Source organism: Stenotrophomonas chelatiphaga, from assembly GCF_032054965.1.
In the GTDB taxonomy this organism is placed as follows: Bacteria; Pseudomonadota; Gammaproteobacteria; order Xanthomonadales; family Xanthomonadaceae; genus Stenotrophomonas; species Stenotrophomonas chelatiphaga.
This window is the reverse complement of sequence record NZ_DAMBRS010000009.1, coordinates 1-50171: the sequence shown is the minus strand read 5'-3', so window position 1 is coordinate 50171 and position 50171 is coordinate 1. Positions and strand designations below refer to the sequence as shown.

Here is a 50171-nt window from a genome sequence, read left to right as displayed (position 1 = left end):
GCGCTACGTTCGGGACGTAGAGGTCGCAGGTTCGAATCCTGTCTCCCCGACCACTCTGGTGGTCGGAACGACCGAAGGAAGTTGAGATTCCCCTTGCCGCCCAGTGCGGGAATCGATATGATAGGCGGCTACCCTTCGGGGTGTAGCTCAGTCTGGTAGAGCGCTACGTTCGGGACGTAGAGGTCGCAGGTTCGAATCCTGTCTCCCCGACCACTTTGTTGGTCACGAAGAAACCTGGAAGACGACGGTCTCCCGGGTTTTTTTGTGCCTGTCGTTTTTGCTGGCGACGTACAATGGCCACCTCCCCCACCCTGCCGCACCGGCGTTCGCCCGGTGCCGCCGTTGCATCCGGAGGCCGCCGCGCGCGCCACCGGCAAGGATCCACCATGAGCCCCACCGCCTCCTCTTCATCGCCTGCGCCTTCGCTGCTGCACGGGCGCGCCCTGGTCTTCGCCGCCATCGTGCTGGCCGCGGTCAACCTGCGCACCGCGGTGACCTCGGTCACCCCACTGCTGGACGTGCTGGGCCAGACCTTCGGCTTCGGCACCACCATGACCGGCGTGCTCGGGATGCTGCCGACCGCTTCGTTCGCGCTGTTCGGTGTGTGCACGCCCATGCTGGCGCGCCGCCTCGGCCTGGAACGCACCACGCTGCTGGCGATGTCGCTGGCGCTGGTCGGCCTGCTGCTGCGCTCCAGTGCGGTCGGCATGGGCAGCCTGCTGGCCGGTTCAGTCATCGCGCTGGCCGGCATGGGGATCGGCAACGTGGTGGTGCCCCCGCTGGTGAAGCGTTACTTCGCCAACAAGGTGGGCACGATGAGCACGCTGTACATCAGCGCGCTGCAGCTGGGCACCATGCTGCCGGCCTTGCTGGCGGTGCCGGTTGCCAACGCGGCCGGCTGGCGCGTGTCGCTGGGCATGTGGGCGCTGCTGGCCCTGGCCGCGACCCTGCCATGGCTGATGCTGGTGCGCCGCACCCCGCGCCACGATGTGATCACCGACGGCCCGGATCCGGGCGCCCAGCCGCACGGCCGGGTCTCCGCGACCTCGCTGGGCTGGGGCATGACGCTGATGTTCGGCATGACCTCGCTGATGACCTATTCGATGTTCACCTGGCTGCCGCGCATCGTGGTCGAAGCCGGCGCATCGCCGGCCTTCGGCGGGGTGATGGTGGCGATGTTCTCCGCACTGGGCCTGCTGCCTTCGCTGGTGATTCCGTCGCTTGCGGTGCGCATGGCCAACCCGTTCCCGCTGGTGCTGATCGGCTTCGGCTCCTTCGTGGTGGCCTTCGCCGGGCTGCTGCTGGCGCCGATGAAGGCCCCGCTGCTGTGGGCCTGCCTGCTGGGCCTGGGTCCGTCGACCTTCCCGCTCGCGCTCACCCTGATCAACCTGCGCACCCGCACCCCGACCGGATCGGCCGCGCTGTCCGGCTTCATGCAGGGCGTCGGCTACAGCTTCAGCTGCCTGGGTCCTTTCCTGGTGGGTTGGCTGCACGACATCAGCGGCAGCTGGACGTTGCCGTTCGGGTTCCTGTTCTGCTGCGCGCTGGTGATGCTGTGCGCCTCGTGGTTCGCCTGCAAGCCGCGCAAGCTCGAAGACCTGTGGTGAAACACGTCGCTGGGTGAAAAGCCATCCACGACAATCGCGTTATGATCCGTCGCAACTGACGCAACGCGTCACTTGTCGACCCTGCATCTGTCGCAGGGCGTCTTCCTGCGGTGGCGGCCGCAGCATGAACGTCCGTAGCCGGACGTTCATCCAGTCGCCCCCGCATTGCGTATAGGGGCAAGGATGCGGGCAAAGTCACTGGCAGCAGGCACGATCAGGCTGGACCGGCCCGCCTCCGCATCCCTCGATTTCCATCACGCGGCTCCGCAACGCGTCGTTGCAGGGGCTTGGCACGTGATGTGCGTCACACTTTCTAATTCTTTATCGCACGAACCAGCTCCTGGGGGTTTCATGTTTGTCCATCGTCCGCTGGCGCGTTGCGTCGGCCTGGCCTGCCTCGTCCTGGCGACAGGCGCGCACGCCGCCCTTGCCCCCGCCAACCGCGCCGAGCAGATGGCTGAAATCAGCCGCCATCGCGACCAGGCCCAGTGGCTGGATGCGCTGGCGGCGATCGAGCGCGCGCAGCAGTCCAGTCCCGGCGACGACCTGCTGTACAAGCTGCAGGTGCTGACGTTGGGTGATATTGGCAATGCCAGCCGTGCCTGGCAGCTGTATCAGGCACGCCCGGACCTGTTCGATGCGGGCCAGAAGGAACGCTTCGAAGCGGACTACCTGGCTCGCCTGGTGGGCTGGAGCATGGCCTATGGCGAAAGCGAAGACACCCGCCTGGATGAAGCCGAAGACACCCTGGCGCTGATGGAAAACTACCTGCGGCGCGACGGCATCCCGCTGGCGCAGGCCCCCCGGCGCATCCGCCTGGACCGGCTGATCCTGCTCAACCGCCTGTCCCGCCACGCCCAGCTGCGCGAGGAGTATCTCGCCCTGCGCGCCGATGGCATCGAGCTGCCCGACTACGTGCTGCCGGCGGTGGGCGACTCGCTGATGGCCACCCAGCATCCGGACGAGGCGATCCCGGTGCTGTCGCAGGCCGTGAAGAACGACCCCTCGCGCTTCCAGGCGCGCTCGGAACTGGCCTATGCGTACCTGGAAACCGAACAGGCAGACACCGCCATCGACTACCTGGTGGCCTGGCAGAAGGACGAGCCGATCTGGCGCTGGGGCCCGAATGCGCGTGCGCCCTACGCGAACTGGGCCCGCTATGAGGCCGACCTCAACCTGGCGATGATCCGCGCCTACAGCAACGACCTGCCCACGGCCCAGGCCGAGCTGGAACAGCGGGTGGCGATCGGCCCGGGCAACGGCGGCCTGCAGACCGCGCTGGGCGGCGTGTACCAGATGCGCGGATGGCCACGGCGTGCGCTGGAGCGCCACCAGATGGCTTACACGCTGGATCCGCGCGATGTCTCTCCGCGCATCGGCATGTTCGAGTCCCACATCGCGCTGCAGCGCGACGACCGCGCCCGTCCGATACACGACGACCTGCTGGCCCGCTACCCGAACCAGCCTTCGGTGCAGCGCATGGACCGCGCCTGGCGCGCGCACCGCGGCTGGCAGCTGGAAGCCAATGCGGAAGTCGGCCGCAGCAGTGGCGGTGGCGGCGCTTCGCCGCTGGGCAACGACGATGGCAGCTACCGCGTGCAGGCCTCTTCGCCGATCCTGGCCGATCGCTGGCGGGTGCTGGCCTTTGCAGACCGCCGTTCGGTGGACTTCCAGAACCAGCGCATCAACCCGTGGTGGTTCGGGGCCGGGGTGAACTACCGCTTCGACCAGCTGGATGGCGAGCTGGTGGTGCTGCACCCGAATGACGACGTCGGCGATACCGGCCTGCGCGCCGGACTCGGCTGGCAGTTCAACGACCAGTGGCACATCGGCGCCAGCGCCGCACGCAACGATGCCGATGCCTCGATGCAGGCCCGCGTATCGGGCATCACCGCTGACAGCGTGGCGCTGGCCACGACCTATACCCGCAACGAGCGTACGCAGTGGCGGATCGGCGCCAGCCAGTACCGCTATGACGACGGCAACCGCCGCGACACCGTCAGCACCTCGGTGGAGCAGCGCCTGCTCAGCCGCCCGACCCTGCAGGTGGACGGGCTGGGCAGCCTGTATGCCAGCCGTGGCAGCCGCGATGACGTGCCCTACTTCAATCCCTCGCGCGACCGCTCGGTGGAAATCGGCCTGCGCATCGACCAGCAGTTGTGGCGGCACTACGAGAAGCATTTCCGCCACCGCCTGACCGTGTCGGTCGGCGACTACTGGCAGGAAGACTTCGGCAGCGCACTGGTGCCCTCGGTGGAGTATCGCCACGAGTGGCAGATCGGTGCGGGGCGCATTTTCGAGTACGGGGTGCGCTGGTCGCGTCCGGTGTATGACGGCCAACGCGAGCGGCATGTCGGCCTGGAAGCCGGCCTGCGCTGGGGAGAATGAGATGCGAGTGAGCAACATGCGACTGCCGATGATGATGATCCTGCTGGTGCTGCTGGCGCTGTGCGCGCCGCTGCAGGCCCAGACCCGCCCGGAACTGGATGCGGCCGGCAACGGCCTGCTGGTGCTGAGCTACCACGACATCCGCGATGACGTGGCCGCCAAGGGCGATCCGGATGCCTATGCGGTGAGCACGCAGAACTTCGCCGCCCACCTGGACTGGCTGTCCGCGCACGGCTACCACCCGGTGTCGCTGAGCCAGCTGGTCAAGGCATCGCGCGGGGAAGCGACGCTGCCGCCCAAGCCGGTGCTGCTGACCTTCGATGATGGCCTGCGCAGCGTCTACAGCAAGGTCTACCCGCTACTGCGCGCCTACAACTACCCGGCGCTGGTGGCGGTGATCACCGACTACGTGGACATGGCCCCGGATCGCACCATCGATTACGGCTACCGCCCGTTCGGCCGCGATGATTTCCTGACCTGGGACCAGCTGCGCGAGATGAAGGACAGCGGCCTGATCGAACTGGCCAGCCATACCGACAACCAGCACCACGGCGTGCAGTCCAACCCGCAGGGCAACTCCACGCCGGCGGTCATCACCCGCGCTTACGATCCGGCCACCGGTACCTACGAGAGCGCGGCTGCGTATGAAAAGCGCCTGCGCGATGACCTGTCGCGCAGTGCCGGGCTGATTGAAAAGAACCTCGGCGTGCGTCCGCAGGCGATCGTCTGGCCGTACGCGGCCTACAACCAGCTCAGCAACGACATCGCCGAGCAGCTCGGCATGCCGGTGTCCTTCGATCTGGAAGGCCGCAGCACGCCGGTCACGCGTGACCTGCACGGGCTGGCGCGCCTGCTGGTGACCGGCAATCCGAACGTCACCGGACTGGCCTTCGAACTGCGCCGCAACACCAACCTGGATGGCACCCGCGCTCTGCAGATCGACATGGACGCGGTGTATGACAAGGACCCGGCGCAGCTGGCGCGCAATCTGGACACGCTGATCGACCGGGTCAAGAAGATCGGCCCGACCCACGTCTACCTCCAGGCCTTCGCCGATCCGGACGGCAACAACACCGCCGATGCGCTGTATTTCCCCAATCGCCACCTGCCGATGCGCGCAGACCTGTTCAACCGCGTGGCGTGGCAGCTGAAGACCCGCGCAGGCGTGAAGGTGTACGCGTGGCTGCCGGTGCTGGGCTATGAACTGCCCGATCCGGCACAGAAGCAGGCGCTGGGCATCGCCAGTCCGGAAAAAGACGGCATGTACCGGATGGACTTCACCAAGCCGGCCGCGCGCCAGATCATCCTGGACATCTACGAAGACCTGGCGATCAATTCCTACTTCGAAGGCCTGCTGTTCCACGACGATGCCTACGTGCGCGATACCGAACTCACCGGCCTGGCGCAGGAAGGCGATGACGGCAACCGGACCCAGGCGCTGATCGACTTCACCCTGGCCCTGCGCGACCGTGCGCAGCGCTGGCGACCGAAGCTGGGCACCGTGCGCAACCTGTACGCACAGCCGGTGCTGGAGCCGCAGAGCGCGGCGTGGTTCGCCCAGCGCCTGGACCTGTTCAACGCCGCCTACGACCACACCGCCCTGATGGCGATGCCGTGGATGGAAGGCAGCCGCCACCCGGAGCGCTGGCTGGACCGGCTGGTGGCCGCGGTGCGCGAACACGATCCGGAGCTGAAGCACACCCTGTTCGAACTGCAGACCGTTGACTGGCGCACCCAGACCGCGATCCCCGGCGAGCGCCTGCGTGCGCAGGTACGCCGCCTGCAGGCACAGGGCGTGCGCCACCTGGCGTGGTACCCCGATGACTTCATCGCGGACAAGCCTTCCACGGCCGATGCGCGCGCGGCGATGTCGGCGCGCAACTTCCCCTACCCGGAGCGGTGACATGGACCACGCGCCTGTCTACTACCTGTTCCAGTTCGCCTTCTTCTACCCGATGGTGATGGCGTTCTTCTGGATGTCGGGAGGCCTGTACTACTTCTTCCGGCGGGAGCGGAAGTCGCGTGACCGCAATGATCCGCCGCCGATGGACGAGTACCCGTTCGCTTCGCTGCTGATTCCCTGCCACAACGAATCGGACAACCTGGACGACACCATCGGCGCGGCGCTGGCACAGCGCTACCCGGACTTCGAAGTGATCGCCATCAACGATGGCAGCCGCGATGACACCGGCGCGCGCCTGGACGCGCTGGCAGCGATCCATCCGCGCCTGCGCGTGGTGCACCTGGACCGCAACCTGGGCAAGGCCAACGCGCTGCGCATGGGCGCACTGGCCGCGCGCTCGGAGTACCTGGTGTGCATCGACGGCGATGCGATGCTGGAAGAGCACGCCATGCACTGGATGGTCTGGCACCTGACCAGCGGGCCGCGCGTGGGCGCGGTCACCGGCAACCCGCGCATTCGCAACCGCTCCACCCTGCTGGGCCGCCTGCAGGTGGCCGAATTCTCCTCGATCATCGGCATGATCAAGCGGGCCCAGCGCGTCTACGGCCGCATCTTCACCATTTCCGGGGTGATCGCCGGCTTCCGCCGCACCGCCCTGCATCGCATCGGCTACTGGGCCGATGACATGGTCACCGAAGACATCGACATCAGCTGGCGCCTGCAGCTGGACCACTGGGACATCCGCTACGAGCCCAATGCGCTGTGCTTCATCCTGATGCCGGAAACCCTGCGCGGACTGTGGAAGCAGCGCCTGCGCTGGGCACAGGGCGGCGTGGAGGTGCTGCTGCGGCATGGCATGAGCCTGTTCAACTGGCGCAAGCGCCGCATGTGGGGCGTGCTGGTGGAGTACATCTTCAGCGTGCTGTGGGCCTACGTGATGCTGCTGATCATCGTGTTGTGGGCGCTGGGCAAGTTCGTCGAACTGCCGCCGTCGCTGTACATCCAGACGCTGCTGCCGCAGTGGCACGGCGTGATCCTGGCGCTGGTCTGCCTGCTGCAGTTCGCCAGCAGCCTGATCATCGACCGTCGTTACGAAATCAACATCGGCCGCAATTACTTCTGGGTGATCTGGTACCCGATGGCCTACTGGTTGATCAGCCTCTTCACCACCCTGGTGGCACTGCCGAAAACGCTGATGAAGCGGGGCAGGAAGCGCGCCACCTGGGTCAGTCCAGACCGGGGAATTCGATGAACGCCAACAAGCCGTCGCGTCGTTTCGATTCGCGCCTCATCCAGAAGCCGCGCCAGCAGCCACGCCTGCAGCGCACTGCATGGGGATTCGTCACCATCGCGTTCTGGGCGTTCTATTTCTACCTGTGGGCGCCGGTGCTGACGTTGATTTCGTGGCTGGTGGGTGGACGCCTGGCGTGGCTGCAGTTGTATGAGCGCAAGCAGCAGCTGGATCCGTTCATCGTCATCGCCCTGCCGGTGCTGCTGATCGGCTGCGCGGCCCTGCTGATCCTGTGGGCCGAGTACAACCGCTACCGGTTTGCCGGCAAGGAACGGCGCACCCCGCGCGTGGATGTCGCACTGCCGGAGATCGCACGCGACCTTGGCGCCAGCGATGCGCTGGCACGCCAGCTGTCCGGGGCGAAGGCGGTCACGCTGCACATGGACGATGATGCACGGCCGGTCGGCATGACCGAACAGGTGCTGATGGTGCGCCCGCTCGCGGTTGGCTGACCTGCGGTAGTGACGGCCGCTGGCCGTCAGCTCCTGCCCTCGGTGGGTGACGACCGTTGGTCGTCACGCCTTGGCCGTACGCACCTGGCCTTCGCCGCGCACCACGAAACGTTCCACCGTCAACGCTTCCAGGCCCATCGGGCCGTAGGCATGCAGGCGCGTGGTGGAAATGCCGATCTCGCTGCCCAGCCCCAGCTGGCCGCCATCGGAAAAGCGCGATGATGCATTGACCATCACCACCGCCGACTGCAGGGCGTGGATGAAGCGTTCGGCGTGGTCCGCGTCCCGCGTAGCGATCACCTCCGTGTGGTCGGAGGTGTAGCGGCGGATATGCGTGATGGCCGCCTCCAGATCTTCCACCACTTTCACCGCGATCACCAGGTCCAGGAACTCGGCCGCGTAGTCGTCATCGGTGGCCGCCGTACTGCCCTCCAGCAGCGGCAGCGACAGGGCGTCGGCGCGCAGCTCGACCCCGCGTGCGGCCAGCGCCTGGCCGGCGCGCGGCAGGAATTCCGCGGCGACATCCCGGTGCACCAGCAGGGTTTCCAGCGAGTTGCACGCCGACGGCCGGCTGCACTTGCCGTCCACCAGCAGGTCGATGGCCTGATCGATATCGGCGCTGGCATCCACGAACAGATGGCAGACGCCCTTGTAGTGCTTGATCACCGGTACGCGCGCATGTTCGGCAACGAAGCGGATCAACCCTTCGCCACCGCGCGGGATCGCCAGGTCGATCAACTCATGCAGTTGCAGCAGTTCCAGCATCGCCTCGCGGCGCAGGTCGGTCAGCACCGTCACCGCAGCCTCCGGCACGCCGTGCGCAGCCAACGCGCTGCCCAGTGCGGCGGCGATGGCAGTGTTGGAATGGATCGCCTCCGAGCCACCGCGCAGGATCACCCCGTTGCCGGCTTTCAGGCACAGCGCCGCGGCCTCGGCGGTGACGTTCGGGCGCGCTTCGTAGATCATCGCGATCACCCCCAGCGGCACGCGCACTTTCTGCACGCGGATGCCATTGGGACGCACATCGTCACGGGTCACCTGGCCTACCGGATCCGGCAGCCCGGCCACTTCGCGCAGCGCCTGCGCCATCGCGAACAGACGCGGCGGGTCCAGCATCAGCCGGTCCAGCATCGCGCTGCCGATTCCCTTGTCACGCGCGGCGGCGAGATCGCGTGCATTGGCGGCCAGGATCTGCCCGGCATGCGATTCTAGCGCAGCGGCCATGGACTGCAGCAGCGCGGTGCGCTGCACCGTGTCGAGCCCGGCCACCACGGTGGCCGCAGCGCGGCAGGCGCGTGCCTGTTGTTCGATGTCACTCATGGGATCGCCTCGTGATTCATACCAGCACCAGGTCGTCGCGGTGCACGACGTTGCCACCGTAGTTGTAGCCGAGCGCAGCTTCGATGTCGCGCGAATGGCGCCCGGCGATGCGGCGTATGTCGCTGGCCGCGTACTGGGTGACGCCGCGCGCGACGCTCGCCTCGCCACCGCCGGCGCCCGGCCGGCAGCGGATCTCGACCATGTCGCCCCGCCGGAACTCACCGTCCGCCCCGGTGATGCCCCCCGGCAACAGCGAAGCACCCTTGCCGCGCATCGCCTGCACGGCGCCGTCGTCGATCCAGATCACCCCGGGTTCCACGGGGGCGTGCCGCAGCCAGTACTTGCGTGCGGCCTCGCGGCTCTGTGATGCATGCAGGCGCGTGCCATGCAGACGACCCTGCGCAAGCGCGCGCACCACATCGCCGTTGCGGCCATTGAACAGGATCGTTTCGATACCCAGCCGCGCTGCTTTCGATGCGGCTTCCAGCTTGGTGCGCATGCCGCCGGTGCCGGCGCTGCTGCCGCTGCCGCCCGCCATCGCCAGCACGTCGGCGGTCAATTCCTGCACCTGCGGGATCGGCTGCGCCGACGCATCGCGGCGCGGATCGGCGCTGTACAGGCCGTCGATGTCGGTGGCGATGAACAGCACATCCGCATCCACCAGCGCAGCCACGGTGGCGGCCAGGTTGTCGTTGTCGCCAAGCTTGAGCTCGTCCACCGATACGGTGTCGTTCTCGTTGACCACCGGCAGCGCGCCCAGCCGCAGCAGCTCGTTGAGGGTAGCGCGTGCGTTGAGATAACGACGGCGGTTGCGCAGGTCATCGTGGGTGAGCAGCACCTGCGCCACGGGCCGTTCGAAGAAGCGCTGCCACAGGCCGATCAGCTGGGCCTGGCCGAGTGCAGCCAGGGCCTGGCGGGCGGCCATCGCCGCACCGGCCGCCTCGACCCGGGGCAGGATCGCGCGGCCGGCGGCGACCGCGCCGGAAGACACGATCACCACTTCGCGGCCGGCCAGCACGTTGGCCGATACGAACTGGGCAAGCCCCAGGGCATGGCGTGGGGACAGCCCGCCGCCATCGGCGGCGAGCAGGCTGCTGCCGACCTTCAGCACGGCGCGCCGCCAGTCCGGCAACGCTTGTCCGGGAAACGGCAATGCGGTCATGGCGGCAGGGTCGATCATCAGGAGGGGCTCACCGGGTGGTCCATTCGTGGACGGTCAGGTCCGAAGACTGCAGGGTCACCAGCGGATCGCGCGCGACGATGGCGTGGGCCTGCTCCAGGCTGCCCACGTTGCACAGCACGTATGCCCCGCCGCTGCCGTCACTGAAACCGCCGGTCAGCTGCAGCTGACCGGCAGCACGCAGTTCATCAAGGAAGGCGATGTGCGGCTGCACCGCCGCCGGATCGAAATCCGGCCGCCGCATCGCCATCACCAGATACAGCGTGGCGGCCATCAGCCCAGTGCCTGCCAGCGCGCGCGCAGGACGTCCAGGCGCAGGTCGGCGGCGGCGCCGGGCGACACCCGCGCGGCAAGGCTGCCTTCCGGCGTACGGCCCTGGCCCGCCGTGTCCGCGCCTGCCGCTGCGGCCTTGTAGGCTTCGCGGAACGGCACGCCGGCGACGGCCGCCTCGACCGCCACGTCGGTGGCGTACATGCCTGAATCGATCCCGGCCAGCAGCTTGTCGTTGCGCCATTCCAGATTGGCCAGCAGCGCCGGCAGCAGTTCCAGCGCGGCCAGGCCGCGGCCGAAGCCGTGGAAGATCGCGCCCTTCGACCCCTGAAGGTCACGATGGTAGCCGGACGGCAGCGACAGCAGCTGCTCGATTTCGGTGCGTGCGGCGGCGACGCTGGCGTGGGTCGCGCGCATCAGCTCGATGACATCGGGATTGCGTTTGTTCGGCATGATCGAACTGCCGGTGGTGTACTGCGCCGGCAGTGCCACGAAACCGAATTCCGCGCTGGTGAACAGGGACAGGTCCCAGGCGATGCGGCGAAGGTCCAGCGTCGCGCCGCCGAGTGCTTCCAGCGCGGCCATTTCGAACTTGCCGCGCGACAGCTGCGCGTAGATCGGCGATACCTGCATGCGCGCGAAGCCGAGCGCGGCAGTGGTGTGTTCGCGGTCCAGCGGCAGGTTGACGCCGTAGCCGGCGGCGGTGCCCAGCGGATTGGCATCCACCAGCGCGTGCGTATCGCGGGCGCGGATGGCGTTGTCGATGAACGCCTCGGCCCAGCCCGCCCACCACATGCCGGCCGAAGACACCACGGCGCGCTGGATGTGCGTATAGCCCGGAATCGGAAGGTCTTTCTCGGCGTCGGCCCGATCCAGCGCCACCTTGGCGATCTCCGCGCTGAGCTGCGCTACGCGCTGCAGCTTTTCCTTCAGCCACAGCCGGGTCGCCACCAGCACCTGGTCGTTGCGGCTGCGGCCGGTGTGGATGCGGCGACCGGCATCGCCGAGGCGGTCGGTCAGGCGCGCTTCGATGGCCGAATGGCCGTCTTCGTACTGTTCGTCCAGCACGAAACGCCCGGCACGGAAGTCATCGGCCAGCACCTCCAGCTCACGCTGCAGGCCGGCCAGCTCGTCCGCGCTGAGGATGCCGATGTGCGCCAGGCCCTCGGCGTGCGCGGCACTGGCGGCGATGTCATGCAGGAAGAATTCGCGATCAAGGATCACGTCATCACCGGCGAGGAAGGTCTGGATCTTTGCGTCGACCGCGACGCCCGGCTTCTGCCACAGAAGGTCTGCCATGCTGTGCTCCATCGGCGGCCTGGGCCGCCCGTTGATTCAATCAATGCGGGATCGAGGTGAGTTCGTCGATACCCAGCGCGAGGTTGAGGTTCTGCATGGCCTGGGTGGCCGCGCCCTTCAACAGGTTGTCCAGGGTGGCCACCACCACCACCCGCTTGCCGCCGGGCGCAACGGTGAAGCCGCCGACCTGCACGCCGTGGCGGCCGGCGATGCGGCTCACCCACGGCGCGTCGTCGACGACTTCGACAAGCGGCTCAGCGGCGTAGGCATCGGCGAAGCGCGCGGCGATCTGTTCGCGGGTCTGCACCTGGTTGAGCCAGAGGTTGACCGTCATGGTGATGCCGCGGAAGTGCGGCGCCACGTGCGGCATGAACTCCACCGGCACGCGCAGGTGCGCGGACACCTCGCGTTCGTGTACGTGGTTGGTCAGTGCGTACGGCATCAGGTTGTCGGCCAGCAGTTCCGGATTGTTCTTGTCCGAAGGCGTGGTACCGGCGCCGGAATAGCCGGACACCCCGAAGCACTGCGGCGGGCCGGCCAGCAGGTCCAGCAGCGGGTGGATCGCCAGTTGCATCGCGGTGGCATAGCAGCCCGGGTTGCTGATGTGCTTCTCACCGTTGTACCGGGTGCGGGTCAGCTCGGGCAGGCCGTAATACCAGCTGCCTTCGAAGCGGTAATCGGCGGACAGATCGACGATCACCGTGTCCGGCCTTGCCGCCTCCAGCGCGGCCACGAACGACGCGGCCAGGCCATTGGGCAGCGCCAGGATCACCGCGTCCACGCCTTTGGCGGCGACCGCGTCGGCGTCCAGGTTTTCGTACTGCACCTCGCCGGTGATCTCAGGATGGTGGTCAGCCAGCCGTTGCCCGGCGCGCTCGCGGGAAGACACGAACGCCAGCTGCAGGTTCGGATGCGCGGCCACCAGCTTGATCAGCTCCGCGCCGGTGTGGCCGCGGGCGCCGACGATGCCCAGGGTGAAGGTTTTTACGTTCATGCGTGGCTGTCCAGGCGGAACTGCAGGTGGCGTTTCACCGCCGCCCATTCCGTGTCGATGATGGAGAAAACAACGGTATCGCGCGGCGTGCCGTCGGGATGCCGGGTGTGGTTGCGCAGCACGCCGTCCTGCTTGGCGCCAAGACGCGCGATGGCCGTGCGCGAGGCATGGTTGAACCAGCTGGTTTCAAACACCACGGCCAGGCAGCCGAGCGTTTCGAAGGCATGCTGCAGCAACAGCAGCTTGGCCTCGGTATTGACCCCGCTGCGCTGTACGCGCGGCGCGTACCAGGTATAGCCGATGCTCAGCTTGGGCACGCTGGCATCCAGCGCGTAACAGCGCGTGGTGCCGACGACCGCTCCGCCTGCATCACGGATCACCATCGGCAACACCTTGCCTTCGGCCTGCGCCTGCAGCGCGGCATCCACATACGCCGCCATGCCGGCGACCGACGGCACCTGGGTGAACCACAGCTGGTCCAGCCCGGTGCCTTCCACCGCGCGCTGCAGGCCCGGCACGTGCAGGGCCTGCAGCGGCTCCAGCGAGACGTGGCGGCCTGACAGCGTCGGCGCTGCGGTCCAGTCGGCGGGCGCGTTCATCCGAGCAGGCTCGGCGCGCGCTGCGCGCAATGGTCGACGTAGGCCTTGATGCGATCGAAGCCGTCGGCACCGAACCAGAATGTCTTCCACGTGCCCTGCTTGTAGCAGCCATCGGATTCGGCATAGTAGAAGTGGTTGATCGGATTGCCGTTGCGCGAGCGCCAGAACAGCTGCGGCGTCTCGTCCAGCATCACGTTCCACACCGCCCGGCCCAGGCCCTCGCCCTGTGCGTCGTCGAGCACGGCGAACTTGTCCAGGTACACGCCTTCGGCTTCGTCGGTGAGGATCACCGCGGTGCGGTAGTTTTCGCTGACATACGCGCGCAGCAGGCGGGTCTTGTCGAAGTAATCCGGCACCAGCACGCGGCCGAAACTGGATTCGATCAGCCCGCGCAGGCGCGGCAGGTCCAGTTCGTCCCACGATGTCGCGCGCAGCACGCGTTCGCCCTTGCGCACCAGCGTACCGGAGCCCTTGTGGGTGAACAGTTCCTTGGCCAGGTCGGCCGGCCGGGTGATCGATACCGACGACTCCAGCGGCAGCCGGTCCAGCAGCGATTTGATCTGCTCGATCTTCACCTTCATGCCGCCGTGGATCCACGGCTGGGTCATCAGGTGTTCGTACTCGGTGGACAGGTTGATCGAGTCGATCACCTTGCCCTCCTCGTCCAGCAGCCCGCCGGTGCCGGTCAGGAAGATGATCTTGTACGGCTGCAGCTCCTGCACCAGCTCGTTGGCGGCGAAGTCGGCGTTGACGTTGAGGATCTGTCCGCTGCGGGTCTCACCCAGGCTGGTGATGACCGGAATCGAACCGGCGCGAAGGCTGGCTTCGATCGGTGCAAGGTTGACCTTCTTCACTTCACCGACCAGCCCGTAGGTGGCCTGGTCCATGTACTCGGCTTCGAACACGCCGCCGGTGATCGAGGTGGCGCGCGCGCCGTTCTGCTGCAGGGCCTCCACCAGCCGCAGGTTGGACTGCTGGAACACCTGGCGCACGATCGCCAGCGCTTCCGGCGAGGTCACCCGCAGGCCATTGACGGTCTGCTTTTCGATGCCGGCCGCGGCCAGCTCGGTATCCAGCTGCGGGCCGGCGCCGTGCAGCACGATCGGGGTCAGCCCTACTTCCTGCAGGAACGACAGCGAGGACGTCAGCGCTTCCAGGTCATCGCGCAGCACCGCCCCGCCGACCTTCACCACGGCGAAGCGCTTGGCGTCGAGCTGCGAAAAACGCTTGAGGTACTGGCTGATTTCCTTCGCGCTGGCCATGCTGGAAAGCAGGCGCACGATGGTCTGGCGGGTCTGGCGATGAGGCTGGAGGGCTGGGGACATTTCGGTTTCGTCACAGGCGGCGGGGGCCGCGTTGCAGTTCCGCCGTGCCGGGGCACGACGGCGTTGGGGGGTCACGCGCCGGCGCTGATGATCCGGTGCACGGCGTCGGTATAGCGCTGCAGTTGTTCCAGGGTCACGAACTCATCGGCGGTATGGGCCTGGGCGATGTCGCCGGGGCCGAACACCAGCGTGGTGTAGCCACCGGCCGAGAACAGCGAGGCCTCGGTCCAGAAATCCACCGCGTTGCCGATCGGCAGGTCCAGCGCATCGGCCACGTCACGCGCGGCCAGGCGCCGGTTTTCGGCATCGGCGATGTCACCGGCCGGCAGGCTGGGGCCACGGAAGGTTTCGGTGAACAGCGCCGCTTCCGGTTCGGCGAAGCCGGCAAAGGTCGCCAGCAGTGCATCGATGTCCATCGACGGCAGTGGACGGAAACCAAAACGCAGCTCGGCCGCCGGCGCGATCATGTTGGCCTTGATCCCGCCTTCCACGCGGCCGATGTTGAAACGCAGGCCGGTCAGCCCGCCGAAGCGCGCCGTGGACAACGAGTCCACATGATCCAGCGCGCGGTTTCCCCAACGCATTGCCTGGTGCAGCGCGCTGGCGGCCGCATCCTGCTTGCCCGACGCATGGCCGGCGCGGCCGGCGAACTGCATCAGCACCGAGCTGATGCCACGGTGGGCCAGCACCGCCTCGCTCATGGTCGGCTCGGCCACCAGCACCGCTTCGTAGGGAAGGCCACGGGCCAGGAAGGCGGCAATACAGCGCGGATCGTTGGCTTCCTCGTCGCTGGAAAACAGGAACGCCGCGTCGCCCTCACTGGCATTGGCCGCAGCCATCAGCGCAGCGGCCGCGCCCTTGATGTCACACACGCCCAGGCCGACCACCCGGTCGTCCAGGCGGCGCATCACATGCGGATCCGCACTCCAGTGCGGCGAATCCGGCACGGTATCCAGGTGCACGTTGAACAGGTACTTCGGCGTACCGCGCACCGCATGCAGGCTGACCGCGCCGTCACCGTGGTCGACCACCTCCACATTGAACCCGGGCAGGTTGTCGCGCAGGTAATCGAAGATGCCACCGGTGGTGATCGCACGCGGCGGGTTGCGGGTGTCGAAGGACACCAGCGCCTGCAGGTGATCGAGCGTCTGTTCAAGCATGTTGCGTAGATCCTTCAGGACAACGTGAATCCAGATGGAGGAGAACCCCCTTCTTGTTGAAGGGGGTGCGCCAACGGCGCGGGGTCAAGGTGGAATGCGCGGGCAAACCGCCTGCGGTTTGTTCAAGGGGGCGCGCCAACGGCGCGGGGATTAGGTGAAATGCGCGGGCTCGTGCTCAAGTCAACCACGGTTGACTTGAGCAAAGAGCGTCGAGCTCATCCCGAACAGCTTGATGAAGCCTTCGGCCTCTTCCACGCCCCAGTCCGCCGACTGCGCATAGGTGGCGCCCTTGGTATTGAGCAGGTGCGGCGAACGCACGGCCACCGCGTCGACGCGGCCACCCCGGGTTTCCAGCACCACTTCACCATTGACCTTGGCCTGGGAGGACTTCAGGAAGGCTTCGATGTCGGTCTTCAGCGGGTCGTGGTAGAAGCCTTCGTACACCAGCTCCACCCACTTGCGCGCCACGTCCGGCTTGAAGCGGTTCTGCTGCTTGGTCAGCACCGCGTCTTCCAGCGCACGGTGCGCGGCCAGCAGCGAGACCAGGCCCGGCGCTTCGAACACGATGCGGCCCTTCAGGCCAATCACGGTGTCGCCGGTGTACACGCCGCGGCCCACGCCATACGGAGCGAAGAGCTTGTTGAGCGTGGCCAGGATCTTCTCGCCCGGCAGCGCCTTGCCGTCCAGCTCCACGGCAACGCCGTCGACGAACTTAAGGGTGACCGTGAGGGCCTGCTCCGGCCATTCGCTGCGCGGTGCGCACCAGCCGCGGGCGCCTTCGCCCGGCGCTTCCCAACGGTCGATCTCACCGCCGGACATGGTCAGCCCCAGCAGGTTCTCGTTGATGGTGTAGGCCTGCTGCTTGGCGCGCACGCCGAAGCCGCGCTCTTCCAGGTACTTCTGCTCGTAAGCACGGGTCTGGGTGTGCTCTTTCTGGATTTCGCGGATCGGGGCGATGATCTGGTAGTCGCCCAGCGCCTTCACTGCCAGGTCGAAGCGCACCTGGTCGTTGCCCATGCCGGTGCAGCCGTGGGCGATGATGTTGGTGCCCAGTTCGGCGGCGCGCTTGAGCGCGGCATCGACGATCAGGTAACGGTCCGACACCAGCAGCGGATACTGGCCCTGGTAGCCTTCGCCGGCCCACACGAACGGCTTGACGAAGCCTTCCCAGATCGCAGGACCGCCGTCGACGGTGACATGGCTGGTGACGCCCAGTTCGGCGGCGCGCTTTTCGATGAAATCGCGCTCTTCATCATCCACGCCACCGGTGTCGGCGAACACGGTGTGCACGTTGTAGCCGCGTTCCTGCAGGTAGGGCACGCAGAAGCTGGTATCAAGGCCGCCGGAGAAGGCGAGGACGACGTCTTTGTTGCTCATGGGGGTAAGGTCCTGGTAGCGCCGGGCCAAGCCCGGCGGAAGGTTCGAATCGGAAAGAAATCAGCGGCCGGCCAGCGCGGCCATGATCGCCTTCTGCACGTGCAGTCGGTTTTCGGCCTCGTTGATGGCGATGCACTGCGGCGAATCCATCACCGCATCGGTGGCCTTGACGTTGCGGCGCAGCGGCAGGCAATGGCTGAAGACCCCGTTGTTGGTCAGCGCCATCTTCTGCTCGTCGACGATGAAGTGCTTGTACTGGTCGCGGATCGGCTTTTCCGGTTCCCAGTTGCCGAAGAACGGCAGCGCGCCCCAGCTCTTGGCGTACACCACGTCGGCACCGGTGTAGGCGCTTTCGATGTCATGGCTGACCCGCAGCGAGCCGCCGTTCTCGGCTACGTTCTGCTCGGCCCAGCCCATGTAGCGCTCGTCCAGGATGTAATCCGGGGTCGGGCACAGCAGGGTCACGTCCATGCCCATGCGGGTGGCGATGGTCAGCGCGGAGTTGGCCACCGCGGTGTTCAGCGGCTTGGGATGGTAGGTCCAGGTCAGCACGTACTTCTTGCCACGCAGGTCCTGGGTGCCGAAGTGCTCCTGCAGTGCCATCGCGTGGGCCAGTTCCTGGCACGGATGGGTGATGGTTTCCATGTTGATGACCGGCACCGGCGAGTACTTGGCAAAGCTCTTCAGCACGGTGTCTTCGCGGTCGACCGACCAGTCCACGAACTTCGGGAAGGCGCGCACCGCGATCATGTCGCAGTAGCGGCCCAGCACCTTGGCCACTTCGGCGATGTGCTCTTCGGTATCGCCATCCATCACGGTGCCGAGGTTGAATTCGATCGGCCATGCGTCCTTGCCCGGCTGCAGCACCACCGCGTGGGCACCGAGCTGGAAAGCACCCAGTTCGAAGCTGGTGCGGGTGCGCATGGACGGGTTGAAGAACACCAGCGCGATCGATTTGCCTTTCAGCTGGTCGCCGAGCTTGTTGCGCTTGAACAGCGCGGCCTGGGTCAACAGCGCATCGAGTTCGCTGCGGCTCCAGTCCTGGGTGTTCAGGAAGTGCTTGAGGGACATCAATCGATCCTTGCGGTGTGGAGTTGAGTGCAGATGCAACTTTTCAGAACCCGGAAACGAAAAAACCCAGCCGGGGGGCTGGGTTTTTTACCGAACAGACAGCACGAAGCTCCGGTCACCCAGCGGAAATGTGGGATTCCGGTCGGCGGGCACGCGAGGTCATGCTGCTGGCCTGGCGGGCGGCGCTGGAGTCGTGCTGGAAGTCGGTGGCGTTCATTTCCGCCCATGGTGGCATGGCCGATGGTGCGGTGCAAGACCCGCCGTCAGGGATTTGCCGGCGAACCCTGTTCGGCCCCGACCCAGGGGGTGATGGAGACCCGGATCTTCAGCCGGTTGCCAGGATCTTCCGGCAGCCGCGAGCGGTACTTGGTGCCCTTGTAGACGTAGTCCACGTCATAGGCGATGGGCCGGCGGAACTCGCGCCCGACCGGCACGATGCGGCAGTCACGGGTCAGGATCGGCGCGTTGCTGGGCTGGGCCCCGACCGGCACCGCGGCCACGTCGGCACTGCCCTCTTCGCCGGGCTTGAAGATCGATCGCACCGAATCCCACAGGCGCCCGAAGCGCCCCTTTTCTTCCACCGGCTCTTCGCCGGTGACGTTGACCGGCGGCAGGTTGCGCGTGGTGACCGGTTCACAATGCTCTTCGGTGCGGGTGGCGCGCAGGGTCTGGAACACCGGTTCGACGTTGAGCACCTGGGCGTAATCGAGCTTGATGTTCTCCACGATCACCACCCGGTTGCGCGGCTCGGCCTCTTCCGATTGGGCCATGGCAGGGCCGGCCAGCAGGCAGGCAGCCAGTGCGGGAAGGAAGAGGTATCTCATCGGCAACGGGTTCGAGGGCACATCGATAGTGTAGGCAGCACGGACGCCAAGGGGCTGAACATTACCCGTCCGCCGCGCAGGGGGCCAGCCCATGGCGTGCCCGGATGAGTCCACGCGGTACCCCGGGAGCCCCTGCAGCGCTAGAATCGACGGCTTGTCCCCCAGCGCCCCCGCCATGACCCTGCGCCTGCACAACAACCTGACACGCCAGCTGGAAACGTTCGCCCCGCTCGATCCGGCCTGTCCGACCCTGTATGTGTGCGGCCCCACGGTCTACAACTACGTGCACATCGGCAATGCGCGCGGCCCGGTCGTGTTCGGGGTGCTGGCCGACCTGCTGCGCCGTCGCTTCGGCGCCCTGCGCTATGCCCGCAACATCACCGACGTGGACGACAAGATCAACACCGCCGCGCGTGAGCAGGGCGTTCCGATCAGCACCATCACCGACCGTTTCGCCGCCGCCTACCGCGAGGACATGGCCGCGCTGGGCGTGGTGCCACCGGACATCGAACCGGAAGTCACCGCGCACATGCCGCAGATCGTGGAAATGATCGTCCAGCTGATCGACAACGGGCACGCCTATGCCGCAGAAGGCCACGTGCTGTTCGCGGTGGACACCTTCGACGGCTACGGCAAGCTCTCCCGCCGTGATCCGGAGGAAATGCTGGCCGGCGCCCGCGTCGAAGTGGCCCCGTACAAGCGCGCAGCCGGCGATTTCGTGCTGTGGAAGCCCTCCAGCGACGACCTGCCCGGCTGGGACTCGCCATGGGGACGTGGCCGACCTGGCTGGCACATTGAATGCTCGGCGATGGCCGCCGCCCACCTGGGCCCGACCATCGACATCCACGCCGGTGGCGTGGACCTGCAGTTCCCGCACCATGAGAACGAAATCGCGCAGAGCGAGTGCGCGCATGGCGGCAAGGTGTTCGCGCGTTTCTGGCTGCACAACGGCATGCTGAACTTCGGCGGCGCCAAGATGAGCAAGTCGCTGGGCAACATCGAGCGCGTGCACGACCTGGTCCGCCAGCATCCGCCCGAAGCCCTGCGGCTGGCCCTGCTTTCCGCCCATTACCGGCAGCCGCTGGACTGGTCCGATGCGGTGATCGAGCAGGCCGGGCGCACTCTGGACCGCCTGTACGGCACCCTGCGCGACCTCGCCGACCTGCAGGCCACTGCCCGCATACCGGCCGTGGTGGAAGCGGCGCTGGACGACGACCTCAACACGCCGCTTGCCTTGGCCGAACTGGCCCGCATCGCCGGCGAAGCGCGCAAGGCCACCGATCCGGCCGAGCGCATGCAACTGAAGCAGGACCTGCTGGGCGCCGGGCTGGCGCTGGGCCTGCTGCAGCAGGATCCCGCCGCCTGGTTCGGCACCGCGGGCGGCAGCAGCGACGACGATGCGCGCATCCAGGCCCTGATCGATGAGCGTGCCGCCGCCAAGCAGGCACGGGACTTCGCCCGCTCCGACGCCATCCGCGACCAGCTGGCCGCCGAAGGGATCGTGCTGGAAGACACCGCGCAGGGCGTGCGCTGGGTGCGCAAGCGCGCCTGATCGCCCTCGTGCCGGCCCTCCCCGCCGGCCGCACTCCGCCACATGAAGAATGAAATGACCGACTCCCCGTTCCCGCTTGAAGCCACCGCCGCCGAGGCCCAGACCACCATTGCCGAGGAGTTCTCCTTCTTCGGCGACTGGTCAGAGCGCTACCAGTACCTGATCGACCTGGGCCGCAAGCTGCCGGTCTTCCCGGAAGAATGGAAGAGCGAAGAGCATCGCCTGCTGGGTTGCCAGTCGATGGTGTGGATCGTGCCGGAGGGCAACGCCGATGCCCTGCACTTCCACGCGATCAGTGACTCGGCCATCGTGTCCGGGCTGATCTTCCTGGCCCTGCGCGTGTACTCCGGGCGCTCGGCGCGGGAAATCATCGACACCGAACCCAGCTACATCCAGGACATCGGCCTGTCACGGCACCTGTCGCCCACCCGCAGCAACGGCGTGGCCGCGATGCTGGCCTTCATCCGCGAAACCGCGCAGGCCCAGTTGCAGTCCACGGGCCCGTGAGTCTCCCGGCCCCCACCGAAGAGACCGCACGCACGCTGCTGGCGCGCCCGGGCTTCAGCAAGCTGCTGGCCTACCGCATCTTCGCGATGCTGTCCTACCAGGTGGTTGCGGTCACCGTGGGCTGGCACATCTATGAAGTGACCCGCAATCCGTTCTCGCTGGGCCTGGTCGGCCTGGCCGAAGTGTTGCCGTTCTTCTGCGTCGCCCCGTTTGCCGGCTACCTGGTCGACCACCTGCCGCGACGCCGGCTGGGCATGGCCGCCTGCGCCGGCCTGGTGGCGACCGCGCTGGTGCTGTGCGCGGTGGCGCTGGGCTGGCTGCCGTTCCACGGCGTGTGGCCGATCTATGCCGCCATCGCGCTGACCGGCATGGTCCGCGCCTTCCTGTCACCGATCTACAACGCCCTGTTCGCCCGGGTGCTGGAGCGCCACCAGTTCGCGCGCGGCGCAGGCCTGGGCAGTGTGTTCTTCCAGGCCGGCATGGTGGTCGGCCCCGCACTGGGCGGTGTGCTGGTCGGTTGGGGCGGCAAGGGCGTGGCGTACGGCGTTGCGACCGGCTTTGCGTTGATGGCGATGGCCTGCCTGGCGACGCTGAAAGTCAGCGAGCCGGTGCACACCGGTCCGGCCGCACCGATCTTCCGCAGCATCGCCGAGGGCGCGCGCTTCGTGATCGGCAACCGGATCATGGTCGGGGCGATGGCGCTGGACATGTTCTCGGTGCTGCTGGGCGGCGTGGTGGCGATGCTGCCTGCCTTCCTGCAGGAGATCCTGCATTACGGGCCGGAAGGACTGGGCATCCTGCGTGCGGCGCCTGCCTTGGGCTCCATCGCGGTTGGCCTCTGGCTGGCCCGCCACCCTTTGCAGAAGCATGCCGGCCGCGTGCTGTTGTTCGCGGTGGCCGGCTTCGGGCTGTGCGTGATCGGCTTCGGGCTGTCGCACCACTTCTGGCTGTCGGCGCTGATCCTGCTGTTCTACGGCGCGTTCGATGGCGTTTCGGTGGTGGTGCGCTCGACCATCCTGCAGTTGGCCACGCCGGAAGAGATGCGCGGCCGCGTGTCGTCGATCAATGGCATCTTCATCAGCTCGTCCAACGAGCTGGGCGCGTTCTACGCCGGCACGATGGCGAAGTGGCTGGGACTGGTGCCGGCGGTCGTGCTGGGCGGATTCGCGGTGCTCAGCGTGGCGGGCATCACGGCGTGGAAGAACCCCACGCTGCGCCGCCTGAACCTGCGCGACCTGCAATAGATCCGGCAGCGTGACGCCCGCCGGTGGTCCGGCCGCCCTGTGACGGCCAGCGGCCGTCACTACCTGGATCCTCAGTTGCCGCAGCCCTGCAGCTTTAGCGTCTGGCCCTGGCGCAGGCTGTAGGCCGGGGCCTTCAGTCCGTTGGCGCGGGCCAGCGTGGGCACGTCGCAGCTGAACTTCGCGGCGATCCGGCCCAGCGTCTCACCCTTTCCCACCTTGTGCGAACGCACCGGCTGCGCGCGCGGCGCGGCCGGACGCGGCGCCACGACCGGCGCGGTCGGCGCGGTGCCCACCACGCTGGCTTCCGCCGCGGCGACCGGCACCACCCCGCCCACCGCCACGCTGCCGGTGAAGCTGGCCGCGCTGGGGCGCACGATCGCCGCGTTCAGATCAGCGGTGATCAGCGTGCGTGCCAGGTCGGCCCGCGGGCCGCTCACGCAGTTGCGCGTGTACAGTCCTGCGATCCGGGTGGTGGCATTGATCAGCGTACCGGCCGGGATCCACCCATCGGCTTCGTAACGCGGGTTGAGGTTGCGCAGCGTGCGCATGTAGCCATCCCGCGTGCCCTGGCTGCCCAGGCAGATGGTCAGCTCATAGATCGTGGTGGACTTGGCCAGGCGCACCGTCGCCGGCTGCGCGTTGACCTTCGGGAACTCCACCCCGTACTGCTGCGGGTGCAGGAAGATCCACGCCGCGGCGATCACCATCGGCACGTAGTCCTTGGTCTCGGCCGGGAATTCGCTGTACACGCTGTCTACCCAGAAGCTCTGCCCGCCGCCCTGGCGGAACACGCGCAGCGCGCGCCCTTCGCCGCCGTTGTAGCCGGCCAACGACAGTTCGATGTTGTTGTTGAGCTGGCGCATGCGCTCGTTGAGGTAGGTCGCACTGGCTTCGGCCGCGCTGCGCGCATCGAAGCGGGTGTCGAAGCCGGTGCCATCCGGGCCCAGCCCGAAACGCCGGCCGGTGGCCGGCATGAACTGCATCAGGCCGGCCGCGCCGGCGCGCGAGGAGGCGTGTACGCGACCGTTGGATTCCTTGGCCATGATGCCGAACAACAGCGCTTCGGGCAGGCCGCGCTTTTCCCATTCCGGCCACATCACCGCGCGCACGTTCTGGTAATTCTCGTAGCTGGTCAGCAGCGCCGGGCGCATGTCGGTCAGCCAGCGCCGGATGCCGGCCTGGATGGCCGGGTTGTACTCGACCATGCTGTCGAAGGCATGCCGCTTGTCGTTGAGCAGCGCCGCCGCGCGCGCCGCCTCGGGCACGTCGGCCGCCAGCGGCCCGATGTGGTCCGGGTCGGCCTGCAGGGTGTCGCCGGCCTCATCGGCCACGCTGTCATCGCCTTCGGCGTCGGCATCACGCTTCAGCAGGCGCTTGTAGGTCGCCAGCAGGGTGCTCATCTGGCAGCCTTTCTGGCCCACGCACTCGCTCAGCACGTCCTCCATGTCTTCCAGCGCTGCATCGGCCTCGCCCGCCGCCTTCGGATCGGCATTGGCCACGCGCAGCAGCGCGTCGGTGTATCGCTTTTCGGCCACGCCCATGCGCTGCTGCAGCGCCTCGGCCTTGGCACGATCACGGGCGGAAACGCGTTGCGCATGGGCATCGGGGACGGCCAGCAGCAGGCTGGCGAGGGCCAGGACGGGCAATCCACGAGCAAGCAGGACAGGAACGGGCATTTTTGGCACTGTGTGCGAATCAGGCAGGCAGAGTAGCGGTGCCGCCACGATCCGGGCAACCCGGGGCGGGCCCGCACCGCGCTGCCGGTTAACATTGCGCGCATTCATCACAAGAGATGGACCATGGACCCGATTCTGCTCGGCAAAGGCATCACCGACGACGTAGCGGTCACCCTGTTGCCGAAGCTCGGCAATCGCCACGGCCTGGTCGCCGGCGCCACCGGTACCGGCAAGACCGTGACCCTGATGACGCTGGCCGAGGGCTTCTCGCGGATCGGCGTGCCGGTGTTCCTGGCCGACGTGAAGGGCGATGTGTCCGGCCTGGCCGTGGCCGGCGCCGGTGGCGATGCGCTGCTGCAGCGCGCCGCGCAGATCGGTGTGGCCGACTACGCGCCGGCCGCCAGTCCGGCCGTGTTCTGGGACCTGTACGGCAAGCTCGGCCACCCGGTGCGCACCACCGTCAGCGAGATGGGCCCGACCCTGCTGACCCGCATCCTGGAGCTCAGCGACACCCAGGCCGGGGTGATGGACATCGTGTTCAAGCTGGCCGACGACCGCGGCCTGCTGCTGCTGGACCTGGACGACCTGCGTGCCCTGCTCGGACTGGTGGCCGAAGAGCGCAAGGACATCTCAACCGAATACGGGCTGGTCAGTGCGCAGTCGGTGGCGGCGATCCAGCGTGCCCTGCTGCGGCTGTCACAGGACGGCGGCGAGGCGTTCTTCGGTGAACCAGCGCTGGAACTGGCCGACATCATGCGGGTCAACCACGATGGCCGCGGGGTGATCGGCATCCTGGCCGCCGACCAGCTGGTGCTGAAGCCGAAGCTGTATTCCACCTTCCTGCTGTGGCTGCTGTCGGAACTGTTCGAGACCCTGCCGGAAGTCGGCGACCTGGAAAAACCCAAGCTGGTCTTCATCTTCGACGAGGCCCACCTGCTGTTCAACGATGCCCCCCCTGCCCTGGTGCAGCGCATCGAACAGGTGGTGCGGCTGATCCGCTCCAAGGGCGTTGGCGTGTACTTCTGCTCGCAGTTCCCCGACGACGTGCCGTCCAACATCCTCGGCCAGCTGGGCAACCGCGTGCAGCATGCGCTGCGCGCCTTCACCCCACGCGACCAGAAGGCAGTGAAGACCGCTGCGGAGACCTTCGTGCCCAACCCGAAGCTGGACGTGGCACGCGTGCTGTCCTCGCTGGGCACCGGCGAAGCGCTGGTATCCACCCTGCAGGACAAGGGCATCCCGATGCCGGTGCAGCAGACGCTGATTGCCCCGCCGCGCTGCCGCATGGGGCCGGTGACCGAAGCCGAACGTGCCCAGGTGCGCGCCGGCAGTCCGGTCGGCAGCCGCTACGACACGGCGATCAACCGCGAATCGGCGGCTGAACTGCTGGCCCAGCGCGCGCAGAAGACCGTCGAACAGGCCGCTACCCCCAAGGCGCGCACGCGCGAGCAGGACGACGCGCAGGACGGCGGTTTCGGCCAGACGATCAAGGATGCGATCTTCGGCACCAAGCGCCGCCAGGGGATGATCGAAACCATGGCCAAGCAGACCACGCGCACGGTAGGCACCAAGCTGGGCAACCAGATCGTGCGCGGGATCCTCGGCGGCATCTTCGGCGGAAAGCGCTGAAGGCCCGTAAGCTGTCCCATTGCAGTTGCGTAGAGAGCAGTAGATGTCGCGTTGGCGTCCCCCCGCAGAAAAGAGCACCGCGCTGATCACCTCCGGCGGCCATGCACGCTTGAAGGCCGAGCTGGAGGACTTGTGGCGGGTGCGCCGCCCGGAGGTGGTGAAGGCACTGGCGGCTGCGGCCGCCGAAGGTGACCGCTCGGAGAATGCCGAGTACACCTACCGCAAGAAGCAGCTGGGCGAGATCGACCGCCGCGTGCGCTACCTCAGCAAGCGGCTGGAGGCGCTGCGCGTGGTCGATGGCGAACCGAGCGACGCGCAGGCGGTGTTCTTCGGTGCATGGGTGGAGCTGGAGAACGTGGACAGCGCGGAGATCAGCCGTTATCGCATCGTCGGCCCGGACGAAACCGATGCCGCCACCGGCTGGATCAGCATCGACTCACCGCTGGCGCGGGCGCTGCTGAAGAAGCGCGTGGACGATGAGTTCGAAGTCGAACTGCCCGGCGGCCGCCAGGGCTTTGCGATCCTGTCGGTGCAGTACGGCGCCGGAACGCAGGAACGGTAACGCCGGTAGCGCCGAGCCACGCTCGGCGAGCGCATCGCGCGGCTGCCTTGAAAGCCGCCGACCATGGGTCGGCGCTACCGGCACGCACGCCCTGCATCAGTGCGGAGCGAGCACGCCAACCGGCAGCGGCGGCGGATACTCGCGCCCCGCCCGCAACGGACGGAAATAATCGGCCTGGGCATACAAGCCGGCATCCTGCCGCAGGTGCCAGCCCGGGATGCCGGCCAGTGGCAACGGGCGAAGCTCCAGCGGATCCTGCAGCACCGTGCCCGCGTCCAGCGCACGCGCGACGGCTGCGATGCAGGCATCGTCCTCCTCGCCCTGCACCACCAGGCACTTGCCCACCAGCAGCCGCTCCGGCAGCAGCGCCTGCTCCATCAGCGCATGACCAATCACTGCGGCCACGCCGATCTCCCCGCTCACCCACCGCCCTGCCCCCTCCACGAACAGCGCCTGCCAGTCGTGCGCATCCCACGCTGCGAGCAGATGCGGGTCACGCACCCGCACGATCACCCCCGATTCGTCGAACTGGGTCAGTGCTGCCTGCGCACGGTTGCGGGCCTGCGGGCCCACCTGCTGGATGTGCTGGCACTGGCGGCTATTAAGCGCCCGCTTGATGCTGGGGTAGCGCGCCCACACCAACGCGTTGAACAGGTCGTGCCAGTTGCACGCACGGGTGGCGATCTGGCCGGCTTCGGCGATGCGCTGCTCGTAATGCCGGCCATCAGCGAGCAACGCCGCGTCCTGCTCGACCAGCTGCTTTTCCGATAACGGCAACTCCGCGTTGAGCGTTTCGATGGAAGGCCACTGCGCAGCCTCCAGCAGCCTGGAAAACGGCGCCAGTGCGCCAAACAGCGGGTGCGCGAAGCAGACCGCATCCACCGCCTCGCGCGGCGGCGCGACGAAGCGGCGGCGGGTCGCGCTGGAATCCGAAGCGTGACGACCAGCGGGCGTCGCCCACCCGGGACCCGGCGCTTCCGGCTGAGTCACAGCATTTTCAGGTCGAGTGCCTTGCGCACGGCGGGCACGGCAGCCGGTGGCAACGCATCGCCATACAAGTCGTGCTCGTCGCTCTCGGTGATCTCCACGTCGACGAAATCGCCGACCCGCAGGGTCACCGCATCGGCATTCTGGACATGCACCAGCCCGTCGATCTCCGGTGCGTCGGCCTTCGAACGCGCCACGGCGATATCGCCTTCGATGGCATCGACCAGGCACTGCTGCACCGTGCCGATCTTGGCTTCCAGCCGCGAGGCGGAAATCTGCGCCTGCTTTTCCATGAAGCGCGCCAGGCGTTCCTGCTTCACTTCTTCCGGTACCGGGTTGGGCAGATCGTTGGCGGTGGCGCCTTCCACCGGCGAATACGCGAACGCCCCCACGCGGTCCAGCTGCGCCTCGTCCAGGAACGACAGCAGTTCCTCGAACTCGGCTTCGGTCTCGCCCGGGAAGCCGACGATGAAGGTCGAACGTACGGTGATGTCCGGCGCGATGCGGCGCCAGTTCTGCACCCGCTCCAGGGTCTTTTCCACCGCGCCGGGGCGCTTCATCAGCCGCAGGATGCGCGGGCTGGCGTGCTGGAACGGGATGTCCAGGTAAGGCAGGATGCGGTTTTCCGCCATCAGCGGCACCATCTCGTCCACGTGCGGGTACGGGTAGACGTAGTGCATGCGCACCCAGGCATCCAGCTCGGACAGGCCTTCGCACAGCGACTTCATCCGCGTCTGGTAGGCCTTGTCGCGCCACATGCGCTCGGCGTATTTCACGTCCACGCCGTAGGCAGAGGTGTCCTGGGACACCACCAGCAGTTCGCGCACGCCGCCACGCACCAGCCGTTCGGCTTCGCGCAGCACCTCATCCACCGGCCGCGAAACCAGCTTGCCGCGCATCGACGGAATGATGCAGAAGCTGCACTTGTGGTTGCAGCCTTCGGAAATCTTCAGGTAGGCGTAATGGCGCGGGGTCAGCTTGACGCCGTAGTCCGGTACCAGGTCCACGAACGGGTCGTGGCGCGGCGGAATCGCCGCATGCACCGCTTCCATCACGCTCTGGTAGTCCTGCGGCCCGGACACCGCCAGCACGTCCGGATACGCCTCGCGGATCTGCTCCGGGCGCTTGCCCAGGCAGCCGGTGACGATCACCTTGCCGTTGGCGTTCATCGCCTCGCCGATCGCATCCAGCGATTCGGTGACCGCCGAATCGATGAAGCCACAGGTGTTGACCACCACCACGTCGGCGGCGTCGTAGGTCGGGACGATGTCGTATCCCTCTACCCGCAGCTGGGTGAGGATGCGTTCGGAATCGACGAGGGCCTTCGGACAGCCAAGGCTGACGAAGCCGACTTTGGGGTTCAGCTGGGACATGGATCGGGACTCTGGGGGCCTGGGCCGGGCGTGGCCTGGGGGCCTGGATGGGACAAGTATACCGGGCCCGCTGGACGCCCCTGAACCCTGCCCCGCCGACGGCTGGCGTCGGTGCGGACGCGGCCGCCCCCTTTACCGCGATTCCGCAGCATCCTGCATGGGCACACGGCCCCGGCAGACGCAGGATGGAGCTGCACACTGCGGACATCGCAGGTGCGCCGGACCGGCACGCTGCCGGCATCCATCCCACAGGAGCCGCCTGATGAAACCCTTTACCGTGACCTGCATGGCCGCCGTGCTGCTGGCGCCGGCCTTTCGCCCGCCAACGCCGCCGCCAGCACCTGCTCCTATCGACTGTACGAGAACGGCCAACCGGTGGTCCGCCGCATCGAGTACGTCGAAGCCACCCTGCAGGCGGCCATGGCCAGGTTCGAGGCCTTCCTTGCCGACCTGAGGGCACAGGACAAGCATCCGCAGCACCTGGGATGCCGCTGGATCGCTGACAGCGCCCTGACGTCCCGGAGGAGGATAATGCGGTCAGAACCCTACTGAAGAGGCCTCACACGATGGGCAACTGGATCACGCTCGATACCCACCACGGCAAGGCGCAGGCCTGGGAAGTCCTGCCCGCAGGCACGCCGCGCGGCGCCCTGGTGGTCATCCAGGAGATCTTCGGCGTCAATGCGCACATGCGTTCGGTGGCCGAACGCTTCGCCGCTGAAGGCTATGCGGTGCTGGTGCCGTCCTTCTTCGACCTGCTCGATGATCACGCGGGGTCCGCCCCGCTGGAGCTGCCCTACGACAACGATGGGGTCAAGGCCGGCCTGGACGCGGTCAACGCGATCGGCGTGGAAAAGTCGCTGGTCCTGGTCCGGGCCGCAGCCACCCGGCTGGCAGGCCATGGCAAGGTCGGCACCGTCGGCTACTGCTGGGGTGGCAGCATCGCCCTGCTCGCCGCGCTGCGCCTGGGCCTGCCGTCGGTCAGCTACTACGGGGCGCGCAACGTGCAGTACCTTGATGAAACACCGAAGGCGCCGGTGATGTTCCACTTCGGCGCGCTGGACAAGAGCATCCCGCCGGAAGCCGTCGCCGCGCACCGCGAAAAGCTGCCGACCATGGAAACCTTCGTCTACCCGGCCGACCATGGCTTCAACCGCGACGTCGGACATGCGTATGATCCAGACAGCGCCGCCCTGGCGCTGCAACGCACCCTGGACTTCTTCACGGAGCATCTTGGATGAGCGATTTTGAACTGGATTCGCGCCTGGCCAATGACAGCGTGCTGGTGGCCGAAGGGCCCCTGTCCCAGATCAGGCTGATGAACGACGAACGTTTCCCGTGGCTGGTGATCGTGCCGCGGCTGGCGGGCATCACCGAATGGATCGAACTGGACGGCGAGCAGCAGGACAAGCTGCGTACCGAACTCAACCGCACCTCCAAGGCGTTGAAGTCCGAAGACGGCGTGGAGAAGATCAACATCGGCGCGCTGGGCAACATCGTGCGCCAGCTGCATTTCCACGTGATCGGCCGCCATGAGGGCGATCCGGCGTGGCCCGGTCCGGTCTGGGGCAGCGGCCAGGCACATCGGCATGACGCCGCCGAGCTGCAGCGGCGTGTCGCGCACTGGAAGGACAAGCTAGGATATCCGCCCCACCCTTGAGCGTTCGCAGACTCCGATGCGTTTCAATCTAGTCGCTGCCATCCTGCTGATCCTGGTCGGGCTGTTCATGCTCGCCACCAACCTCGGCTGGACCAACATGAACTTCACCCGCCTGCTCACCACCTGGTGGCCGGTCGGCCTGGTGGCGGTAGGCATCGGCATGCTGTTCGGCCGCGGCAAGTAAGCCACGGCCCTGGCGGTGCCGGTCCTGCCGGGCCGGCACGCCACGAATGATCAGGTACGCGGCAGGGTGACGCCGGTCTGGCCCTGGTACTTGCCGCCACGGTCCTTGTAGGACGTTTCGCAGATGTCGTCCTGGTCGGCCTGGAAGAACAGCATCTGGGCAACGCCTTCGTTGGCGTAGATGCGCGCCGGCAGCGGCGTGGTGTTGCTGAATTCCAGGGTCACGTGGCCTTCCCACTCCGGCTCCAGCGGGGTCACGTTGACGATGATGCCGCAGCGCGCGTAGGTGCTCTTGCCCAGGCACACCACCAGCGTATCGCGCGGGATGCGGAAGAACTCCACCGTACGCGCCAGCGCGAAGCTGTTGGGCGGGATGATGCATTCATCGCCCACCACGTCGACGAAGCTCTTCGGGTCGAAGTGCTTGGGGTCCACGATGGTGGAATTGATGTTGGTGAAGACCTTGAACTCGCGCGAGCAACGCACGTCGTAGCCATAGCTGGACGTGCCATAGCTGACGATGCGCTCGCCGTTGGCCTGCTTTACCTGCCCGGCTTCGAACGGCTCGATCATGCCGTACTGTTCGGACATGCGGCGGATCCAACGGTCACTCTTGATGCTCATGCTTGGTCCTGGCTGGGAGGGACGGGCGCGCGCCCGGGGGCTGATTCTACAGGGGTGGCCCGCTCAGAGCAGCGAGGACAAGATCGGGATCGACGCGCGCGGGCGCTTGGCCAGTTCCTCCAGCAGCCGGCCGGCGGCCTGGCGGTAGGCCTGTGCCGCGCTCGACTCCGGCTGTGCAGCGGTGATCGGCGTGCCGGAATCGCCCTGCTCGCGGATGTCGATCTGCAGCGGCAGCGATCCCAGCAGCGGCACGCCGTACTGGCCGGCCATCTTCTCCCCGCCACCGTGGCCGAACAGATGCTCCACCTGGCCACAGTTGCTGCAGGTATGCACGGCCATGTTTTCCACGATGCCCAGCACCGGCACCTCGACCTTCTCGAACATCTTCAGCGCCTTGCGCGCATCCAGCGTGGCGATGTCCTGCGGAGTGGTGACGATCACCGCGCCGGCCAGCGGAATCTTCTGGGTCAGGGTCAGCTGGATGTCACCGGTGCCCGGCGGCAGGTCGATCAGCAGCACGTCCAGGTCGTCCCACAGGGTGTCGTTGAAGAACTGGGTCATCGCCGAGGTGGCCATCGGCCCGCGCCAGATCATCGGCGTCTCGTCGTCGATCAGGTAGCCGATCGACATGGTGTCCACGCCGAACGCGCGCGGCGGCTCGATGCTCTTGTTGTCCGGGCTTTCCGGACGGCCGGAAAGGCCCATCATCGCCGGCACCGACGGGCCGTAGATGTCCGCATCCAGCAGGCCCACGCGCACGCCCAGCTGCTGCAGCGCCACCGCCAGGTTCACCGAGGTGGTGCTCTTGCCGACCCCGCCCTTGCCCGAGGCCACCGCGACGACGTTGCGGATGCGCGCATGCGGGCTCAGTCCTTTCTGGACCTGGCTGGCGTGGGGGCGGCGTTGCGGGTTGTTCACTGCGGTGCTCCGGAATCGTAAAGACGGTCGGCTGCCATGATACAAGCCGGGACGCCCAGCACTGGCACGTTGCGCGCCGCATGTCGAAGGTCGGCAGCGCCTCGCCCATACCAGAAAAATTCAGCGACAGCTCATGCACCGTATATGAAATATTTTTCATAATCCCTGAGCGCGTTGCAGTGCAAGGCCTGAAAGATGCCGCGCCGTGGGCCTTGCGGCCAAAGACACCGCGGATTGCGGAAACGCCGTTAATGCCATGTTACGTTTCGATGACGTCGTTCAGGACTGAACCGGCGATGAAGCGTCACGGATGACAGCGCCAGCCTTTCAGCCACAGCTCGGGACCCCCACATGCCTCAGCGTCGCACGCCTCTGCGTCACCCGCTCGCCATCGCACTGTTCAGCAGCCTGGTCGCCGCGTCGCCGGCCATCGCCCAGGACGCCGCTACCACCAGCCTGGACCGCGTGACCGTCACCGGCTCGCTGATTCCACAGACGGACATCGAGACCCATACGCCGGTGCTCACCGTCACCGCCGAAGACATACAGACCCGCGGCTTCACCAGCGTGGCCGACGTCCTGCAGCAGTCCTCCCTTTCAACCGGCGGCCTGCAGGGCGGCCAGACCTCGGCCTCGTTCACCCAGGGTGCCGAAGCAGCCGGCATGTTCGGCCTCAGCCCGGGCTATACCAAATACCTGATCAACGGCCGCCCGATGCTGTCCTACCCGGCGCTGTACAACGGCAGCGATTCGTTCAACAACATCAGCGGCATCCCGATCGACATCGTCGAGCGCATCGAAATCCTGCCGGGCGGCCAGTCCTCGCTGTATGGTTCGGACGCGATCGCAGGCGTGGTCAACATCATTCTCAAGGAACGCCTGGAAGGCGGCTCGCTCAGCGTGCGCGGCGGTGCCTACAGCGAAGGCGGCGGCAGCAACATCCGCTTCAGCGTCGCCCAGGGCTTCAACGCGCTGGATGACCGGCTCAACGTGCTGGTCAACGCTCAATACGAAAAGACCAACCCGATCTGGGGTTACCAGCGTGACCTGACCAAGGTCAACAACCCGGACGGCTACAGCCCGCAGTATGTTTCCAACGATTTCCTGGTACTGCAGCCGGCCAACAGCAACCGCTACGCGATGATGGATCCGAACCTGTGCGCCAACGTGGCCGGTCAGTTCGGCGGCACCACCGTGCTGGGCACCCGCCCGACCGGCCAGGCCTGCGGTTCGGTCTACGGCACCGGCTTCAAGACCATCAAGAACGGCAAGGAGAGCAGCCAGGTCTATAGTTCATTCACCTTCGATGTGAACGACAATGTCCAGCTGTTCGGTGATGCGCTGGTCAACCTGGAAGAAGTGCAGTACGCCACCGGCTCGAACTACACCTGGTGGGGCACCTCATCCGGCTGGGGCCGCTTCTATGACCAGGACAGCGGGCAGTACCTCAACCTGCAGCGCGTGTTCGCACCGGAAGACATCGGGCCGAACGGCTACAAGGACATCCTCAACACTGATCGCAACAAGGCCTACCAAGTCACCCTCGGTGGACGAGGAAGCGCAGGCAACTGGGACTACAGCGCCAGCTTCAGCCGTGGCGAGTACAAGCTCACCGAACGCAGTTTCGTTCGTTGGGCCGATCCTATCGACAGCTACTTCCAAGAGCGCGTACTGGGCCCGGAGCTGGGTACCACGTCAACCGGTTACAGCATCTACAGTCCCAACTGGGAAGCGTTCTACGCGCCCCTGCCGGCCGGCGATTTCCAGAGCTTCACCGGCTACGCCTACAGCGAAAGCCGGACGTGGCAGAACCTCGGCCGGGTGCAGCTGACCAATGCCTCGCTGTTCTCGCTGCCCGGCGGCGATGCCGGCTTTGCGGTGGTGGCCGAGGCCGGCAGCGAAGGCTGGGATTACACCCCCGACCCAGGCCTGATGGATGGCAGCGTGTGGGGCACCACGGCGGTTTCCGGCGCCGGCCATCGCAGCAACTATGCACTCACCAGTGAACTACGCCTGCCTCTTCTGAATTCGCTGACCGTTACCGGTTCGGGCCGCTATGATGCGTTCAAGATCCAGGACAGCACCGTGGACAAGGCCACCTACAGCATCGGCGTGGAGTTCCGACCGATCGACAGCCTGCTCTTCCGCGGCAAGTACGGCACGGCTTTCCGCGCGCCCACCCTGGCCGATGCCTTCCAGGGCCGCAGCGGCTACTACGCCAACGGCTCAACCGACTACTACCGCTGCGGCCAACTGGGATACGACCCATCCGAAACCACCGGCTGCCCGTATGACAGCGTGTCGGTTTTCGGCGTGCAGTCCGGCAACCCGGACCTGGAACCTATTACCGCCGATGTATGGAATGCCGGCGTGGTCTGGGCACCGCTGAACAACCTGTCCTTCTCGGTGGATTACTACAACTGGAAGATCGAGAACGAGGTCAACACGCTCAGTTCGGACCAACTGCTGCTCGCCGAGTACTACTGCCGCGGCGGCCAGGCCAACAACACTTCGGCCAGCTGCCAGAACGTGGCCGACTGGATCACCCGCGATGCATCGGGCGTGCTAGATGAGATCTACACGCCGAAGTTGAACGTGGCCAGGCAGAACCTGCAGGCATTGACGGCCAGCTTCAAGTACGTGCAGGACCTGGGACGCTTCGGCTCGCTGCAGTTCGCCGGCAACTACACCAACATGCTGGAACGGGAACTGCAGCCGCAGCCGGGTGACGACTACCTGGACCTGCTGCGGGACCCGTACGCCATGTGGGTCTACGACTCCTATGCGAAGGTTCGCGCCGATGGTTCGGTGGGCTGGGCCAAGGGGAACTGGACCACGACTGTCTATGCCAACTACATCGGCCGGACGCCGAACTACATGGCCTACCTGGGCAACGGTTACGACTACGTGCACTCTTCCGGTTACAAGGCAGGCAAGTGGGGTTCGTACACCACCTACAACCTGAGCGTGAACTACCGTGCGCTGGAAAATCTCACGCTGTCGCTGATGGTCAACAACGTGTTCAACAAGATGCCGGACAACCAGCGATACAGCTATGCCGGCACCAGCGGCCAGCCGTATAACAACTATCTATACAACGCCTACGGCCGTGCGATCTACGTGCAGGCCAAGTACGAGTTCGGCGCACCGTAAAAGCGCCGGTGGCTGCTGCGGGCCCGGCTCACGCCGGGCCCGTTTTCCATTGTGCCGAGCCTGTCCACCGAATGCCTCTTGCGCGCCGGCATGACCTTCGACACCCTTGCAGGCTTGGCCGGAGGCGTATCGTCCGGCCTATGGCCCTCTGGGGCCTTTCCCAGACATCACGCGGCCTGGAGGCCAAACAAAGTGACCCGTACTCCCAAGATCGTCCTGCTGACCCTGGCCGTTTCGGCCGCGCTGGTCGGCTGCGGCAAGAGCGAAACCCCGGCCAAGGAAGGCGCCGCCTCCACCCCGGCCGCGGCCGCAGAAGCCCACACCTACACCCTGGACCAGGCCAAGCTGCCGGCGTACAACGCCTTCCAGCCCAGCGACCTGGACACCACGCTGGATGCGTGCAACGCCTTCGGCGACTACGTCAACAGCAAGTGGCTGGCCGCCAATGAAATCCCGGCCGACCGCACCAGCTGGGGCGCCTTCACCATCCTCGACGAGCGTTCGGTCGCCGCCCAGCACCAGCTGGCCGAGCAGGTCGCGCAGGTCAAGAACCCGAACCACATCGAAAAGGTGGTCGGTGACCTGTGGGCCACCGGCATGGACGAGGCCAAGATCAATGCCCAGGGCATCGAGCCGCTGAAGGCTGACCTGGCCGCCATCGACGCGCTGGCCGACAAGGCCGCCATCGCCGCCTACCTGCGCGACACCGCCGCCAAGGGTGAAAACCTGCTGTTCGGCTTCGGCGCCGAAGCGGACTTCAAGAACTCCGCGGTGAACATGGCCTACGCCAGCCAGGGCGGCCTGGGCCTGCCGGACAAGACCTTCTACACCGACGCCGCCAAGGCCGACAAGCTGCAGGCCTACCAGGCCCACGTCGCCAAGGTGCTGGAGCTGGCCGGCGTGCCGGCCGCCGATGCCGCCACCCAGGCCGCCGAGGTGATCAAGTTCGAAACCCGCCTGGCCAAGGCCTCCAAGTCCAGCGTCGAACTGTCGCGCGACGTCTCGCTGTACTACCACCCGGTCACCCTGGCCGAAGCCGATACCCTGACCCCGAACTTCAGCTGGACCGAGTTCTTCAAGAGCCAGGGCGTGGCCGCGCCGGAGAAATTCTCGCTGGCCATCCCCGCCTTCCATGAAGAAGTCAGCAAGGCGCTGGGCGATACCGATCCGGCCGTGTGGCGCGCCTACCTGCGCTTCCACACCGTGGACAGCGCTTCGCCGTACCTGAGCGATGCCTTCGCCAACGAAAACTATGCCTTCTACGGCAAGACCCTCAACGGCCAGAAGGAACAGAAGCCGCGCTGGAAGCGCGTGCTGGGAACCATCGAAAACGGCGCCGGCGAAGCCTTCGGCCAGCTGTACGTCAAGGTCGCCTTCTCGCCGGAAGCCAAGGCGAAGATGGAAACGCTGGTGAAGAACCTCGCCGATTCGCTCAAGGAGCGTATCCAGGGCCTGGCGTGGATGAGCGATGAGACCAAGGCCAAGGCCATCGCCAAGTGGGAAACCTTCACCCCGAAGATCGGCTACCCGGACAAGTGGCGCGACTGGTCGGGCCTGGAAACCGGCCGTGACAGCTTCCTCGGCAACGTCCGCGCCGCCAACGCCTTCAACTACAAGTTCAACCTGGCCAAGGTCGGCCAGCCGGTGGACAAGACCGAGTGGGGCATGACCCCGCAGACCGTCAACGCCTACTACAACCCGCTGCAGAACGAGATCGTGTTCCCGGCCGCCATCCTGCAGCCGCCGTTCTTCGATCCCAACGCCGACGACGCGCTGAACTACGGCGGCATCGGTGCGGTGATCGGCCACGAAATGACCCACGGTTACGATGACCAGGGCAGCCGTTTCGGCCCGACCGGCAACTTCGAAAACTGGTGGACCGAAGCGGACAGCAAGAACTTCTCCGGCCTGACCGGCAAGCTGGTCAAGCAGTTCGACGAGTACAAGGTGGATGGCCAGGCCGTGAACGGCAGCCTGACCCTGGGCGAGAACATCGCCGACCTGGGCGGCCTGGCAACCGCCTACGATGCGCTGCAGAAGGCATCGGCCGGCAAGGAAGACCCGAAGGTCGATGGCTTCACCCGCGACCAGCGCTTCTTCTTCAACTGGGCCACCGTGTGGCGCACCAAGTACACCCCGGAAAACGCCAAGGTCCGCCTGGCCACCGATCCGCACGCACCGGCGCAGTTCCGCGCGATGGGCGCGCCGTCCAACCTGCCGAGCTTCGCCGCCGCGTTCCAGTGCAAGGCCGGCTCGCCGATGTCGCGCGCTGGCGATGCCAAGGTCGTGATCTGGTAAGCCACGGCTGACGCCGCGTTGAAAGCAAGGCCCGGGGAAACCCGGGCCTTTTTCGTTGGCGCTGGCGGGCCCGGGGAGGATCGGCGCCGGCGTGCACGCCGTGCATGCCGTGCACATCTCCGGCTTGCTATAGTTCGCCCGCCCTTAATCCATCATGGATTTGCTCTACATGCCCAATCTTCGTCCGCTTGCCATCTCCCTGGGCGTCAGCCTGGCCATGCTGGTTCCCGCCCACGATGCGCTCGCCGCCAAGAAGAAGGCTGCACGTGCGCCGGCCGTCAGCGCGCAGTGCACCGATTTCCACGACGCCACCAACGCCGCCTGGCTGAAGGCCAACCCGGTGCCGCAGACCGGCGCCACCACCGCGCTGGGCCAGCTGGTCGAGCGCAGCCGACTGCAGCAGCGCGCGCTGCTGGACGGCGCCATGGCCAGCCCGCAGGGCAATGTGCAGAAGCTGCTTGGCGACTTCTGGGCCAGCGGCCTGGACGAAGCAGCAGTGGAAGCCGATGGCTCCAACCCGATCGCCCCGCTGCTGACCCGCATCAACGCCATCAAGCGCGCCAAGGATGTACCCGCATCGATCGCCGCCCTGCACCAGGTCGGCATCCCGGTGGCCTTCAACTTCAGCCCGGACGTGGACCTGAAGGCGCTGGACCGCCACATCGGCTACTTCATGCAGGGCGGCATGGGCCTGCCGGACCCGGCCTTCTACACCCGCACCGACGCCGACACGGTCGCGGTGATGGGCCGCTACCGCGCCTACGTAAAGCAGATCCTGGCGCTGACCGGCACCGCGGCTGACAAGCTGGATGCCGAAGTCGCTGCGGTGATCGCGCTGGAAACCGAGCTGGCGCGCAGCGCGCAGTCGCTGGCCGACCTCAACAACCCGTTCCGCAACTACGCCCCGATCTCCACCCGCGACCTCAACGGCCGCTACAAGAACCTGCAGCTGGACGCCTTCCTGAAGGCGCAGGGCGTCAACGACGACCTGGTGTCGCTGTCCGACGAAGCGCTGTTCCAGGCGCTGGACGGCATGGTCACCCGGATCAAGCCGGACCAGTGGAAGGCCTACCTGCGCTGGCGCGTGGGTGATGCGATGGCGCCTTACCTGTCCAAGGCCTACCGCGATGCCGAGTTCGAATTCCGCGGCCGCGTGCTGCGCGCGCAGACCCTGCCCGCCCCGCGCTGGGAGCAGGTGCTGGATGCGATCAACGTCGCTGCCGGTCCGATGCTGGGCCGCGAATACGCTGCCAAGCACCTGAGCGCCGAAGATCGCCGCCAGGCCGCGTGGATCATCGACAAGCTGCGCGAAACGCAGATCGAGGCAGTCAAGCGCAGCACCTGGCTGAGCGCCGAGGCCAAGGCCGAAGCGGAAGCCAAGCTGGGCGCGCTGAAGATCGAGATCGGCACTCCCCTGCGCGACCTGGATTACAGCGTGCAGCCGATGGGCCGTGGCAGCTTCGGCGGCAACATGCTGATCGCTTCCACCTGGCGCCACCGCGAAGAAATGAAGCGCATCGGCCGTGGCAACGCGGACCGTCGCTGGGACGTGCTGCCGCAGCAGCCGTCGCTGGCGTATGACCTGGCGCAGAACCGCCTGATCGTCACCGCCGCCGCCCTGCAGGACCCGATCTTCAACGCCCAGTCCAGCGCGGCCCACAAGTTCGGCAGCTACGGCGCGCTGGTCGGCCATGAACTGACCCGTGCGATCGATGCCAAGGGCGCGCTGATCGACGCGCGTGGCGAACTGCGCAGCTGGTGGACCCCGGCCGACAAGACGGCCTGGACCCTGCTCGGCACGCGCATGGCCACCCAGTACAGCGCCTACGATTTCCCCGGCGTGAAGGGTGCCAAGGTCAACGGCGCGCTCACCGCGGACAACAACCTGGCCGACCTGGCCGGGCTGGAACTGGCCTGGGACGCTTACCGCGCCGTCGAAGCCAACGCCAAGCCGGCCGACCAGCAGGGCTTCTTCACCGCCTGGGCCGCCCTGTGGCCGCAGCAGCTGTCGCCGAACGAGGCGGCCGCACGTGCCAGCATGGATATCGAAGCGCCGGGCAAGTGGCGTACCAATGGCCCGCTGGCCAACCTGCCGGCCTTCGGCGCCAGCTTCACCTGCAAGCCGGGCCAGCCGATGCAGCGTACCGACGCCGAACAGATCCGCGTCTGGCGTTGAGTTGCCTGCTTCTGCAGCAGCAAAAAAGGGCGCCCGCAGGGGCGCCCTTTTTCGTGGCCGATGCAGCGCCAGGGTGTCAGAAGTCGTACGAGGCGGTCAGCCGGACCGAGCGCGGTGCGGTGAAATAGGTGCCGACGCCGTAGATGTTGGACACGGTGTAGGGGCCCTTTTGATACCTGGCTTCGGACTGCAGCGCGCGGCGCTGGTTGAGCACGTTGAACACATCCAGCCCGAACGCGAGCTGCTTCTGCGCGAACGCGGGGCGATACAGCACGCCGAGGTCGAGGCGGGTAGTCCACGGCTGGCGACCGGCATCGCCAGGACGCGACGGGCTGCCATTGCAGTAGTGATACGACGACTTGTAGTTGCTCGGATCACTCTCGTCAGCCCCGTAGAACCCCAGGCAGGTCTTCGGTGCACCGGACATCACCCGCAGCGTGGCCGATGCCGTCCATTCGTCGGTGAACTGGTAGGCGCCGTAGCCCTTCAACTGATGGCGGCGGTCGTTGGCGAGGTAGCCACCGGCGTATTCCATCAGGTACGACGAATCCCAGTCCTGGGTCTTGGACACATCCGTCTGGCCCAGGTCCGACTTCACCTGGCCTTCGGTGTTGCCGAAGTTGCGCGACCAGGTGTAGTCCACGCGGCCGTACCAGTTGTTGCGCATCGGGTGCTCGACGAACAGATCAACCGCCACGTAGTCACGCTTGGCCTTCTGCCCGCCCAGTCCCCAATCGGCACCGCTCATGCTCACCGGGACGTAGCCCGACCCGTCGCGCTTCTTCACCAGGAAGGTATTGGTCTTGCCCGGATTGAAGATCACGCAGCCGGGGAGATCCAGTGCGCTGGAATCCACGCCCATCGCGTCCAGCTTGTCGCTGATGCGGCCCGCATCGCAGGTGTCGTCGATCGCGGTCTGCAGACGACGGTAGGTCGCCTTGGCACCGCTGTTCCAGGAATCGCCGAGGGTCTTCTCGAAGCCCAGGATCAGCTCGTCCTGGAACTGCGACTTCAGGTCCGAAGGCGCCACGCTGCGCGGGTCCGGCGTCTGCCCATATTCATTGTTCGACGATACCGGGCCCGGCCCCAGCGCGGTCAGGCCGGTCGGGTTGCCGTTGGCATCGATGCCGCTGTAGGTGAAATATTCCCGGGTATAGGTCGATGCCGATGCACCGCGGATGGCCACGCTGTTGGGCAGCGCCAGGTAGTAGCGCCCCAGGTTGGCGAAGAACTTCAGCGAAGAATCGCCGAACACATCCCACGCCGCGCCCAGCCGCGGGGCCCACTGGTCACCACTTTCCACATAAGCGGCACCGGCGCTGTTGTAGTTGGTGAACTTGTCATTGCGCAGGCCCAGCGTCAGCAGCCAGTCCGGCGTCACCTGCCAGCGGTCTTCCAGGTAATACGCTTTCTGCTGCAGTGACATGCTGGTGGTGGTGGAGAAGATGTACTTCTGCACGAAGTAACCGTCACCACCGGGCGGGGTGATGCCGAAGCCCGGCGCAGGCGAAGAGCCCGGGGCGATGCGCGAATAGATCCAGGCATGGCCCGGCCCGGTCATGGCCTGGCCTTCGTTGCTGGCGTTGAACGTCATGTTGTCGATGCCGGCGGTGAGCTCGTGCTCCCCGATGCGGTACTGCAGGTCCACGCGCAGGCCGCGTGTACTGCTGCCCGCATTGGATGCCTTGTCATTGATCGCAACCTGGTCGTTGCGGATCGGCCTGCCGCCGGTGATCGCGGGATCCTGGTTGTTGGCACCGCTGATGAACGGGTTGGACGAATCCAGCGGGTTCGCGTCCAGATTGCGCTGCCTGCTGCGCCCCCACAGCGCACTCAGCGTCAGGTCATCGCTGAGGTAGCTGGTGAACTTGAAGATGTCGTAGTTGTCTTTCAGCTTGGTGGTGTTGGCGAACGTGCCGGTGCGTTCGCCCTCGCTGCGGGTCGCGTAGTCGTAGCTGCGGTGGTAGGCGTCGTAGCGATCCGTGTTCTGGATGCGGGTGTACTCCAGCGTGTTGCTGTCGTTGATGTTCCAGTCGATCTTGCCGTAGAACTTCGGCGCATTGATGGTGTAATGGCGCTTCACCTGCTGTGCCGATTCGATGCTGTGGGTCAAAACGCCGCTGGACTTGTCGACCTCGCCAGCCACGTGCACGAACAGCCGGTCCTCGATCAGCGGGCCGCTGACGTAGCCGCTGTAGGTGGTGCGGTCGGCGCCATCGCCCCGCCGCGAACGGTACAGCGAACCGGGAAGGGTCGGATCCTCCAGTTCGTACCCCGCCGGCAGGGCACGGTCCGGGTAGAGGATGTCGCGCGGCGATTCGACCAGCGCTGCCGGTTGCCAGGTGGTCTGCACCCCGAAGCGCCACTGGTTGGTGCCGCGCTTGCCGAGCTGGTTGATCACCCCGCCGGTGGAGCGTCCGTAACTGGCACCGTAGCCGCCGGTGAAGGTTTCCTGCTGGTCGATCGACCCGTAGGGCAGGCTCACGCCACCGAGGTTGTTCAGTGGATTGGTGGCGTTGAATCCGTTGAGGTAGTACGCGTTTTCGGTGACGCTGGCGCCGCCGAAGGACAGCGACGAACGCGAGCCGTTGAGGAACGCCCCGCTGCCGGCGACCACGCCCGGCGCCAGCAGCGCGATCGCTTCGGCACTGCGGCCCAGCGGCAGCACATCCAGCTGTTCGGAGGTGATCACCGAGCGCGAAACGGTGTTGGTGACATCGATCTTCGGCAGCTGGGCTGCCGTCACGGTCACGGTTTCCAGCGTGGTGGCCGCCGCTTCAGCGAAGGAAACATCGGTACCGGCGCCGACCTTCAGCTGCACGTTGTCGCGCTGCTGCACCACTTTGCCATCGCGCTGCAGGGTCACCGTGTACTTGCCGACCGGCAGTGAACCGAGTGAGTAGCGGCCGTTGGCATTCACCTCCACGGTGCGCTTCAGGCCGCTGTCGCTCTCCACGATGATCGAGGCGCCCGCAGCGCCCGGTGCGCTGCCGTAGAGGGAGCCGGTGGTGCTCTGTGCGGAGGCCGCGCCGATGATCGAGATCAGGGCCACGACGATGCTGGTCCGCTTCAATGACGCGGCCCGCTTCATGCTGCTCATGCAAACTCCTTGTCCAAAGGGAAGCAGGCCGCGGGTCACCGCAGATCTGCGCCTCAAGTTGAACAAGCAGCTGAACGGCAAGCCTACAAAGAACGCGACATGACCGTGTTTCAGGGCCGATATCGCCGTGCACTGCCGTGATCAGCGCGGGTTTCGCACGAACAGCGCACGAATGAAAAACCGGCGCGATGTCATTCACGACCCTCGTCCTGGCCGTCCTGCGCGTCCAGCATCCCGCGGTAGGCCACGATCCGCCCCACCACCGGCGCGGCGATTTCCACGTCGAAGGCGAAGCGCCCGTCCACCTCGGTTTCGAAACTGTTGCCGCCCGGCAGCAGCCATCGCGGCAACGGCACGCCCCACACCGACCAGCGCCGCGGCAGCAACTGCAGCCGGCCGCCGTCCACCACCAGCGCCAGCGCGACGTCGATCACCCCGAAGCGCTCGACCAGCAGCGCCTCGTTGCGGCCCACGCCCGCGGTCTGCAGCGAAGAGAAGGTCCTGTCGGCGAAGCGCCGCGTCCAGCGCTCGCCGTCGGCCTCATCGGTGAACGCAACGACGACCGGCACCTGCTCGCCCGCCGCGGGAAACCCGAACACCGCTGCCAACAGCCGCGACAACACCCCGCTGCCCCGCTCCACCCGCGCGGTGCCATGCCAGCGCTTGGCTGCCGAAGGCGCGTGCAGCGCCTGCACGCTCGCCGGCAGCGTGGCATACGCGCTGCCCAGCACGCGCTGGTAAAGGCTGGCACCGGGCAGCTCCCGGCGGAAGCCGGTGTGGATGCTGCGCCCTTCAAACAGCGGCTCATAGTCCGCCAGCTCCAGCGCATGCGTGGCCGCCCGCGCACCCAGCGCAGGGCGCTGCCCCTGCAGCAGCTTGCGGATGATCGCCTCGATGGCCATCGACGGAATATAGGGACCATCATCGCCCTCGGCCAGCAGGTGCCAGCTCTGCAGGACCGCCACCCCATCGCGCCGTCCGGTGGCGCGCACGATCATGCCGCCACGGTGCTCGCCGAACTTCATCCGGTTCAACACCCGGTAGAACAGCGGAGACAGCGGTTGCAGCGAAGGCAGGCGCAGCTGGTGACGTGCCTTGGCCAGCAGGTTGAGCATCCGGTGCAGCACGTCGGGCACCGGTCCGGCGCCGATCCAGATATCGGTCATGGCGGGGTGTTCGGGCGGCAGCACCTGCAGGTCCGGCACCTCCACCAGCGAATAACGCAGGTTGCGCAGCGGCACCCTGCCCGGCACCGCTACGGTGAAACGGCGGCTCTCGGCCAGGCCGATGCCGTGTGCATCGTGACCATCGCGACGCAGCTTCACCGGTGCACCCGCATAGCCCACCACCGCGCGCATGACGTTCAGGCCGATGCCGGCGTAGGGCGACGGCGCAATGCCGGCTTCCACGCTGACGATGTCCATGCACTGGGCCATCTGCCGCAGCACGGCGGCGGTCAGCACCGGGAAACTGCTGACCCCGGACAACACGAACACCCCGGCCGCCCTGGCCTGCGCATCGTAGCGTCCGACGCCGGCAACGAAGTCCGCTGCATCGGCGAAGTCCAGGTAATCAGTGCCCGCCGCGATGCAGGCTTCGATGGCCGCGTAGCACTGCCCACCATAGGCCTGGAACGGTCCGGAGGCATCCACCACCAGGTCAGGGTGCTCCTGCTGCAGGGTGGGCGCCAGCGCGCGCCGATCCAGCTGCAGCGGCCGCACCCGTGCCTGGCCGACGAACGCGTGGCAGAAGGCCGTTGCCGCGGCCAGGTTGCGCCCCCCGATCAGCAGTTCCAGTGCGGGAAGGTCGGCCAGCAGCTGCGCCAGCCGCCCGCCGAACACACCGTAGCCCCCAAGGATGAGAATCTTCACCTGCGTTCCGTCCGTGTCCGCGTTGCCGACAGGGTAGCCTGCCGGCGCCCCGGTCGAGCACGATCCGGGATTAACATCGGCCGTGCTATCGCTGCACGCTCGTCCCTTCGGGAGCACCACCATGGTCCACAAGAACACGGTCTGCATCTGGTACGACAACGGCGCGCTGGACGCGGCCACCTTCTACGCGGAGACCTTCCCGGACAGCGAGGTGATCGCGGTCCACCACGCGCCCGGCGACTTTCCATCAGGCAGCCAGGGCGACGTGCTGACCGTGGAGTTCAGCGTCTGTGGGCTGCCCTGCGTCGGCCTCAATGGGGGCCCCGCCTTCCGGCAGACCGAAGCGTTCTCGCTGCAGGTTTCCACCGAAGACCAGGCCGAGACCGACCGGCTGTGGAATGCCATCGTCGGCAACGGCGGCCAGGAAAGCGCATGCGGCTGGTGCAAGGACCGCTGGGGCGTGTCCTGGCAGATCACCCCGCGCATCCTGCTCGAAGCGGTGACCAGTACGGACAAGGCGCTGGCCAAGCGTGCCTTCGACGCCATGATGACCATGCACAAGATCGACATCGCCACCATCGAGGCCGCCATCGGCCAGCCCCGGTAGTGACGGCCGCTGGCCGTCAACCCGATCATCCCGCACGTGACGGCCAGCGGCCGTCACTACCCGCGCGTCTTACTTGATCGAGCGCAGGTGGTTCGGCCGCTTCGGCGGGCCCGGTGGGCGCGGCTTGAACGGCGGCTGGCCGCGCCAGTAGCGGATCAGCAGCCACCCGAACAACATGCCGCCCAGGTGCGCGAAGTGGGCCACGCCCGGCTGCCAGCCGGTGGCGCCCAGTACAAGTTCACCCACACCGAACAGGATCACGAAGGTGCGTGCCTTCATCGGGATCGGCGGGAACAGCAGCATCACCCGCTGGTTCGGGAACAGCATGCCGTAGGCGAGCAACAGACCGAATACGCCGCCGGACGCACCCAGCACCGTGGCCGGATTCTCCATCAGGCTGCCCACCAGCAACTGGCACAGGCCGGCGCCTGCCACGCAGACCAGGTAGTAGATCAGGAAGCGCTTCTCGCCCCAGGTCTGCTCCAGCGGCGCACCGAACATGAAGACGGCGAGCATGTTGAAGAACAGATGGCCGAAACTGCCATGCAGGAAACCATAGGTCAGCAGCTGCCACGGCTGGAAATTGCCGCCGGGCGAAAAGGCATCGAAGCTGCCCTGCAGCGGTTGCAGCATGAACGGTGCGAAGGTCGCATCGCCCAGCAGGAACGGCTGCTGCAGCAGGAACAGGATCGCGTTGGCGATCAGCAACGCCTTGGTAACGGTGGGCAGTCGCGGAAGCATGGGGGCATCCTCTGGAACGGTCTCCATCATAACGGCAGCGCTTGTGGATGGCGCTGCCCTCGACGCCCACGCGTTCAGCCCGCCGGCGTGCTCAGCGCGGCCCCCAGATCTCCGCATCCAGCGCCTTGGCCGGATCCAGCGCCGGCATCCGCACACGTCCCCGTTCCACCACCACGCCTTCGGCGCGAAGGCGCTGGCTCTGCTCACGCCAACCGCGCGAACCTTCCGGCATGGCGATGCGTCCATCGGCACGCAGCACGCGGTGCCATGGCAGATCCGGGTCTTCGTTCATGCCCAGCACGCGCGCGGTCAGCCGCGCCCTGCCCGGCAGTCCGGCACGTGCGGCGACCTGCCCGTAGCCCATCACCTGCCCGGCCGGAATGGCACGGATCACCGCCAGGATGCGCTCGCGCGCCTGCTCCGGGGTCAGCGCCGCAGGCGGGTCACCAGCAGCACCCCGCACAGCACCAGCACGGTGCCGGCGATCTGCGCCGGGCCCATCGGTTCGTCGAGCAGCCATAGACTCATCACGATCGTGGAAACCGGTCCGAGCATACCGACCTGCGCGGCCAGCGACGAGCCGATGCGCTTGACCGCCAGCATGATGGCCATCACCGGCAGCACCGTGCAGACCGTCGCGTTGACCAGCGACAGCCACTGCACCGGTGCCGGCGCCTGCCACAGCAGCGGCCATGGATGGGTCAGGCCGAAATGCAGCAGCACCAGCACGCAGGCCACGCAGCTGGCCTGTGCGGTCAGCCGCACCGCGCCGATCCGCGCCACTACCTGGCCGCTGCCGAACAGATACAGCGCATAGCTGATCGCGCTGCCCAGCACCAGCAGGCTGCCGAGCACGATCCGCCCGCCTTCGCGCTGCAGGTCGTGACCGAATGCCACCAGCACGCCGGCATAGCTGAGCGCCAGCGCGGCCAGTTGCCAGCGGCCCGGGCGTTGTCGCGCCAGCAGTACGTTGATCAGCAGCACCAGGGTCGGGTTGAGGTACAGGATCAGCCGTTCCAGCGTCACGCTGATGTACTGCAAGCCCTGGAAATCCAGCCAGCTGGACAGGTAATAGCCGGTGAAACCCAGCCACAGGATGCGTGCGCGGTCAGCCCAGTCCAGCGATGCGGCGCGGCGTGACGACCACCAGGCCAGCATCAGGAACAACGGAAACGCCATCGCCATGCGCAGCGCCAGCAACGTGGTCGGATCCACGCCATGGCGCAGGCCGAGCTTGACGATGATCGCCTTGCCGGACGCTGCCACCGCGCCGATCGCGGCCAGCCCGATGCCCCCCAGCGCGATGCGGGCGGACGAGGTGGCGAGGGGCGAAGGAGCGCTCATGCAGCGCTCCATTATCGCATGGGTGCGTACCGTGCATTTCGTGGTGCCGACCTTGGCCGGCACCGCATGCTCAGCCGCGCATCAGCACGATTTCTTCCGACGAGGTGGGATGGATCGCCACGGTGTCGTCGAACTGCGCCTTGGTCGCGCCCATCTTCACCGCCACCGCGAATCCCTGCAGGATCTCGTCGGCCGCCTCGCCCAGCAGGTGCACGCCGACCACCCGTTCATCGGCGCCCACGCAGACCAGCTTGAACATGCTGCGCTGGGTCCCGTCGGCCAGCGCCTGCAGCATCGGCCTGAAATTACTGTGGTAAGTGCGCACATCGCCATGCTGGGCGCGTGCCTCCTCTTCACCCAGTCCAACCATGCCCAGCGGCGGATGCGAGAACACCACACTCGGCACGTTCGCGTAGTCCATCTTGGCGTCCGGCTTGCCGCCGAACAGCCGGTCCATCAGATGCCGCGCGGCGGCGATCGCCACCGGCGTCAGGCCCACCTTGCCGCCGATGTCACCCACCGCGTGGATGCTGGGCACGGAGGTGTCCTGCCACTCATCGACAATCACTTCGCCGCGCTCGCCCACGGCAACCCCGACCTGCTCCAGGCCGATATCCGACGAATTGCCGCGCCGGCCGATCGCGAAGAACACCGTATCGAACACGCTGTCCAGCGGACCATCATGGCCCAGCACGCGCACGCGCTGGCCATCATCGTCACGCTGCAGCTCGCGCAGGCGGTAGTTGAAGTGGATGCGCACGCCCTGGTGGCACAGGTTGTCGGCCAGCTGCGCGGCCAGTTCACCATCGAAGCGGTCCAGCAGCCGGCCACCCCGCACCAGCAGGGTCACCCGGCTGCCCAGCGCCTGCAGCAGCCCGGCCAGCTCCACCGCGATATAGCCGCCGCCGACGATGGCCACCTGCGCCGGTGCGTCGCACAGGTTGAAGAAATCATCCGAGACCAGGCCCAGTTCCGCACCGGGAATGTCCGGGCGCTGCGGATGCGCACCGGTGGCCAGCAGGATGTGTTCACCGCTGATGCGCACTCCGTCGCTGCACTCCACCGTGTGCGCATCCACCAGTCGCCCGCGGCGCGGCACGCGCACCACGCCGGTCTCGTCCAGGCGCTTGCGGTAGCTGACGTGGATGTTCTCGATATAGCCCTGGCGGTGCACCACCAGTTCCTTCCAGGACAGCGCCGGACGCAGCGGCACATCGAACCCCATCGCGCGTGCCAGCCCGATCCGTCCGGCCAGGTCGGCTGCCAGCCACATGGCTTTCTTCGGCACGCAGCCGACGTTGACACAGGTGCCGCCCAGCTCGCCGGGCTCCAGCATCGCCACCTTCCTGCCGTGCTGTGCCGCGCGGAAGGCAGCGGCCAGGCCGCCGGATCCGCCGCCGAGGACGATCAGGTCGTAGTCATGCGCAGTGCTTGTCATCGGGTTCGCTCGCGTCGTTGCGTCAACAGGTGGTACCAGCGCAAAGCATGCCATGAGCAGCCGCGCGCCAGACGTGACGATGCCGGATCAGGGCGTCTGCTGCGTGCGCCGCAGCGGCGGCCAGCGCAGGTAGGTCATCGCCCGCCACAGCCACTCCATCGGGCCATACCGGAAGCGTGCCAGCCACAGGTGGCTGATGCCCACCTGCAGCGCGAACAGGGCCACGGCGAACACCAGCTGCCACGCACGCGGCAGCTGTTCGAAAAAGCCCAGGCCATAGCCGAAGAACAGCCACGTACACAGCAGCGACTGCAGCAGGTAGTGGGTCAGCGCCATCCGCCCGGGGGCGGCCAGCCAGCCCAACGCGTGCCGCGCCTGCACGATCCAGCCGAGGTAGCCCAGGGCCATCAGCAGGCTGGCAACCGCCGCCATCGCATACGACAGGCCAGTCCGCACGGTGAACTCGCCGGGCGCCAGATAGGGATGCCACGCGGCACTGGCCAGCATCAGCACCACGCCCACGGGCATCGCGATCCAGCGCAGCCGCGCATACAAGGACGCAAAGCGCGCAGGGTCGGCCAACGCACCGCTGCGCGCGAACCAGGCACCGATCAGGAACATGCCGAAGATTTCCGGCCCTGTGATCAGGATCCCGCCGACCATGTGCCGCAGGTCGGCCAACCGCTGCACGTTGGCTTGTGCCCAGCTTCCCTGGCCATACGCCAGCCGCTGCGCTTCGATCACCTCCTGCGCCGCGCGCATGCTGCCCGCGCTGTCCAGCGGGCTGCCACCGCGCGCCGCCGCCCACACCAGCAGCGCGAACAGCAGGCTGAGCCCCACCGCGAAGGCATACACCAGCGCGCCCATCGCCGGCAGCATCGACACGGGCCAGCGCCGCGTGCCCAGCAACAGGAAGGACAGCAGCGCATACACCAGCAGGATATCGCCGGACCACACCAGCAGCGCGTGGCAGGCGCCGATCAGCAGCAGCGCCACGCTACGGCGCAGGTAGATCGGGGTGAAGTCCCGCCCGGCGCCCTGTGCACGCTGGGCCATCACCGCGAAGCCGGCGCCGAACAGCAATGAGAACAACAAGAAAAACTTGCCCTGCACCAACACATACACCAGCGCGTCGGCGAGGTAATCAATGCCGTTCCAGTGCGGATCCACGCCGGTGAACGACAGGTCCAGCGGGCCGGTGAACGCTTCGATGTTCATCAGCAGGATGCCGAAGAGGGCGGCGCCACGCAGGATGTCCATCACGGTGATGCGGTCGGCGGTGTTCAGCGGTTGCAGGGCGGGAGGTGCGCTGGTCACGGGGGATCCGGGGGTGCGGGGCGTCATTATGCGGTGGGGGTGGGTCGAACGGGTGTGACCCCCCTCGCGGGTGGCTTCTGTTTCTTTATCTGGTGGGGGGCCGGGCGGTGGGGCTGGTCGGGGGACGGCAGAAGCTGCATCCATGCGGGCC

The 50171-nt window shown here is 66.8% G+C and carries 41 protein-coding genes and 2 tRNA genes (1 of these 43 running past the window's edge); 20 read left to right on the top strand and 23 right to left on the bottom strand.

The window, feature by feature from the left end; genetic code table 11:
• The 7 genes from RTX79_RS12275 to pgaD form a co-directional block, all read left to right on the top strand.
• A tRNA-Pro gene (locus RTX79_RS12275) sits at window positions 1–53 on the top strand; it begins 124 nt to the left of the window's first position.
• An 83-nt stretch (window positions 54–136) separates the two neighbouring features.
• Window positions 137–213: transfer RNA gene (locus RTX79_RS12270), tRNA-Pro, on the top strand.
• A 173-nt stretch (window positions 214–386) separates the two neighbouring features.
• A complete protein-coding gene (locus RTX79_RS12265) occupies window positions 387–1607 on the top strand; it encodes a CynX/NimT family MFS transporter (RefSeq protein ID WP_312684004.1) in 1221 nt (406 codons plus the stop codon).
• A 351-nt stretch (window positions 1608–1958) separates the two neighbouring features.
• On the top strand, window positions 1959–3995 hold the full coding sequence (pgaA, locus tag RTX79_RS12260; protein WP_057687242.1) for a poly-beta-1,6 N-acetyl-D-glucosamine export porin PgaA: 2037 nt from the start codon (window positions 1959–1961) through the stop codon (window positions 3993–3995).
• 16 nt (window positions 3996–4011) lie between these two features.
• On the top strand, window positions 4012–5898 hold the full coding sequence (gene pgaB / locus RTX79_RS12255; RefSeq protein ID WP_057687278.1) for a poly-beta-1,6-N-acetyl-D-glucosamine N-deacetylase PgaB: 1887 nt from the start codon (window positions 4012–4014) through the stop codon (window positions 5896–5898).
• A gap of 1 nt (window position 5899) precedes the next feature.
• Entirely contained in the window at window positions 5900–7150 is a 1251-nt protein-coding gene (gene pgaC / locus RTX79_RS12250; protein WP_057687243.1) for a poly-beta-1,6-N-acetyl-D-glucosamine synthase, read from the top strand.
• Entirely contained in the window at window positions 7147–7641 is a 495-nt protein-coding gene (pgaD, locus tag RTX79_RS12245) for a poly-beta-1,6-N-acetyl-D-glucosamine biosynthesis protein PgaD (RefSeq protein ID WP_057687244.1), read from the top strand. Before pgaC ends, pgaD begins: the two co-directional genes overlap by 4 nt.
• 63 nt (window positions 7642–7704) lie before the next feature.
• On the opposite strand, the gene RTX79_RS12240 is transcribed toward pgaD, so the two are convergent.
• The 11 genes from RTX79_RS12240 to RTX79_RS12190 form a co-directional block, all read right to left on the bottom strand.
• Window positions 7705–8961 carry a glutamate-5-semialdehyde dehydrogenase gene (locus tag RTX79_RS12240; RefSeq protein ID WP_312684000.1) on the bottom strand — a complete coding sequence of 419 codons (1257 nt, stop codon included), beginning with the start codon at window positions 8959–8961 and terminating at the stop codon, window positions 7705–7707.
• A gap of 16 nt (window positions 8962–8977) precedes the next feature.
• Window positions 8978–10141, bottom strand: coding sequence for a glutamate 5-kinase (proB, locus tag RTX79_RS12235; protein WP_312683999.1), 1164 nt, complete (start codon window positions 10139–10141; stop codon window positions 8978–8980).
• A gap of 10 nt (window positions 10142–10151) precedes the next feature.
• Window positions 10152–10415 (bottom strand): YciI family protein, encoded by a 264-nt coding sequence (locus tag RTX79_RS12230; RefSeq protein WP_312683998.1) that lies wholly within the window; start codon window positions 10413–10415, stop codon window positions 10152–10154.
• A complete protein-coding gene (argH, locus tag RTX79_RS12225; protein ID WP_312683996.1) occupies window positions 10415–11710 on the bottom strand; it encodes an argininosuccinate lyase in 1296 nt (431 codons plus the stop codon). The genes RTX79_RS12230 and argH overlap by 1 nt, the downstream gene beginning before the upstream one ends.
• A gap of 40 nt (window positions 11711–11750) precedes the next feature.
• Entirely contained in the window at window positions 11751–12704 is a 954-nt protein-coding gene (argC, locus tag RTX79_RS12220; protein WP_312683995.1) for an N-acetyl-gamma-glutamyl-phosphate reductase, read from the bottom strand.
• Complete coding sequence (locus RTX79_RS12215) at window positions 12701–13303, bottom strand: GNAT family N-acetyltransferase (RefSeq protein WP_312683993.1); 603 nt, start codon at window positions 13301–13303, stop codon at window positions 12701–12703. The genes argC and RTX79_RS12215 overlap by 4 nt, the downstream gene beginning before the upstream one ends.
• Complete coding sequence (locus tag RTX79_RS12210) at window positions 13300–14628, bottom strand: acetylglutamate kinase (RefSeq protein WP_057687251.1); 1329 nt, start codon at window positions 14626–14628, stop codon at window positions 13300–13302. The genes RTX79_RS12215 and RTX79_RS12210 overlap by 4 nt, the downstream gene beginning before the upstream one ends.
• 71 nt (window positions 14629–14699) lie before the next feature.
• A complete protein-coding gene (locus RTX79_RS12205) occupies window positions 14700–15788 on the bottom strand; it encodes an acetylornithine deacetylase (RefSeq protein WP_312683992.1) in 1089 nt (362 codons plus the stop codon).
• A gap of 180 nt (window positions 15789–15968) precedes the next feature.
• A complete protein-coding gene (locus RTX79_RS12200; RefSeq protein ID WP_312683990.1) occupies window positions 15969–17165 on the bottom strand; it encodes an argininosuccinate synthase in 1197 nt (398 codons plus the stop codon).
• 60 nt (window positions 17166–17225) lie between these two features.
• Complete coding sequence (locus RTX79_RS12195; protein WP_312683988.1) at window positions 17226–18236, bottom strand: N-acetylornithine carbamoyltransferase; 1011 nt, start codon at window positions 18234–18236, stop codon at window positions 17226–17228.
• A 263-nt stretch (window positions 18237–18499) separates the two neighbouring features.
• The gene (locus RTX79_RS12190; protein ID WP_057687255.1) at window positions 18500–19060 is read right to left on the bottom strand and encodes a hypothetical protein; all 561 of its coding nucleotides are present in this window, start codon (window positions 19058–19060) and stop codon (window positions 18500–18502) included.
• A gap of 175 nt (window positions 19061–19235) precedes the next feature.
• Here RTX79_RS12190 and cysS point away from each other — a divergent pair, with 175 nt between their 5' ends.
• The 3 genes from cysS to RTX79_RS12175 are packed head-to-tail and all read left to right on the top strand — an operon-like array spanning window position 19236 to window position 22363.
• Entirely contained in the window at window positions 19236–20612 is a 1377-nt protein-coding gene (gene cysS / locus RTX79_RS12185) for a cysteine--tRNA ligase (protein WP_312684093.1), read from the top strand.
• Window positions 20613–20666: 54 nt separating this feature from the next.
• Window positions 20667–21119: a SufE family protein gene (locus tag RTX79_RS12180; RefSeq protein ID WP_312683985.1), complete on the top strand. Its 453-nt coding sequence runs from the start codon at window positions 20667–20669 to the stop codon at window positions 21117–21119.
• On the top strand, window positions 21116–22363 hold the full coding sequence (locus RTX79_RS12175; protein WP_057687258.1) for an MFS transporter: 1248 nt from the start codon (window positions 21116–21118) through the stop codon (window positions 22361–22363). Before RTX79_RS12180 ends, RTX79_RS12175 begins: the two co-directional genes overlap by 4 nt.
• A gap of 71 nt (window positions 22364–22434) precedes the next feature.
• Here RTX79_RS12175 and RTX79_RS12170 read toward each other — a convergent pair whose 3' ends face one another.
• Window positions 22435–24039: a transglycosylase SLT domain-containing protein gene (locus tag RTX79_RS12170; RefSeq protein WP_057687259.1), complete on the bottom strand. Its 1605-nt coding sequence runs from the start codon at window positions 24037–24039 to the stop codon at window positions 22435–22437.
• A gap of 102 nt (window positions 24040–24141) precedes the next feature.
• Between RTX79_RS12170 and RTX79_RS12165 the strand changes: the two genes are divergently transcribed.
• Window positions 24142–25668 (top strand): helicase HerA-like domain-containing protein, encoded by a 1527-nt coding sequence (locus RTX79_RS12165; RefSeq protein WP_312684091.1) that lies wholly within the window; start codon window positions 24142–24144, stop codon window positions 25666–25668.
• 43 nt (window positions 25669–25711) lie between these two features.
• A complete protein-coding gene (greB, locus tag RTX79_RS12160; protein ID WP_312683982.1) occupies window positions 25712–26230 on the top strand; it encodes a transcription elongation factor GreB in 519 nt (172 codons plus the stop codon).
• 96 nt (window positions 26231–26326) lie between these two features.
• Here greB and RTX79_RS12155 read toward each other — a convergent pair whose 3' ends face one another.
• Together RTX79_RS12155 and rimO are read right to left on the bottom strand one after the other, a co-directional pair.
• Window positions 26327–27220 carry a DUF3025 domain-containing protein gene (locus tag RTX79_RS12155; protein ID WP_428696002.1) on the bottom strand — a complete coding sequence of 298 codons (894 nt, stop codon included), beginning with the start codon at window positions 27218–27220 and terminating at the stop codon, window positions 26327–26329.
• A complete protein-coding gene (gene rimO, locus RTX79_RS12150; protein WP_312683981.1) occupies window positions 27217–28590 on the bottom strand; it encodes a 30S ribosomal protein S12 methylthiotransferase RimO in 1374 nt (457 codons plus the stop codon). The genes RTX79_RS12155 and rimO overlap by 4 nt, the downstream gene beginning before the upstream one ends.
• A 213-nt stretch (window positions 28591–28803) precedes the next feature.
• Here rimO and RTX79_RS12145 point away from each other — a divergent pair, with 213 nt between their 5' ends.
• From RTX79_RS12145 to RTX79_RS12130, 4 genes are read left to right on the top strand one after another with little or no spacing between them, the layout of a single operon-like run.
• On the top strand, window positions 28804–29142 hold the full coding sequence (locus RTX79_RS12145; protein WP_312683980.1) for a hypothetical protein: 339 nt from the start codon (window positions 28804–28806) through the stop codon (window positions 29140–29142).
• A 14-nt stretch (window positions 29143–29156) separates the two neighbouring features.
• The gene (locus RTX79_RS12140; RefSeq protein WP_057687265.1) at window positions 29157–29831 is read left to right on the top strand and encodes a dienelactone hydrolase family protein; all 675 of its coding nucleotides are present in this window, start codon (window positions 29157–29159) and stop codon (window positions 29829–29831) included.
• The gene (locus RTX79_RS12135) at window positions 29828–30250 is read left to right on the top strand and encodes an HIT domain-containing protein (RefSeq protein ID WP_057687266.1); all 423 of its coding nucleotides are present in this window, start codon (window positions 29828–29830) and stop codon (window positions 30248–30250) included. Before RTX79_RS12140 ends, RTX79_RS12135 begins: the two co-directional genes overlap by 4 nt.
• Window positions 30251–30266: 16 nt before the next feature.
• Window positions 30267–30434: a LiaI-LiaF-like domain-containing protein gene (locus tag RTX79_RS12130; protein ID WP_042614080.1), complete on the top strand. Its 168-nt coding sequence runs from the start codon at window positions 30267–30269 to the stop codon at window positions 30432–30434.
• A gap of 50 nt (window positions 30435–30484) precedes the next feature.
• On the opposite strand, the gene dcd is transcribed toward RTX79_RS12130, so the two are convergent.
• Window positions 30485–31057 carry a dCTP deaminase gene (dcd, locus tag RTX79_RS12125; RefSeq protein ID WP_312683976.1) on the bottom strand — a complete coding sequence of 191 codons (573 nt, stop codon included), beginning with the start codon at window positions 31055–31057 and terminating at the stop codon, window positions 30485–30487.
• A gap of 63 nt (window positions 31058–31120) precedes the next feature.
• Window positions 31121–31975: an iron-sulfur cluster carrier protein ApbC gene (apbC, locus tag RTX79_RS12120; RefSeq protein ID WP_312683975.1), complete on the bottom strand. Its 855-nt coding sequence runs from the start codon at window positions 31973–31975 to the stop codon at window positions 31121–31123.
• A gap of 351 nt (window positions 31976–32326) precedes the next feature.
• On the opposite strand from apbC, the gene RTX79_RS12115 reads away from it, so the two are divergent.
• The 3 genes from RTX79_RS12115 to RTX79_RS12105 all read left to right on the top strand — a co-directional run bounded on the left by RTX79_RS12115 (window position 32327) and on the right by RTX79_RS12105 (window position 39602).
• A complete protein-coding gene (locus tag RTX79_RS12115) occupies window positions 32327–35128 on the top strand; it encodes a TonB-dependent receptor domain-containing protein (protein ID WP_312683973.1) in 2802 nt (933 codons plus the stop codon).
• Window positions 35129–35320: 192 nt separating this feature from the next.
• Complete coding sequence (locus RTX79_RS12110; protein ID WP_312683971.1) at window positions 35321–37426, top strand: M13 family metallopeptidase; 2106 nt, start codon at window positions 35321–35323, stop codon at window positions 37424–37426.
• A 169-nt stretch (window positions 37427–37595) separates the two neighbouring features.
• Window positions 37596–39602 carry a M13 family metallopeptidase gene (locus RTX79_RS12105; RefSeq protein WP_312683969.1) on the top strand — a complete coding sequence of 669 codons (2007 nt, stop codon included), beginning with the start codon at window positions 37596–37598 and terminating at the stop codon, window positions 39600–39602.
• Window positions 39603–39678: 76 nt separating this feature from the next.
• On the opposite strand, the gene RTX79_RS12100 is transcribed toward RTX79_RS12105, so the two are convergent.
• Together RTX79_RS12100 and RTX79_RS12095 are read right to left on the bottom strand one after the other, a co-directional pair.
• Window positions 39679–42702, bottom strand: a complete 3024-nt coding sequence (locus RTX79_RS12100; protein WP_312683968.1) for a TonB-dependent receptor — start codon at window positions 42700–42702, stop codon at window positions 39679–39681.
• A gap of 191 nt (window positions 42703–42893) precedes the next feature.
• A complete protein-coding gene (locus tag RTX79_RS12095; protein ID WP_312683967.1) occupies window positions 42894–44573 on the bottom strand; it encodes an SDR family oxidoreductase in 1680 nt (559 codons plus the stop codon).
• A 121-nt stretch (window positions 44574–44694) separates the two neighbouring features.
• Here RTX79_RS12095 and RTX79_RS12090 point away from each other — a divergent pair, with 121 nt between their 5' ends.
• Window positions 44695–45180 carry a VOC family protein gene (locus tag RTX79_RS12090; protein WP_312683965.1) on the top strand — a complete coding sequence of 162 codons (486 nt, stop codon included), beginning with the start codon at window positions 44695–44697 and terminating at the stop codon, window positions 45178–45180.
• A 69-nt stretch (window positions 45181–45249) separates the two neighbouring features.
• Here the strand turns inward: RTX79_RS12090 and RTX79_RS12085 are convergent, their stop codons facing one another.
• From RTX79_RS12085 to RTX79_RS12065, 5 genes are all read right to left on the bottom strand, one after another.
• Window positions 45250–45921, bottom strand: a complete 672-nt coding sequence (locus RTX79_RS12085) for a rhomboid family intramembrane serine protease (protein WP_057687273.1) — start codon at window positions 45919–45921, stop codon at window positions 45250–45252.
• A 91-nt stretch (window positions 45922–46012) separates the two neighbouring features.
• The gene (locus RTX79_RS12080) at window positions 46013–46441 is read right to left on the bottom strand and encodes an MGMT family protein (RefSeq protein WP_428696001.1); all 429 of its coding nucleotides are present in this window, start codon (window positions 46439–46441) and stop codon (window positions 46013–46015) included.
• Entirely contained in the window at window positions 46348–47265 is a 918-nt protein-coding gene (locus RTX79_RS12075; protein ID WP_312683961.1) for a DMT family transporter, read from the bottom strand. The genes RTX79_RS12080 and RTX79_RS12075 overlap by 94 nt, the downstream gene beginning before the upstream one ends.
• 70 nt (window positions 47266–47335) lie before the next feature.
• Window positions 47336–48703 (bottom strand): glutathione-disulfide reductase, encoded by a 1368-nt coding sequence (gene gorA / locus RTX79_RS12070; protein WP_057687275.1) that lies wholly within the window; start codon window positions 48701–48703, stop codon window positions 47336–47338.
• Between the two features lie 87 nt (window positions 48704–48790).
• Window positions 48791–50047 carry a DUF418 domain-containing protein gene (locus tag RTX79_RS12065; protein ID WP_312683960.1) on the bottom strand — a complete coding sequence of 419 codons (1257 nt, stop codon included), beginning with the start codon at window positions 50045–50047 and terminating at the stop codon, window positions 48791–48793.
• Window positions 50048–50171: the final 124 nt, after the last annotated feature.

Excerpts from the sequence above, each read along its gene's own strand:
- argC (WP_312683995.1), bottom strand. The coding sequence starts at position 12,704 with ATGAACGTAAAAACCTTCACCCTGGGCATCGTCGGCGCCCGCGGCCAC.
- pgaC (WP_057687243.1), top strand. The coding sequence starts at position 5,900 with ATGGACCACGCGCCTGTCTACTACCTGTTCCAGTTCGCCTTCTTCTAC.
- RTX79_RS12265 (WP_312684004.1), top strand. The coding sequence starts at position 387 with ATGAGCCCCACCGCCTCCTCTTCATCGCCTGCGCCTTCGCTGCTGCAC.
- pgaB (WP_057687278.1), top strand. The coding sequence starts at position 4,012 with ATGCGACTGCCGATGATGATGATCCTGCTGGTGCTGCTGGCGCTGTGC.
- RTX79_RS12080 (WP_428696001.1), bottom strand. The coding sequence starts at position 46,441 with ATGGCTGCTCGACGAACCGATGGGCCCGGCGCAGATCGCCGGCACCGT.
- RTX79_RS12085 (WP_057687273.1), bottom strand. The coding sequence starts at position 45,921 with ATGCTTCCGCGACTGCCCACCGTTACCAAGGCGTTGCTGATCGCCAAC.
- RTX79_RS12180 (WP_312683985.1), top strand. The coding sequence starts at position 20,667 with ATGACCGACTCCCCGTTCCCGCTTGAAGCCACCGCCGCCGAGGCCCAG.
- RTX79_RS12190 (WP_057687255.1), bottom strand. The coding sequence starts at position 19,060 with ATGAGATACCTCTTCCTTCCCGCACTGGCTGCCTGCCTGCTGGCCGGC.
- cysS (WP_312684093.1), top strand. The coding sequence starts at position 19,236 with ATGACCCTGCGCCTGCACAACAACCTGACACGCCAGCTGGAAACGTTC.
- gorA (WP_057687275.1), bottom strand. The coding sequence starts at position 48,703 with ATGACAAGCACTGCGCATGACTACGACCTGATCGTCCTCGGCGGCGGA.
- RTX79_RS12240 (WP_312684000.1), bottom strand. The coding sequence starts at position 8,961 with ATGAGTGACATCGAACAACAGGCACGCGCCTGCCGCGCTGCGGCCACC.
- RTX79_RS12135 (WP_057687266.1), top strand. The coding sequence starts at position 29,828 with ATGAGCGATTTTGAACTGGATTCGCGCCTGGCCAATGACAGCGTGCTG.
- RTX79_RS12090 (WP_312683965.1), top strand. The coding sequence starts at position 44,695 with ATGGTCCACAAGAACACGGTCTGCATCTGGTACGACAACGGCGCGCTG.
- argH (WP_312683996.1), bottom strand. The coding sequence starts at position 11,710 with ATGGCAGACCTTCTGTGGCAGAAGCCGGGCGTCGCGGTCGACGCAAAG.
- rimO (WP_312683981.1), bottom strand. The coding sequence starts at position 28,590 with ATGTCCCAGCTGAACCCCAAAGTCGGCTTCGTCAGCCTTGGCTGTCCG.
- greB (WP_312683982.1), top strand. The coding sequence starts at position 25,712 with ATGTCGCGTTGGCGTCCCCCCGCAGAAAAGAGCACCGCGCTGATCACC.
- RTX79_RS12100 (WP_312683968.1), bottom strand. The coding sequence starts at position 42,702 with ATGAGCAGCATGAAGCGGGCCGCGTCATTGAAGCGGACCAGCATCGTC.
- RTX79_RS12105 (WP_312683969.1), top strand. The coding sequence starts at position 37,596 with ATGCCCAATCTTCGTCCGCTTGCCATCTCCCTGGGCGTCAGCCTGGCC.
- RTX79_RS12140 (WP_057687265.1), top strand. The coding sequence starts at position 29,157 with ATGGGCAACTGGATCACGCTCGATACCCACCACGGCAAGGCGCAGGCC.
- proB (WP_312683999.1), bottom strand. The coding sequence starts at position 10,141 with ATGATCGACCCTGCCGCCATGACCGCATTGCCGTTTCCCGGACAAGCG.
- pgaA (WP_057687242.1), top strand. The coding sequence starts at position 1,959 with ATGTTTGTCCATCGTCCGCTGGCGCGTTGCGTCGGCCTGGCCTGCCTC.
- RTX79_RS12215 (WP_312683993.1), bottom strand. The coding sequence starts at position 13,303 with ATGAACGCGCCCGCCGACTGGACCGCAGCGCCGACGCTGTCAGGCCGC.
- RTX79_RS12200 (WP_312683990.1), bottom strand. The coding sequence starts at position 17,165 with ATGAGCAACAAAGACGTCGTCCTCGCCTTCTCCGGCGGCCTTGATACC.
- RTX79_RS12195 (WP_312683988.1), bottom strand. The coding sequence starts at position 18,236 with ATGTCCCTCAAGCACTTCCTGAACACCCAGGACTGGAGCCGCAGCGAA.
- RTX79_RS12065 (WP_312683960.1), bottom strand. The coding sequence starts at position 50,047 with ATGACGCCCCGCACCCCCGGATCCCCCGTGACCAGCGCACCTCCCGCC.
- RTX79_RS12210 (WP_057687251.1), bottom strand. The coding sequence starts at position 14,628 with ATGTCCCCAGCCCTCCAGCCTCATCGCCAGACCCGCCAGACCATCGTG.
- RTX79_RS12170 (WP_057687259.1), bottom strand. The coding sequence starts at position 24,039 with ATGCCCGTTCCTGTCCTGCTTGCTCGTGGATTGCCCGTCCTGGCCCTC.
- pgaD (WP_057687244.1), top strand. The coding sequence starts at position 7,147 with ATGAACGCCAACAAGCCGTCGCGTCGTTTCGATTCGCGCCTCATCCAG.
- RTX79_RS12115 (WP_312683973.1), top strand. The coding sequence starts at position 32,327 with ATGCCTCAGCGTCGCACGCCTCTGCGTCACCCGCTCGCCATCGCACTG.
- RTX79_RS12075 (WP_312683961.1), bottom strand. The coding sequence starts at position 47,265 with ATGAGCGCTCCTTCGCCCCTCGCCACCTCGTCCGCCCGCATCGCGCTG.
- RTX79_RS12130 (WP_042614080.1), top strand. The coding sequence starts at position 30,267 with ATGCGTTTCAATCTAGTCGCTGCCATCCTGCTGATCCTGGTCGGGCTG.
- dcd (WP_312683976.1), bottom strand. The coding sequence starts at position 31,057 with ATGAGCATCAAGAGTGACCGTTGGATCCGCCGCATGTCCGAACAGTAC.
- RTX79_RS12205 (WP_312683992.1), bottom strand. The coding sequence starts at position 15,788 with ATGCTTGAACAGACGCTCGATCACCTGCAGGCGCTGGTGTCCTTCGAC.
- RTX79_RS12230 (WP_312683998.1), bottom strand. The coding sequence starts at position 10,415 with ATGGCCGCCACGCTGTATCTGGTGATGGCGATGCGGCGGCCGGATTTC.